Origin of the sequence: Streptomyces olivaceoviridis, assembly GCF_014650115.1 — a bacterium.
Lineage (GTDB): Bacteria > Actinomycetota > Actinomycetes > Streptomycetales > Streptomycetaceae > Streptomyces > Streptomyces olivaceoviridis.
Genome location: NZ_BMUI01000036.1, coordinates 1 through 55,153 on the forward strand (window position 1 = coordinate 1; position 55,153 = coordinate 55,153).

Sequence of the window (55,153 nt, forward strand, 5' to 3'; positions counted from 1 at the left end):
GCACTTCTCGCGTTTCTGATCAAGCCTCGGACATGCCACCTCGTGAAAGCGTGAGGCTGTCCTGGGAAGATCGTCATTATGACCCAGAGTGCGGCATTTGGGTGATTAGCATATCGCACTGTGTATCGGTAGCTTCACCGTCAGGTTGCGTGCGGGACCTCGCACAACGTCTCCAAACCCTGTTCGAAGTCCCGCACGCTCATGGCAATCCGAGAGGAGTGCCCTATGGGGCGATCTACCCCCCGGCGTCGCCGGGTGAAACAACCGTCCGGCCGCTTCGCACGCAAGCGTAGTGGCCGTAACGAAAAGTTCCGTTACGTGAACTGGTCTGGCACGCATGCCGTTAGTGCGTTCATCGGAATCCTGTTCATCGGATACCTGCTCATTTCCCGCCCGCCCGTCCATGTGACGGTCTCCCCCGAAGCCGCCACCGTCGTTGGCGGTGCGCTCTCCGGCGCCGCCCTCCGGCTTGTGCGGTTCCGCCGTTACCGCCGCTGAGAGGCCTTGATTCGGGGGGAGACCGGCTTGCCGGTCTCCCCCCGACCCACACCCTGCGGCACGGGCCCCCAGTGCAGCCCCGACCCGTGCCGCGTAGCCGGCGCGCGTGACGAAACCCGGGGAATCCCCGGTGCATCCGCCGCGGGCCACCCTTCATGAACCCTTTTCGTTACGGGACGGAAGCAACCGTGAGTGACAACTGTGAGTACTGCAGCTCCCCTCTCACCGGAGGCCCGGGCAAGGGCCGGCCCCGGAAGTACTGCACAGACGCCTGCCGCCAGGCCGCCCACCGGCGCCGCGCCCACGCCGGACCCGGATCCGCAGCCCCACCCGCGGCGCACCCGCAACCCGCGGCCGAGCTGTCGCCGAGCCCCGCCCGGACCCCTCCGGCCTCCCGGGCCGCCGGCCATGCCCCCTCGGCCGGGGACGAGCTCATCGCCGAGATCGCCAAAGACATCCAGGACGGTGCCCGCGACCTCGCGCGGCTCCTGCCCTCGCTCGACGGGGAGGAGCCCCTGCTGCGCATCACCCAACTGCAAGAGCAGCTCGACGGCCTGACCGCGGCAGCCGTCGGCCGGGCACGCTACCGGCGTGTCACCTGGGTCACCATCAGCTCGGCCCTGCGCATCAGCGAGGACACCGCCCGCCACCGCTACACCGACCGCTACCTCCTGCGCCGCCTCGCCCGGTTCAACCGGTCCGGGACGGTGCCCACCACCGTGGCCGGCCTCTTCACCGCCCCCGGGCACGGCACCGCCTCACCTCAGGACCCGCCCTCAGCCGGCGACACCGGCGGCGACGGCAGCGAGGCGGGCAGCGACCGCAGCGACCGAGGGGACGGACCAGAGCAGACCACGCCCCCCGAGCCGGCAGGCGCCGCCTACAACCGGCTCGCGCCGATCCTGTCCATGCTCATCCGCACCGCCCAGCTCACCAACAAAGAGGTCAGCGGCAGGATCGGATGCTCCCCCTCCTACCTGTCACGGATCCTGACCGGCGAACGCGTACCGACCTGGGACCTGACGCGCAAGTTCGCCCACGCCTGCGGCGCCGACCCCGAAGTCCTGCGCACCGTGTGGGAGTCGGAGAAGCTCAGCCACAAGTGCCGCGAACCGCTCCCGGAACCCGACACCCCATCCCTGCCGGCCGCCGAACAGCTACGCGCCGCAGTCCGCACCCTGCACCTGCGCGCAGGACGCCCCGCCCCCAACGACATCGCCGTCGCCAGCCGGTGGGTGCTCACCGCCGGCACCGTGGCCTCCCTCCTCGAAGGCACCGTTCTGCCACCCCACGACGTCCTGCAAAGCTTCGTCCGCCTCCTGGGCGGCGACGTCGACCACTTCGCCCGGCTCCTGGACGACGCCCACCACGAAGCCACCCACGGCACAGTCGTCCTGCCGACCCCCCGCCAGCGAACAACCGACGTCGTCACCGCAACCACACACTTAGAGACCGGCCTCGCCTCCCCACCCGCCGGCCCCGACACCGTCATGAAGGCCTTCAGCAAGGTCCTCACCGAAGAACGCACCATCGAAGACGGCCGCGCCCGCCTCCTGGACAAACTCGCCGAACAGAACCCGCAGACAGACCGCGAACGGTGGCGGCCGATGACCGCGATCACCGCCGCCCTGCGACAACGCAAACTCCCCCCGGCCACCGCCATCACCCCCCTCGGAGGAACGTGACCCATGCGCCCTGCCACACCCCGGTGACCCCACCCGACCAGACCAAGCCAGGCCGGAAGGGACCCCAGCGGCCGCTCGGTCACGGGTCAGCCTGTGCAGCGCGGGCCTGCCAGCCGCGGAAGCGAGAGGGGCAGGCGCCAGCCGGTCTTCTGCCCGGGCACGGTCTGGTCCTGCTCCTGGCAGCCGCGCTCGGCTCGTCTTTCGGTGACCTGGCGCCGCCTCGGCAGCCCTCCCTCCGCGGCCAAGGTCGTCACCGGGCCAGTGTCACGGTGACGGGCACGTCCGGACAATTGCCGAGCACCTTGGTGAGCGCGGCCTGTTCACCGGTATCGATGCTCAGACCCCAACGGGTCTTGTCGGCCACCCAGTCGGTGACGTACTGGCAGCGGTAGCCGACGGCCGGCGGCAGCCACGTGCTGGGGTCCTGGTCGGCCTTGGACCGGTTCGAGGCAGCCGACACCGCGATCAGCGCACGGTCGTCACCGAGGTCGTTGGCGTAAGCCTCACGTTCCTTCGCGCTCCAGACGGAAGCGCCGGAGTCCCAGGCCTCGGCGAGCGGGACCAAATGGTCGATGTCCAGACTCCTCGGTCCCTGCATGAAGCGGTCGTCATACGGCGAGAACCAGGCTCCCCCGCTCAGACGGCAGCTCGCGCCCTGCTCCGGAGCGACGACCGCCTCGGCCTTCAGCACCTCCGCGCGGGTATTGCAGCCATCCTTGTCGGCGTCGACCCAGTGCTTGAATTTCGTGCGCTCGTACCCGGTGCGGTCCTCGCTGCGGACCGGCAGCTGGGCCAGGGCATCCGTCACGGGCAGGGTGACGGTGTCACCGGGTGCGAAAGCAGCCGGGGCTGCGTGCGCGGTCGTCGGGACGAGGAGGGTGGCGAACACGGCGGCCACGGCAGCGGTACGGACGAAGCGCACGAGCGGGAGTCCTCTCGAAGACCACAGAGCAGTTCGTGATCTTCGTAGCGGCTCCCGCACGCACCCTGCCCGGCAACCAGCAGCGGCTCTACCCGATCGGGCGGTAAGTACGATCAACGACGCACGAGGCGGGCCGCTCAAGGATCCGGGCCGTGGCAGAGGTCCCCGATGAGGTGATGAAGCTGAAGGCCGCATCCGCCGCAGCCCTCGTGCGCGGTGCCGGCCGCCGGATATCCGACGGCCGCGGTCACACTCGTGCGTGTAGACGTCTGCGGGGCATAGCGATGGAGGCGATAGTGGCGGCGGCCAGGCCCAAGGCGGCACCGAGCGAGTTGAACGTCACGTCATCAATGTCTGCCGTTCTGCCGGCCTGTTCCAGCCACTGGATCAGTTCAATGACGCAACTGAACGCCGCACACCCGGCAAGCACGGACAGACGGGAGGTCGTACGCAGCGCATAATAGGCGAATATTGCGATAGGGGCGAACATGATTGCGTTCGCCGCCTCCTGCTTGAAAATCATCGAGATCTCATTGGACCCCATGCCTGCTGTCCCATAGAGGAGACCCTCGCCGGGAAGCCAGTAAATGCGATCGAATCTTCCTGCGGGCGGGCCGTCAGGAATCACCGTCACGGCCAGTACAAGCAGCACCCAGACAGCCAGGAAGAAACCAGACGCCGGGCGGATAACGTCAGGGCGCCGAGCCATGAGGAATTCAGCAAGAAAACACAGCAGAACTGCCGCCACGGCCGCAGCCAAGCAGCTGGCAGGTGAGATGTACAGGACTACTTGCCACACCGGAGTACCCCTTGGTGCAGTGGCGCAGGGAGGAGTGCAGGTGCGAAGGCTAGCACCCTCGGCACCTGCAGCAGCGCCCCCTCTGTCACGCTCAGCGACGCACGCCTGCCGGAATTACAGGCAGTACCACTTGCCCACGAAATCGTCATCGTGCGTCTTCATGAGAGCGCGGATGCACCAGCCCTTGTCCAGGGTGAGGTACCGGCCATGCTTGACGGTCTTGCCACTCTTGGCAGTCAGCCAAGGAGAGTCGAAGTGCTTCGGCTGCGTAGTGTCGTCGTATTTGGACTGGTATCCCAGCTGTACCTGGACATCGCCGCCGGAATGCTTGAAGTACTCCGTCGTGTAAGTGCCGCCAGGCGTGGACGGATGCTTGATGCACAGCTGCCCGTTGGACAGGTCTCCGCAGCCGTCAGCGGTTGCGCTGGCACTGGGTGCGACGACTACAGAAACAGCAAAGAATGCGGCAGCAGCAGAGGCCGCAAGCGCGAATTTACGCACAGTAAACCCCGGTTTTAAGTTAGCTTTGTGGTCGCGATGATCTTAACAGCGCTGCGGTGTCGTCCGAACGTGTGATCAAGCCAAAAGGCCTGTACCCGCGAGTCAATCAAGCCGATCTTCAGCTCGGCCCGATCACGGCAGTGCGGGCGCGCCCGAGCCCGCTGCAGAGGTGCCTCCACGGCTGCTCCCGCGTCGGGGCGCAACTGGCCGGCCCTCGTCGCCGCCCAGCCATCGCCAGTAGGGACGCCGCGTCAGCGTTGCCCCGGTTGAGGTCGTACTCGATCAGCCGGTCCGGCACCTGACACCTGAACGCAGTCTGTTGCACGGTCTACTGCTCTACCCTCGGCGGGCGAAGCGCAGCGCGTCGAGGCATGCAGCAGACGACAGGTCCGGTTGACAGCGGGCGCTCGCGCCCCGCTCACCGAGAGCGCTGTCATGAGGCCCGGCGCAGGGGCACGACGGCGGCCGGCCCGATGGATCCGGGCCCGAACTTCTTCCGGATCCGGTCCATGGCCTGCTCGGCGACGAGCCGGGACTCCCGGGCGCCGTCGAGGCTGATCTGCTCGGCGACCTGACCGGCGTCGATGAGGTCCTCGCCCCTCAGACCGATCCCGGTCAGGCGGGCGCGTTGCAGGCCGGCGGCATCCATCAGCTGGTAGGCGAGTGTGCGCAGGTCGTCCTCGTGGGCGGAGGGCGCGGACAGGCGGCGGGTCTTCTCCCAGGCCGTCCCGCCCGCGAAGCACAGGGTCAAGGTGATCGCGCGGGCAGCCTGGCCGCGGCGGCGGAGCTGGAGGCCGAGCTGGACGACAAGGTCGAGCAAGGCGGTCCGGACGACGGCGCCGTCCAGGGTGTGGCTCGTGAAGCGGTGGCGTACGGCGGCGGAGGCCGGCAAGTTCCGGGGGACGACGGGACGGGGGTCGATGCCGCGGGCACGGTCGGCGGCGAGCCGACCGGCCTTCTTGCCCAGCAGACGCTGCACGGTGGCCGGGGACACGGCGGCGAGCAGTCCGACCGTGTGGATGCCGTAGTCACAGAGCACGGCGGCCTGACGCGGGCCGATCCCATGCAGATCGCCTACGGGCAGCGAGGCGAGCCAGTCGGCGACCTCGTCGGGCGCGATGGCGAGGACACCGCCGAGACCGATGATCTGGGCGGAGGCCGTGGCCGCGACGGTGATCGTGGGCCCTATGCCGACCCGGACGTCGACCCCGAGGTACGAGATGGTCCGCACGCGCAGGATCTCGCCCAGATGAGCCACGTCGGTGCCGTGATAGCGCAGGGCGCCCTTCAGCTCGACCAGGGCCGCGGACGGCGGCAACGCCTGCACCACCGGGGACAGGCCGGCCAGCAGCTCCAGCACCCCTCGGTAGGTCTCCTCCGACAGCCGCTCCGGGCAGCGCACATGCATCACCGTCGCCCGCGCAGTAGGACCCGGCTTTCCCGCGTCGTTCACAATCCTCACTCCCACCACTCACGCTATCGAACAAAGAATCGAACACGCGAACTCGATGAGGATGATCACGGAAGTAGAATCAAAAACACGTTCGATGATCTGCCGCCGGACCTGGAGCGGCTACGCACTTTAAAAGTTACGTGGAATCCGCCGGGGTGATCATGTATCCCCGGTGCAACCACGGACTTGGGAGATCGCTTGAGCGCCACGACGGTGCTGACGGAGAAGTGGCCGGTGCTCGGCCGACACGAGCAGGCGGCGGCCTGGCTGTCGGTTTGGACGGATTTGGGCCGTGCGCCGCGCACGATCGACGCCTACGGCCGTGGACTGGCCGAGTACCTACTGATGTGCGAGCGGGAAGGTATCGACCCGGTCGCCGCGGACCGGGCGCATATCGCCGTCTATGTGCGGGAGTTGGCCTCCCGGCCTCACTACCGCGGTGCGAACGTGGTCTCGATCGACTCGGGAGCTGGGCTGGCCAACGCCACGATCCAGCAGCGCCTGGTGCCGGTCCGCCTGTTCTACGACTTCCTGCTGGAGGAGGGCCTGCGAGAGTCCAACCCCGTCGGTCGGGGCCATTACACCCCCGGCCGACGGGCCGGCGGTCAGCAGCGCGGCCTGGTGCCACGGCTGACGAAGCTGCCGTGGATCCCTGGCGAACACGAGTGGCTGCGCATCCTGGAGGTGGCCCGGCAGGAGTCGATCCGCAACCGTGTGATGCTCGCCCTGGCCTACGACGCCGCGCTACGGCGCGAAGAATTGTGCTCGCTCCGGACCGATGATGTGGATCCAGCCCACCGCACGCTGCGGATACGGGCGGAGACGACGAAGAACCGGCTGGAACGGGTGGTTCCCTACTCGGCGTCGACTGGCGTGCTGCTGTCGACCTACCTCGCCCACCGGGCCACCGTCAGCCGGGCGCGAGGGCCGCTGTTCCTGTCGGAGTCGCGGCGCAACTACGCACAGCCGCTGAGTCTGTGGACGTGGTCGAAGGTGGTACGCCAGATTGCCGTGACTTCCGGTGTCCCGCGCTTCTCCACGCACACCACCCGGCACCTGTGCCTGACCGATCTGGCCCGGATGGGCTGGGAGTTGCACGCGATTGCCTCCTTCGCCGGCCACCGTCACACCGACTCCACCCTCCAGTACATCCACCTGTCCGGCCGTGACCTCGCCGAGAAGCTGAAGACCGGGATGGATCACATTCACTCCTGGCGGGTCCAGACGCTCGCCGAGGCGGACATATCGAAGGCCGCGGCGGGAGGAGCTTCGCGATGACGACCGCTCCCCTGCCTGAACAAGCGAACGGGCGCCGGCACTCCCCGATCGGCCAGCGCCGCGGTCACCGCTCACCGGTGCTGTCGGAGGCAGAGCGGCGGGCCATCCGCGAGCTGGGCCTGCGGAACCTGCGTCGACTGCGCTATCACGATCCCGATGCACCTCAGTGGACTGTCATCAGCCGTCTCATACAGCCCATGCGGGACGTCAATGCCAGCTTCGACACGCCGCCCACCATGCACATGACGCGAGCCATGAACGACGCCATCGCCGTTGTGATTCTGCGGTGCGCGGACGTTGGCCGCGCGTACTGGGACTGGACCGATCAGGAATGGCTGGACCTTCTCGGGCACAGCCACAAAGCTTTTCGGGAGCAGGTGCCCGACTGGGCCGAGGGGGCCGTGCGGCCGTTCCTGTGCGGGCACGCCTACCACCTGGGCGGCTTCGTCGGCTTCCATCAGCTCGGGCGCTTCGACCGGCTGACGCTGGCCTGCCGCATCTTCGGACGTCAGCTGGTCGAGGAGGAGATCGGACAGGTTCGTGCTGTGCTGACCGGCTGGGGTTACCAATACGGCAAGGAGCACGACAAGGGCGTGCCCTCGGTCATGAGCCAGCTCTTCCTGCTCAACCGTAGCCCCTACGGCAGCGACCTCACCACCTCGTTCTTCGACCGCGTCCGGCGAGAGGATCTTCTGACCGACGACGGTACGAGGGTCTTGTTCGCAGTGCAGCGGGCCCTTGCCGAACTTGGCTTCTGCGAGTCACCGATCTTGCGCTCCACGTCTGAGATGGTGGCCGATGTCGGGGTTCCACCAGGGTGGGCCGAGTGGGTGGAGCGGTGGACGTCCACGACGACCTTGACGCGCCGACACCGCCTGAATACCCGAGCCGCGCTGCTGAAGGTCGGCCGGTGGATCGCCTCGGAACAGCCGGGAGCTGAAGATCCCACCGCCTGGACCCGGCAGACATGCGCGGCCTGGATCGCGGCCGTCGATCGCATGAAGATCGGCGATTACGTGGTGCGCGCCAGCGGCTACCAAGACCGCGTCGGTCAGCCCCTCCAAGCCAGATCGAAGGCCGGCCTCGTCCGTGCCACACGTGTCTTTTTCCGGGACGTCCAGGAATGGGAGTGGCTGCCCCGCAGGTTTGACCCGCTTCGGGCTCTTGCTATGCCACGCACGATCAACGCCCTGATCGGCCCGAGTCCCCGCGTGATCGCCGACGACGTCTGGGCCAAACTGCTGTGGGCCGGACTCAACCTTCAGACCGACGACGTCCCGTGCGGCAAAGCCGGTCCCATCTACCCGGTGGAGCTGGTCCGCGCCGTCACACTGACCTGGCTGTTTTCCGGTCAGCGCAGCAACGAGATCGCGCGGCTGCGTCTGGGATGCATCCGGTGGCAGCACGATGGTGCACCCGTCGCCGGCAATGCCACACAGGTCCTCGCCCAGGACGCCGTCTGCTTGCTGGACGTACCCGCTCACAAGACCGGCACCGCGTTCACGAAGCCGGTCGACCCGCTGCTCGGCCAAGCGATCAACGCCTGGGAAGCCCTACGCCCCAGCCAGCCGAAGCGCACCGACCGTCGGACCGGGGAGCAGGTCGACTACCTGTTCTCCTACCGCGCCCGCGCCATCTCCAGCGGCTACATCAACAGCAGCATCATCCCCATGCTCTGCCGCAAAGCCGGCATTCCCACCACCGACATCCGCGGCAGCATCACGAGCCACCGGGCCCGCTCCACCATCGCCAGCCAGCTGTACAACGCGAAAGAACCCATGACGCTGTTCGAGCTGCAAGCCTGGCTCGGACACCGCTCTCCGCAGTCCACTCAGCACTACGCGAAGATCACGCCGAACGCCCTCTCCAGGGCATACTCCGAGGCGGGCTACTTCGAACGGAACGTCCGCACCATCGAGGTCCTGGTCGACCGCGACGCGGTCGCCTCCGGCGCCGCCGCAGCCGGCGAGCCGTGGCAGCACTACGACCTCGGACACGGCTACTGCACCTACACCTTCTTCGAACAGTGCCAACACCGCATGGCCTGCGCCCGCTGCGACTTCTACACCCCAAAGAACTCCACGAAAGCCCAACTCCTTGAAGCCAAGGGCAACTTGCAGAAGATGGCCGTCTCGATCCCACTCACCGAGGACGAGCAAGCCGCAGTCACCGACGGTCAGACCGCGATCGATCAACTCCTCGCCAGACTCGTCGATACGCCGACCCCGGCCGGGCCAACACCCCGCGAGATCGAGGCACCCGGCACCGCTCGACTACTACCGATCGTCGACGTCCGGCAGGGCAAAGCAACGCAAGCTTGACAAATCTGATTCCACAGAATGCGGGTGTGGCATGCGATGTGGCTGGCACGCATCGACCGCAAGATCGCGCAGCTGGTGCAGCGGCAAGCCGAACAGGAACGCGGTCGGCGGGCGAAGCCGGCGCCGCCGGACTGGATCGTCGAACTCGGTATCGGGGTCGGCCGGCCGCCCGTGCAGGTCCACCGGGGCACCTGCTACATGGCGGGCAAACGGCACCGGCCCATCAGCCCGGACGAGGCCCGCCGGCTGCTGGCCGACGGCACCAGCGCGTGCAGCCACTGCCGCCCCGACACCGCCCTCGGCATCGTCGGCTTAGCCGACCGCGGCCGCCAAGCAGGGGCGGCTCACTCCTGTGACGGCACACGAGCAGCGATCTCCTTGGCCCAGCGCCCGGCCTCCGGCGCGTGGCCTCGCACTCGGCGGTGACGAGTCGGAGCCAGTTCAGCAGGTCATGCGTCTCCTGAAGCGCACCTCGGCCCCGGGCAGGAAACAGCCCCGGTCGGCGTGGCCGCCGGCCGGGGCTGAACCCGTGATGCGTGTGGTCGTGAAAGGGTGGTCGCCTACGCGGCGAAAGGCTCTGCGGGGCTTCAGCCGAACGATCGTCCCCGCAGGCAATAGGTGAGGCCCGGGGACACTGTCCCCTTCACCACCACGCCGTCTACAACCACACCCGCCTGCAGGACATTCCCGAGCCGACCGGGACGGCCCACGGATCGCGCCGATGGGCGCACGGACGGATCGCGCCGTTGGGTGCACGGGGCTCTACCTCAGACTCAGTACCTGTTTCTGAACTTCGGCCGCTGAACGCGCTAGGTAGGTGGACGATGGGTGCCATGGCACGTACGAAGATCCAGCCTCTTGGCCACTGCTCCCGCTGCACGCGAGCCTGCTGGAAGGATGGCGGCGACTTCCGGCGCTGGAACGGCACGATGAGCCGGGGCATCCTGGTCGCCCTGATCTGCCCGGACTGCCAGACGCCAGAGGAGCACATCGAGGCGGAGGTGAAGGAGGCCACGCTCGACTACGCGGGCGCGGTGCCGGACGCGGCGGGCCGCCCGGTCGTCGCCCCGCGCCTTGAGAACGATCAAGACTGAATCGGTCCGCTGACCGAGCTGCCACCCCCGGGGACCTGTTGTTCATGGACAGCACCCCCACGAGCCCAGCAGTTCCGTTCGGCGAACGGTCACTGTGACCGCTCGCCGAACGCTTCCACAAACTTCGCGTTTCGAACATTAGTGGGTTGACCTGCGCCCCCTGGGTTCAGAAACAGGTAGTCAGGCGCTGCGGGGCCGGCGGCCGGCTGTCTTCTTCGTGGCCGTATTCTTCGCTGCGGTCTTCTTGGCGGGCTGTTTCTTCGCGGCGGTCTTCTTGGGGTGCGGCAACTCGTGCACCTCGGCCGGGCTGGTGGACTCGCCGCGGGAGGCCTTCGCCTTCGACACCGATTCCTGTAGCGCGGCCATCAGGTCCAGCACGGCGGGCGACTCTTCCGGCTCCGGCGCCTCAGGGAGTGGCTTGTCCTCGCGTTTGGCCTCGATGAGCTGTGCGATGGCCTCGGTGTAGCGGTCCTGGAACGCGGGGCCCTCCAGCTCGTCCACCGTCATGGTGTCCATGAGAGCGAGCGCACTGTCGATCTCGGCCTCGGACACGTCCGTGGGCGGTGGGAGCAGTTCGGTGGGGTCGCGGATCTCGTCGGGCCAGCGCATGGCGTGCAGGACCAGGACGTCGTCGCGCACCCGCAGCAGCCCGAGTCTTTCCCGGCCGGACCACGCGTACTTGGCGACGGCCACCTTCGACGACCGTGACAGGGCCTTGACCAGGAGCTTGTACGGCTTGGCCGCGACTTGGCCGGCGGGCTGGAGGTAGTAGCCGTCGGCGATGCGGATCGGGTCGACCGACTCCAGGGGGACGAACGCGTCGATCTCGATCGCCTTCGCGGTCGGCAGGGGCAGGTTGCTGAGGTCCTCGTCGGTGATCGGGATGACCTGCGTCGCGGTCAGCTCGTATCCCTTGCCGATCTCGTCCTGGGAGACCTCGCGGTCCTCCAGCTCGCACACCTTGCGGTAGCGGACCCGGCCCTGGTCGGGCAGGTGGTACTGGTGGAAGTGGATGCTGTGGTCCTCGGTGGCGCCGACCACATTGATCGGCACCGTGACCAGGCCGAAGGAGATCGCGCCGGACCAGATCGTTCGGGGCATGACCCACCTCTCGTACTCACCCCGAGCTCCTCCAGCGTAGGAACGCCGCCGGCGGCCCGCATCCGTCCGCACCCCCGCACCCGGCCCGCGCGGCGGCACGCGGACAGCCCCGCGACCAGGCCACCCGTTCGGCTCCGTGTACGTGCGCCAGCGAGGGGCACCCCGCTGTGTGCGTTGTGAATGCCCTCCGGGCCGGGGGTGCCGCGGTAGGTCCCCGAATCCAGTCGCGACACCCACCGGGCACCGGCCCCGGAATGCCAGCGCGCCCCCGAGCGGGGTGGGACGGCTACTGCACCCGGGTGGCCCCGCCACGCCCGTGCGGAGGGTGGGCCGCCCCCCACACGAGGCGACCCACCATGACCACGCCCGGCTCATGGGCCGGCGTCGGGAGGCCGGCGGCAGGCGGAGACGGCGCCGTCGCGAGCCGACTAGCGCCAACTCGCTCATCTGAATGAACATCGGCGGGAGGCGGAATGGCGAACCGTTCCGCCAGGACAGGCCGATGCCATGAAACTTCTGCCTACCCGACGGCCCCGCACCGGCAGGAGGGCGCTGCTCGCCGCCGCCGTCCCGGCCGTCCTGGCCGCATCACTGACCGGCCTCGTACCCGCCCATGCCACCACCACTGCCAGCGTCCCCGCCGTGGCCCGGGACCAGATCGCGTGCCCGCGCGGGTTCGTCTGCATCTACCCCGACATCAACTTCAACGGCCAGCCCTACGTCAAACGCGCCGTCGACGGGTCGGTGCGGCACCTGCCCGACTACATCCGCGGCAAGGGCAGCTCCATCATCAACAACAGCAGCCGCACCGCACGCGTCTACCAGAAAGACAACTACTTCGGCCGGCACGTCTGCGTCGGACGCGACGGCGGCACCATCAGCGACCTGCGCTCCTACCAGCTCAACGACACCACACACAGCCTCCGCAACAACGACACCCCCTGCGGCGCCTGATAACCGCCCTGCACAGGTCCGGCCGCCTGCCGGCCGCCGGCCGGCAGGCCCTCGGGCTCGGCCCTCCCCCTGCATCGGTGCAACCGCCTGGTCCACGGGCCGGCCGCATGGCACCGGCACAGGAGTCTTCCTCCGGGCTGACCCCGTAGACCGACCTGCCGGGCGCCGTGGCCCGGCAGCGGCGGTGGGAGGAGGCAGCAGCGGCCGATCCCGGCGGGACGGCAGGGCGCCGGACTGGGCCGAACGCCGCAGACCGGGCGGACCGGCATCCACGCCCCGGCCAGTCCGGCCGCAGCACCCCCGGGCGCCGCTGGCCCCAGAACGCGACGCGCGCAGGAACAGGGGGACGGCCACCACACCCGGCTGACCCCGCCACGAGCGTACGGAAGGTGGGCCGCCCCCGCACGAGGCGACCCACCCTGGACACGCCCGCCGTGCGGGCCGGCGTCATCTACCGCCGCGTGAGGTCAGTGACGGTGCCCCTCGCGGTGGTCGCCACCGCGGTGTCGGTCGTCGCCGCGGTGGTCGCGGTGGTGGCCCCAGGAGACCTCGTCGACGAACCGGTCGCGGTAGTTGAGCAGGGTCGCGGTGTCGGAGTGGTTGTCCCACACGTACGCCCGCCGGTCCTGGTACAGGTCCGTCCGGCTGTCGCGGCCGATGCCGGTGTGGACGCGGACGGTGGCGCGGCCGTTCAGCCGGTAGTGGTCGAAGGTGTAGGTGTGGCCGTCCTCGTCCGCGAGGGTCCAGCCGTCCAGGTTCACCGCCCGCCGCGAGTCGTTCGTGAGCTCCACCCACTCGGCGTTCAGCGAGCGGTTGGAGTGGTCATCCCGGCCCGGGGAGTCGTACTGCACGTCGCTGATGTAGACCACCGGGCGGTAATGGTGGCCATGGTGGTGGTCGGCGGCCGAGGCTGGCAGCGCCACCACTCCCACGACCGCAGCGGCCACACCGGCAACGGCGGTCAGACGACGGACGGAAGAAGAAACGGACACAGAGGTCCCCCTTCATGTACGCACACCCAACCGAACCCGCGACATCGAAGTCGCGGTTCAGCCCGGTGCGTTGTGCTGGTTGTGCAGCCGGTCGGCCGCACAACCACACCCTGCAACCCGCACCCCACCCTGTGAGGGAAATGCGAAGGCCATTACCGTTTCCACAAAATTCTGTGACATTCGCCTGCAATAGCCATCAATCCCTCTGAAGCATCAAACTGACGATTCTCGGATGCCGCTCCCCTTGCGATTGCTGGCCTCGCGCAAACCGTCGCCGGGGTACGCCACCCCACCGCCGTGGATCGGGTCACCCGAAAGTGAGTAACAGCCCCGGATGACACCACTCCGGGAGAGGCCGAGGACCTCACGGCGCGGGCCTCCGCAACTCGTGCGTGTTCGAACCGCTACCGGTTGGCCTCGGGACACTGCTGCGTCGCGTCCTCTGGTCACGGACTTCCGGCACGCGCGCCGCACACAGGCGAGTCAGGACGGGGAGGGGTGTTTCACCCCGGCGAGATCGTGCTGGGCGCGGACAGTCAGCGGCTCATACGGGCCAGAGTGGCCAGCAGGCGACGACAGTTGGCGATGGCGTTGTAGGTGCTGCCGAGGGGCTGGTAGCGGTATCCGTGGCGGTGCGCCGCCCATAGCCCTATCCAAGTGGCGTACGGGCGCATGGCGTCTTCCCAGGTGGCGCGGTCCAGCCATGCGGTGGCCTTCTCCGGGTCGCGGTAGTGCCGTTGGAGTTCGCGTCGCAGCACTCCCTGGTCGAAGGCTGCGTTGTACATAAGACATCGGCGGCCGTGCAGGACTCGGCCGAGGTCGGGGAGGAGGGCGCTGAAGGGCGGTGCGGTCGCGAGGGTGTCGGCAGTCATGCCGTGGAGCACTGATGCGGTGGGGTCGATCTCGGCAAGAGGGTTGATGGTTTCATCGATCAGGGCGGTGCCGTGTCGATCGGTGAGGCCAATCTGGACCGCCCATGGGTCGGCCAGCCCGCTGGTCTGGAGGTCGAGGATCAGCAACTGCGGATCGCCGAGGGCGGACCGGGCCCATTGGCGCACCTGTTCGCGGTCGTCGCTCCAGGTGGGTGGGCGGCGCAGTGCGCGGACCGCGTCGTCGAGGCGCTCGTGCTGTTCTTGGGTGGCTTGGATGCACCAGGTGCCGTCAGTGTCGACTCGTGCATGAAGGGTGCCAAGGTAGTGAGCATCTTCGTAGGCGACCCAGCTGGGGCGGTTTGTGTCACTTGGCCGCACGAAGTGGACGGGGGCGGCGTCGATGGTGGTGGTGAACAGGTCAGCGAATCGGTGGGGGTCAGGGTCATGCTGCGGCGTCGGCATCGTCGTCGGTTCTGGCGGGGTGGGCTGGGGGGATGTAGGGGGTGAGGGGGATGCCGTGGGCCATCCAGTTGTGGAAGGCCGTGGCGGTGTGCAGCAAGCCGCTGCCGAGGAGTTGGCCGCGGGCGGGGTAGCGCCGGTTGATCTTCAAAACGAGGTGCCGGGATTCGGCCTGGTCGGAGTCCCCGAGGTCGAGGTAGACGGGGCGGTGGCAGGCGTCGAGGGACCGCGGCGAGCACCACTTGAAGTTGATGTGGGGTTGGCCGGGCGTGGTAAAGCGGAACTGAAGACGGCCGCTTTTGTGGGCTTGACGAGCGTCAAAGAGCCAGACCATGTCGCCGTAGATGCGCTCACGCTGCTCGATGTGAACCTTCGCGAGGCTGCCGTACTGGAGTTCCACCACGATGCCGTCCGGTGTGACGACATCGGCCTCGAGTCCGCTGCGGGGGACCCACTGCTGAGTGTCGGTGAGGCCGGCGCGCCAGGAGCGGTTCCACGGCCCCTCTCCATGGACGCGGGAGGGGCCAAGGCGCGCCCCGCACTTGGGACAGGTGGACGGGGACATCACATGGCCTTGAGTTCGCGGTCCAGCCAGCTGACAGCCTCGCCGGTCAAGCCCAGGGTTTCGGGTGTGCGACCTGCGGCCCGCAGTACCCCGGCGATGGTGGTCTCAGAGCGGTGCTTATTGACCAGGTCGTCGAGAGCGTCGGAGGCCTTTGCGACGAGGTCGAGCATCTTGACGTCGCCGTTGTTGGCGGCGATCTGCCGGTCGGTGGTCGTGCGGACTTCGACGAGGCGCTTGTGCTCTTCCATGACCTTCTGCTGGCGCGCGGGCACGCTGGCACGGAAGTGCGACCAGTGCACGATGAAGAGAGTGCCCTGGTGGCCGATGCCGGTGTTGTCCTTGGCACTGTCGGCGCCGCGGTTGCCACCGCAGCCCGCTCCAACGACTACCGTGGTCTCCCCCGATTGCGGAGCAGAGCCTGCGTCGGTCTTGCCGGTGCTGGCGGTGGCCTGCGCATCGTTTGTCCCCGCCTGGGTGTCCGCGGAGCCGGCCAAGTTATTCGTGGCGGCCACCCCCTGTCCCTCGGGCGTGGAGGGGCCGGCCTGGGAGGTACCGGCTTCGATCTCAGCGGAGCGGGCTCGGTCGAGCAGCTCGTATCGCTCCTCCAGATACTTGATGGAAGGGTTCGGCGGCGCGATCAGCTGGTCCAGGGCGCCGAGGGCTTCGGGGATGCCGTCTCGCAGGTTGATCCTGATCAGCTCGCAAACGTTGCGACGCCACTCGAATGAACTGGCAGGTGCTTTGGCGCTCGCCTCATCGCAGATGCGGGCAAGCCACCGTGCGATGCGGGGCGGGTACCGGTCGAAGAAGTGGGCGGCGTTGTCCCCGGTGAGCTGGATGTTGTCGTCGGTCATGCGATCGTGCTTCCTACGAGGCGCAGGCCTGGCTTGCGCACTGTGGTGATGGTCTGGGCCCACTGGGTCACCTCGTGGGCGAGGTAGTCGACGAGCTTGATGAGGTCGTCGTCGGCCCTCGTGGCGACTGCGTCCGCGGGGTACCAGTCGGTGACGAAGGCGCTGAAGCGGTTGATGGCTTTGGCGAAGTCCTCGCGCCACTCGGCGAGCAGGAGGTCGTCGCTGGGTTTGGCTCCGCCGAGGACCTGAACGAGTTCCCGGAAGATGTGCTCGCCCGTCTCGCCGCCTGGGCTTGCGTCTGTCGGGTCTTGCGCGGCTGCTGCTTCGCTGGCTGCGGCCTGGATCAGGTCGGGGTCCTCGCGCAGTACTGCCCGGGCCAGTTTTGGACGGTGCAGCAGGTAGGCGGCGGCGACAGCGCGGGTGGCGTCTTCGTCAGCCTTGACCGCGTCAAGGACGGCGGATCGGACCTCGGGCCGACGTGCTTCGAACTGCTGGACCGTGGTCGTCAGGGCCTTGTGTGCCGTCGGCGGTACCAGGCGGCTTGGCTTGAGAGCCTTGCGGATCGCTCTGAGATAGGCGGTCTCGGTGACCTCCAGGACGCCGTTCTTCTCCGCTCCGGCCATGAGGTCGAGCAGGACCTCGACGCGCTCGTCGAAGCTCTCCTGGTCAAAGGTTCCGTGCTCGCTGCTTTGGGCGACCTGGTACAGGAGGCTGAAGGAGACATACACGGGGGAGTCGAAGACGGGTGGCCGCCGCTGAGGCTGCCACCGGTGGGCTACAAGCCGCCACCTGCGGAGCGTGTAGGGCGCCTTGTGCAGCCGGGCAGCCAGTGCGTCGAGCTGCGCATCGGACTGGTAGCGGGAGTCGGCTTTCGCTGCCGAACCGTACTTCGCCAGAAGCCAGTCACCCACGGCGATGCGGGAGGCTCGCGATTCCCGGCCAGTGGTCGAGCTTCGGCTGACCATGTGCTCGATTTCCGCGAACTCTGCGGTGGTGCAGCCTGTTTCGTCTGTCGTATCGGGTTCAGTCCAGTACTGCCTGGGCGTCGTCGACATCCTCCTGCCCTTCGGGCGCTGGGGCTGCTCCCTCGAGCAGCCAGCCACGGAAAGTAGCGGAGACCTCTGACATCGACACCCTGAGTGACTGGCCCTCGGAGGTGACTTCCTCAGTTGCGTGACCCCAGTAATGCGGCGCGGCGGGACGTTCCTGCACCCCTCAGGAAGGCCGGTCGCTGGGCAGAAATGGAAATCACCCGCGTGGCGTAGCGCGCGGCGAGCGCCGCAAGGCGAGGTATGACTCGCCTGGGAGCCGGTCCCGTCTACGAAGCGCGGCGAAACACTGTGGCGAGCCGATTCCGGACGCGCCGCACTTCGCGCGGGCGCGGTCGACCGCAGCCGCTACTCAACGGGCACCGGGTCACCGAGGAGATGTGCGCCACGCTCCAGGCCGACCACCCCGAACAGGCCGACCACTTCGTCTTCGAGGACCTGGTCGCGATGACCCTGGGAGATGGGCCCGCCGGACCTCAGCGGCCTCGCCGACGCCCTCACTCGCCGGAGGGCGCTGCTCAGGGCTCCAGCCCGACCACGAGGACGGCAGCATGTCGTACGCGCTCGGACTGAACTGCCCCGATGTAGCTCTGCCACACGCCGGATGGACGGACTGCCGCACGCAGGGACCTTGTGCTCACTGCGACGGCCCGCCGGTTCGGTGGGCCTGTGAGCACGGGGAAGCAGCATCATCCGGTTCTTCGTGAACCGTCCGACAACGCATGAGTAGGTGTTTTTCTACTCGCTTCCTTGGACTGTGTCCGGCAGTCCGGGAGCGAGTGATCTTTGTTCCGGAACAGGGTGTGCATGCCGCAGGGACTTGATGGACTGGGGCGATGAAGATCTTGTCGCCTCGTGTCCTGCGGGCTCTTGAACGGTTCAACGCCGCTTATCCCTGGGATCACAACGCCCACTACCATCGCTGGATCCTGCGGCAGTTGCCGAGGCGCTTCGATCGCGCCCTGGACGTCGGTTCCGGCAGCGGTGATCTTGCAAGGCTCTTGGCCGGACGAGCCGATGTTGTGCAGGCCGTCGATTCCGATCCGGTGATCACAGCCCAGGCCCAGAAGCTGACTCCTTCCGGGCTCCCCGTCACCTTCACCGTCGCGGACGCAATAGCCGAGCTTCCTACCAGCCCTTACGACGTCATCACGTGCGTCGCCACGATCCACCACCTGCCGTTCACCCAGGCACTCACCCGCTTCCGCCGTCATCTGGCTCCGGGAGGAACCCTGGTGATCGTCGGCCTGTCTCGCGCCCAGACCCCTGTCGACCACCTGCTCGGTGCCATCGCCATTCCGGCCAACGCTGCCATGGGCTGGCTGAAGAACAAGGGGCGCCCCTCGCAGCGGCCCGTCTCCATGACGGCCCCTACTCGCTCAGCGGACATGACCTTTGACGACATCGTCCGTGAAGCCAGAGACGCCCTTCCCGGCGCACGGCTGCGACGACGGCTGTTCTGGCGCTATACGCTTGTATGGAATCAGCCCTGAGTGGCCCGTGGCTTCCTCGACCAAGTGTCGGTGCGGGGGCTCTTGCGGGTCAGACGCCGGGTCATCATGGTGATGAGTGCCCAGTTCAGGTGGGCCTCGGAGTGCTGGGGAAGGCGTTCGTAGTCGCGTGCGTTGCGGCGGGCGTTCATGCACCAGCCGATCGTGCGCTCGACTTTCCAACGGCGGGGCAACACGACGAAGCCCTTGACCCCTTTGGGCCGGGAGACGATGCGCAGGGAGAGCCAGAGACGTTCGCGAGCCCAGTCCACGAGGTCGCCGGCGTAGCCGCGGTCGGCCCAGATCTGGGTGATCTGCGGCTGGGTGAGGCGCAGGCGCCAGAACACGTCGCGGGCGGCGTCGCGGTCCTGGATGTCGGCGGGCGTCACCGTGATCATCACGGGCAGGCCGAGCGTGTCGACGGTGATATGTCGCTTGCGTCCGTTGATTTTCTTCGCGGCGTCGTAGCCCCGGCTGTTGCGGCCGACGGTGGAAGCGCCCTTGACCGACTGGGAGTCCACGATCAGAGTCACGGGATGCGGGCAGCGGCCCTTTCCGGTACGGATCCTCCGGCGGAGCTGGTCACGGATGTAGGTGACGACCCCGGCCCGGTTCCACCGCCAGAAGAACCCGTAAACCGTCTCCCACGGCGGGAAATCCGCAGGCAGGGCCCGCCACTTCGCGCCGTTGTCGACGATGTAGCGGATGCCGTCGACGATCTCCCGCTGCGGCCACTTCTCCGGATGCCCGCCGGTCTTGGTCTGGCAGGCCGCAATGGGCAGCAGGGGTTCCAGGAGTGCCCATTCGGCGACGGAGGTGTCGGACGGGTAGCGGCGGCGACGGGAGGCAGCGGGCATGGCGGGCTCGGCAGGGTGATCGGCGGCGGGGGCTATTTGGAGAGCTGGGCGAGGGTGGCGCGGACGCCGGCGAGCTGGGCGGTGGCGAGCTGGGCCCATTCGTCGTCGGGGTAGCGGGCCAGGTGCGGATCGAGCGTGCCCGTGATCACCCGGGTGAGTCGGCCGAGGATCTGCCGGAACTGCCGCTTGTCGTACTCGATCCAGTCCGCAGGATCGTCGGAGAACATGAACCCGTCCCGCCGCGTCCACGTGATCGGCGTCAGGTCCTCCGCGGCGACGACGTCGCGGACGTGCCGGATGCCGCGGCCGACCTGCGAGCGGGTCAGTCGCGTGGCGGCCATGAGCTGGTAGGTGTGCAGGCCGGCGGGGCGTGCTTCCATCAGGGCGACGCGGACCAGGTCGCCGTAGTGCTCGGCCAGCGGCCGGGCCTCCCGGCGTCGCGGCATGGCCTACTCGCCCTTGAGCAGCTGGACCAGCTGCTCGTCCAGGGTGAACTCACCGTTGTCGAGCGCCCCTTCGAGCCAGTCCGCCGCCGCACGGACCCGGCCGATCTGACGGCGAACGGTCTCGCGCTCGTCCTCGGTGAACTCCTGCCCGCGCAGCTGCGGGACCAGGCGGCCGAGGGTGGCCACGAAGCCGTGGCAGGAGCCGACCAGGTCGAGGTACTCGATGGTGTGCTCGATCGCGCGGACGGCCGGGGTGCGTTCCCGGATCCGGTCCCGGGTCTCGTTCGAGTTGTCGAACTGGGCGCGGTTGACGAGCATCCGGGTGGTGTCGTCCCGCATCGTTGTCCGGGCAACCGCCGGACGGCGCAGCAGACTCGTGGTGACCTCCTGCGCGACGGTGTCGTCCCTGGTCAGCTCTGTGACGACCCGGACCCTCTCAGCCGGAGTGACGTGCTCGGTCACTGCCGGCCGCTTCAGCAGATCGGTGGCCACCTGGGCGGCGACCTCGTCATCCCGGGTCAGGTCGGCCACGGCCTGGACCTTCTCATCCACCGTCACCGGCCGGTCGACCCGCTGGCCGACGACTCGCTTCGCGCCGTCTGGCGTCCACTGCCTCGCTCCCGTGCGCGGGTTGAACGGCGCGTCCTCGATCGCCGCCCACCGCTCGTCCTCGTCCGCCACCGACGCCAGGATGCGGTGAACCGTGAACGACACGCCTTCCTTGCGGCGATCTTCCGGCCACCGGTTCGCGGTGTAACGCCAGTCCTCCACCGTGCGGCGTTCGACGCCGATGTCGTCCGCGAACATCTGCAACGACTCCGTCACGGTGAACAGGTCGTCCGTGCCGTTCGGCATCGACCCGCCCACCGACCTCATCGGTTCGATCTCCAAGGCCATGTCGCCCAGGGCGAACTGCGAGCGGGCGATCTGCGCGATCAGTTCCTTGGCCTGGGTGACGAGCTGTTCGTAACGCTGCCGGGTGACGTTCCCTATCCGATCGGCCACGTCGGTCATGATGACCACCGCCCTCGCCCGGGTCCGGCCCGGCCACCACGACGTGACCGGTCAAAGGGGGCGCCGGCCCCGGTCACCGTCCACCGTGACGCCCGCGCGACACGCCGGGGCAGGGCGCGAGCCAGGGGCGCTCGAAGCGCTCGGTAATCGCTCCCAACTACCTTGCAAAACCTGGGGTGTTCAAGGTGTGTGCGAGGCGTTCGGCTACGGCGTTTCCGTAACGCCGTTCCGCGACGCCCGCCGCTGACGGCAGGCCTTACCCGGCAACGGTCCGAGCAGTACACCGCAGCCCTCGACCGCTCCACCCCCACCGTCCACGACCGCCCGCACACCGGGCACTCAGCCTGCTCTCCCCGCTGCATCGCGGCCACACGCTGCCGGGTCCGCTGAAGCCTCCGCCACCGCCGTGACCTGCACCGACCCGAGCAGAACACTGCCTCCGCCGCCATCGTCTGCGGCAGCGGATCACCACACTCCCGGCAGTACCGCCGAGCCGTCCCGCCAGCCCCCACACACCAGATCATCCAGGTATGCGCAGCTCACAGCCAGGGATCAAAAACACCTACTGAGGGGCTGCAGCCGGACGCACCGGTTACAGCCCCTGTAATGCAGCCAGTTGCTTACCAGGTAAGCACCCAGCCGTCAGGAGATGAGCAACTCAACTAGTTCCTCGATCTGCTGCGATGTAAGGCGTTGCTTCAGGTCTGCAGCGAGAGCCGCCAGATCCTTATCCGTCCGCTGCGCGCTGGAGGCCATCGCGGGGGCGCTCTGAGATTTGGGAGCGCCCGTCGAAGGGGTGCTTACCGGGTAAGCACCCTTCGGCTTCCGACTGGACTCCGCCTTCTGCTTGGCACGCTGCGCGAGTGCCTCCTCTGCGGCACTCTGCTGCTGCTGTTCGGGCAGCTGTCCGACAGTGCGGGCAACCTTGACCGGGAGCGTCTTGTCTTCCAGTGCCTGCTTGAGTTCGGGAGTGAGCTTCAGCAGAGCAAGGCGCTGGGTGACCCAGCCGCTGGATTTACCCAGTGCCCGGGCCACGGCGCGCTGCGAGCCGTGGACCTGGACAAGTCGTTCAAGGGCTTTGGCCTCATCGAGGGGCTCGAGGTCTTCGTGCTGGACAGCTGCGACGAGGGCGGTCTCGAGCAGGGTGTCGGCATCGTGAGCGAGCGTGTCATCGACGTGGACGGGGACTTCGTCGAGGCCGGCGAGCTTCGCGCCGGCGAGGCGGCGGTTGCCGTCAACGACGACGTATTCAGCTGATGAGAGATCCTGGGCGTGATTGGGGTGCGCTGCGAGGAATGCTTCGCGGGTAACGATGGTGAGGGGCTGGATGATGCCCTTGCTGGTGAGGCTGTCGGCCATCTCCTCTATGGCGGCGAGGGTGGCGCGAGGGTTGTAGGGGTTTGGTTCCAGCTGGTCGACGGGGACCCGGAGTGAGCTGTGGGTGACGGTCGGAGCCGTCGGGGTCTGTCCGGCGAATGCAGCGAAACTCGCGGCACGGCTGCTCATCGGCTGGGCGACGGCGTCGAACGTGGCGGATCCGCCAAGGGCCTCGGACTTCTTCACGACAGCCTCCGGGCGATCTCACGCATGTGGTGGGCCTGGTCTGATTCGGGAGCGTAGGCCAGCAGTGCCCGCTGGAGCCGTACGGCTTCGCGTTGTTCCTTCAGGTCGCCGATTACTGCAAGGACGGGGGGAGAGCCGAGGCTCTTCCACTTGTCGAGCGATGAGGTGGCGATGTAGCCGCGGCGCGAGTCGTACTTGTTGACCACGAGACCGAGTTGGTCGACGTCGATGTCGTAGTCGCCGGCGAGCGAGTCCACTTGGTTGATGAGCATGCCATAGGCCTGCGCAGAGGTGTCTTCAGCCTCAACAGGGATCACCAGCCCTGACGAGCCCGGCTTCTCTCCATCGCGCCGACGCCCGTAGAAAATGGCGGCGTCCATGGCCAGCCCCAGGCTGGGAGGTGAGTCGATGACGATGACGTCGAAGTGCTCTTCCAGCGGGGCCAGGGCCCGTTCGAGTGCGGCATGCCGGGGTCCGCGGAACATGGTGAGGCCGGAGTCGAGCAGGAAGGCATCGAATGCTGCGGGCAGGATCCGCAGCCGGTCGCCGAAGCGGGCTTCGTTTATGACGACGGTGAGCTCGATCAGGGGGGTACCGGCTTGCTCCCTGTTGAGCATGTGCGTGATGAGGCTTTCGGCGCCTGCCGGGATGGCCTTGAGTCCCAATTGGTGGGAAAGGTGCCCTTGGGGGTCGTAGTCGACCATGAGGACCCGGAGTCCGAGACCTGCCGCGGTTGTGGCGACTGCTCTGGCCTTGTCGGTCTTCCCTGGCAGTCCGTGGGGAGCTTCGGCCAGGGCCTGAGCAAGGCCGGCGGTGACGGCGGTCTTGCCCACGCCGCCCTTCTGGTTGCAGACGATGATGCGGCGCGTGGGTGCAGTCTCGTCGTCTGCAGGGTTCTGCTCGAGCCACAGCGCTACGGACTGCGCAAGGCCTTGGATGTAGGAAACGCCGCGGGCGACGCAGTCCTGCTTGAATTCGTCGTACAGGCCTTCAGGCAGCCAAGTTCCAAAGGACTCGGCTCCCGACGTGTCGATCGAGCGCAGGAATTCGGGGTGGGCACGCCAGGCCTGAATGCCGTCGGTGACAGCGTCTTGGACATCGGTACTGAGCTGTGCTGCCCGGACTTTGAGGGCTTGCCGGAGGGAGGCGGGCAGCTTGGATACGAGCTTCTCCCGCTCACCTCCTGTTGTAGGAGATGCCATGCACGGCAGCATACTGCCGTCGGTGATCGAGTATCGCCTGTCGACCCGCAGTTTTCACCCAGAATGGCGTTAGCTCCTGCACGTCGGGGGTGCTTACCGGGTAAGCACCCCCGACGTAGTCACAGCCCTGGTCCAGTCACGCCGGATGCTCCCCCCTCGTGCGTCTCGTACAGGAAGACGCCAAGAGTCGATGCCGCGCCAACTGCCAGACGCGCGTGGCGCGAAGTGAGACGTTGCTCGGCCTGCGCCTTCGAACGGCCATGTCCCGTGCCGTAGGTGTTCCGCAGCTCGGCCGCGCCCTGTACCAGTTGTGCCAAGTTCATCATCATCCGCTTCACCGTGGACGCCCCCGGAGCAGAAGCGTCGAGCTGGTCTGGCATGAGTTGCAGGCACCTGGTGGTCTTGCGGACAAGCGCCAGGACGTCGTCATTCTTGCCGTGGGGCTCCTGCCGTTCGTCGAGGATCGTCTTGCAGATGCTCTCGATGAACTCCTTCGCCGTTCCGATCGCGAGTTCAGGTTCCGCTGCGATGGCGCCCTCCATGCGCGTGACTTGTTGTGCGATGTACTCCGCGTCCACACGCACCGCCACCGCGTGTGCACTGCTGACTGCACTGTTCGGTAGTCCTCCCAGCAAAGCCGGCGCGTAGACGGGCCGCCCAGACATCTCACCCTGCGGTTCAAGGACCCACCCGTCGCGGCTGAGCATCTTGTTGAACTCGGAAAGCATCGCCTCCGCACGCTCCGGGTCAGCGCACACCACGGGGTGCACCATCTGCACCAAGAAGCCCAGCAACTGCTCGTCAGATCCGTTGTCCAGACCAAACCGAGCGTCTGTAAGAACCCAGTCCTGATCCCAGTCACCGGGGTTCCTGACGCAGTGCTGGTAGATGTCTTCGCGCGCGGTGGCGAAGCGACGGTCATCCGAGGGCAAAGCGTCCAGGTCGTACAACCGGGACAGAAAGGCGATCTCATCCAGGCGCCCGAACCAAGGCGCTCCATCGGTCCGGATGTAGTCGAAGAGGTCCCGGCGTGTCACCAGCGTGATTCGGCGTCCCGGCGCGAGTCGGTCGTCAGCAGTAGACATCAGCTCATCATCGTTTTTCTGGACCGTTGGCGCTGCTGCTTTACCCCAGTTAGGAGCCCAGGTCCGAACCCGAGGGCACCAAAGATGGGCCGAAACACAGAAAGGCTCCCGCTGTCCGGACCCGACCTTGGGTCCGGACAGCGGGAGCCTCTGCGTGCTCTCAGATAGTCAGGTCGACGTCGGCCGGGAGGGGTCGCCCGGCGAAGGCGTCGGTGAGGAGCCGGTAGGGGTCGGTCCACGCGCCGTGGATTCGCGTCCTGGCGCACTGGAGTGTGCTGGTGAGTGCGGTCTCGGTGTCGGGGTGGATGAGGACCAGGGCGACGGGGTCGGCGTCCGGCCGCTGGCCTTCAGCTGGTCGTCCGCGTTCCAGGCCGCGGCCGTCGGGGGTGATCCGTACGGCGACGTCGCCATGTCCGGTCCACGGGGCCGGCCTCTGCCGGGCTGTGAGCATCGCGGTGAACTCTGCGACGGCGCGGTGGTCGCCGGGGTGGAGGGGGCCGGTGCCGTGACCGCAGCGGCGGAAGCGGGCGGTCACGCAGCGGGGCGGGCCAGGGCGGCCTTGTGGCTGTCGCGGTGGGCAGTCTGGGTGGACTCGGCGAGTGTGCGCAGACCTTGGGGCTCGCCCACGGCTCCGTGCTCGCTGCACATCACCTGGTAGCGGGCGCGGCCGGTGCAGCCGGCCTTGGGGTCGCGTGGCTTGCCGGAGGGGGCGATGGCGTGCTCGCAGACGGTGCCGTCGCGGTGCTGGGGGTCGATCCAGATTCGGATGCGGGCCACGGTCGGTCCTTCCCGTTCGGTGGGTGAGCAGGGGAAGGCCGGGCCTCCGTCAGGCCCGGCCAGGGGCGGTCAGTCCTGGGTGGGGGTGTCGGCGATGACGAGGAAGCTGTCGGTGCGCAGGTCCATGACGACCCGGGCGGGCTGCCCTTGGGCCTGCTGGCGGGCGGCGTACTCTTCTGCGGGCCAGGAGCCGCGGGGTCCGCCGGCGGGGAAGCGTTCGAGGACGTTGCGCTGGGGCTGCTGGTCGGGCATGGGGTGCCTCCAGGGATCAGATGGAGAGCCGGATCGGCATGAAGAGGTAGCGCAGGGCCTGGTCGTTGCTGCCGTGGCCGCGCAGGACGGCGGGCTTGGTGGGGGAGGTGAAGTCGAACTGGACGGACTCGGCCGTCAGGGCGCTCAGGCCATCCAGGAGGAAGGCGGGGTTGAAGGCGATGGTCAGCTCGCCGCCGGTGAGGCTGGTGTCGACGTTGTCGACGGCCTGGGCGTCATCGCCGGTGCCGCCTTCCAGGACGAGGGTGCTGTCGGCGGTGAAGGTCAGCTTGATCGGGGCGTCCTTCTTGGTGGAGACCAGGGCAACGCGCTGGGCGGCGGCCTTGAGGGCGGCGATCTCCACGGTGGCCGTGTGGGCGAACTCAGTGGGGAACAGCGCGTCGTACTTCGGCAGCTCGCCTTCCAGGGCACGGATGGTGGTCGTGGTGTGCTCGCTGCGCAGGGTGAACAGGCCTGAGCCGCCGGTCGGCAGGGCGAGGTCGACGGTGGTGTCGGCGGCGGTGGCCTTGGCGGCGTCGATCAGAGCGCGGCCGGGGATGACCGCGCTGGTGTCGGCGAGGTCGGCGTCCTTCCACGGCAGGGTGCGCACGGCGAAGCGGTAGCGGTCGGTGGCGTACAGGGTGAGGGTGGCCGCTTCGCTGTCGTGGCGTAGGCCGATGCCGGTGAGGATGGGCAGGGACTCGTCCCGGCTGACCGCGCAGGCGACCTGGGCGACCGCTTCGGCCAAGGCGGGCCCGGCAAGGGTGCCGGCGGTGGCGCCGGGCTCGGGCAGCGCCGGGTACTCCTCCAGGGGCAGGGTCGGCAGGATGAAGCGGGCCGAGCCGGCCTTGAGCAGTAGTCGGCTGCCGGTGAGTTCGAGGTGCACGTCGCCGCGGACGGTGGAGACGATGTCGGACAGCAGCCGTCCGGAGATTAGGGCGCGCCCGTTCTCGGTGACGGTGGCCGGTGCGCTGGTGTCGGCGCTGACCTCGTAGTCGAAGGCGCTGACGCGCAGCCGGTCGCCGGTGGCGTCCAGGAGGAGGCCGGCGAGGACCGGCACCGGGGGCCGGGCGGGCAGGCTGCGGACGGCGTAGCTGACGGCCGCGGCGAGGTCGGCGTGGCCGATGGTGAGCTTCACAGGCGGGGTGCCCCTTTCAGGGGAGGTCCAGGAGCAGCTGCTCGGTTGCCGCGCTCGGGGCGGCGGGCAGGGCCTGCGGGCGAGCGGGCGGCATGACCGGGGCGGCGGCCGGGCCGACGTCGACGGCGAGCTGTCCGGCGTCGGCCAGGGCGCGGGCGCGGGTCTGGGCGCGGGTGACGGCATGAAGCCCGGCGTCGTAGTGCAGGTGGCAGCCCTGACACATCGCGCGCAGGTTGACCGGATTACAGTTCTCTGGCAAGTAGCCCAGATGGTAAAGATAGGCATGCCTCGACCACGTTTGAGTCCCGCTCACTTGGCTTGTGCTTCCTGCGGAAACGACTTCCCGCATGACCCCAAGCGCCCCAGGCGAACCTGCTCCGCTGACTGCCGGCTGCAGCTCATGTCCGAGCAGCGGAAGGGCATCAAACGCCCCGGTGTCGGTGGCGCAAAGCGTCGGAGCAAGCGCAGCATCGAGTGCGCCGTCTGCACTCAGGTAGTCCGCATCTCGGCGCAGCAGGCGGCGGATAACGTCCGCACTTGTTCTGAGCCCTGTCGCCGAGAACTTGTGAGCCGGTCGAAGGGGTCGCTCGGCGTCGGTACCTGTGAGGGATGCGGAACCGAGTACCGGGTCTCCCGGTTCCATCTGCGGGCAGGTCGACGGTTCTGTGGAGACGTCTGCCGCCTGGCATGGTGGGCGACTCAGACGCCAACTGGTGAGGACAATCCACTGTGGACGGGCGGGCATCTCGGCTACTACGGGCCCACCTGGCAAGCCGCGCGTCGTGCCGCTTGGAAGCGCGACAACGAATCGTGCACCGCTTGCGGACGGAGCCGCAACGAACTCGGCCAGCGCCCGATCGTTCACCACGTCATCCCCTTCAAGTCCTTCGGGGTCGACGGGCACGAGCGTGCCAACCAGCTCGACAACTTGGTCTGCCTGTGTCGCTCGTGCCACATGAAAGTCCACTGGAAGATGCGTAGCGCTCACTAGGTGGGCCACGGTCAGCACGACGTAGGAGCCGCTGTCGTAGGCAGCGCCGTCGTGGATGTTGGGGCAGCGGCCGGGGTGGGTGCCCCGGCCGCATTCGCCCGTGCACTCGCACCGCCACCCGGCCCGCTCCTTGATGGCCAGGCTGATCTGGGGCCAGTCGGGCGGGTAGCGATGGCGGTTCTCGGGTCGTATTGGCATGCCTGAGTCCTACGGTTGTTCGCCGCCGGCGCCGTGGCGCTGCTCGAACGCCTCCAGCAGCTCTCCGATGTCGGCCGGGGTGTCTGCGACGCCGACCCAGGCGCCGTCCTCGGTCCACACCGGGACCTGGTCGGTGTCGGCGTCGATGTAGCATTGGGCATCGGCCCGTTGATCTCGCGGTCCAAGCGGACGATCCGGGCCTGGCTGATGGTCAGCGGGTTGTGCCGGGCGGCGGCGGCCCGCTCGCGGCGGGCCTGGTCCTGGTCGGCGAGGACGTCGATCCAGTCGGGTCCGAGTCGGTCGACCATGCGCTTACGCAGGGCGGTGCGCTGGCCGGGCGTGGTGGCCGCGAAAATGCCGACCTTGGTGAGCGGCTTGTTGACCAGCGCCCAGCGCAGGCAGTCCTTGACGATGGGGCAGCCGGAGCAGGCCCGGCGTGCCTTTGCCAGCCGCTTCTCCGTTGCCGCCCGGTCGTTGGTGCGGTCGCCGTTGGCGAAGTCGAACAGCTTCGGGTCGGTCTGGCAGCGCGTCGGGGTGGGGCTGTGGGGGAAGGGGAAGCGCGGGTCGGGATCGGCGTACGGGGGCGAGTTGGCGACGCCGGTGCGGCTCATAGCGCGGCCTCCGGGAGCAGTTCGCGCAGGTGCGCAGGGAGTTGGAGAAGGACGCGCTCGTACACGCCCAGCGGGACGCGCCACGGGCCGAGCTGTCCGTCGCACGGGACCGGCAGGGCCAGCGGGTGGACGTCGTCCAGGTCCAGGTGGACACACTCGGGCTGCCCCCAGGGACTGCACGGCTCGCCGGTGTCGGTGTGGGAGCCGGTGATGCGGACGATGCCGAGGACGGCGCGGGTGGGCAGCTCCAGGCCGCGGACCGTGCGAGCCACGAGCGGGTCGCGCAGCGCGGCCCGGTCGGTCTCGGCTCCGGCGTGCAGCAGGCGCCAGCCCGGCGCCCAGGCCCTGGGCCGGTTCTCCACGCGCTTGTCGCCGTGCAGGATGCAGGCCACCCAGGGCTGCTTAACGGTGATGCCCCGGATGGAGTCCGGGGCGTAGAGCGTCGGCGTCTTCACGCGGCGGCTCCGAGGGTGTGGGTACCGGGCCGCCCGGCGCACCGGCCATTGATGGACGGCACGGTGGCGTGGGAGCGGTCGGCGAGCACGGCGCGGCCGGTGTGCTTGCCCGCGTACATCGCGGCGTCGGCTGCCCGCTGGAGCACGGACAGGTCCGTCGTACCGAGGACGTCGGGGGAAGCGGCACCGACCGACGCGGCGACGTCGACCAGGGCGCCGCCGTCGATCTGGACGGGCTGCGCGAGCAGAGTGACCAGCTGGGCGAGCCGGAGTTCGCGGCGAGCTGGTGCGATCCGGACCGTGACGGCGAACTCGTCCCCTCCGAGCCGGCCGACCGCACCGCGGCTTCCCGCCCAGGCGGTGAGGCGCTGCGCGGTGGCGGCCAGGACCCGGTCGCCGGCGGCGTGCCCGCCAGGGCCGTCGTTGATCTCCTTGAAGTGGTCCAGGTCCACGATGCCGACCAGGGCGTTGTCGCCGTGCCGGTCGGTGATCTGCCGGGCCCGGGTGGTGTAGCCGTCACGTCCGAGCAGTCCGGTGAGCGGGTCGCGGCGGGCGGCGGCGAGCTTGCGGTGGAGGCTGACGGCGTGGACGGTCCAGCCGGTCAGCGGCACCACGAGGGTGGTGATGATCAGGGCGCGTTGTCCGGACGAAGCGTGTACGCGCGCGATGGAGGCCATACTGGGAGCTCCCTCTCGTCTTGTACGGGATGGGTGGCCCGAGGCAGGCGTCGGTTACCAGGCCGTTGTGCGTCTGCCTCGGGGCGTATCTACAGCACGTAGCTGCTGGTGCTGATCCAGCTGAACGGGTTGGACCACGGCCCGGCCTTCGCCGCCCGCCAGTCCAGCTCCCAGCCGTCGCGGATCCCGCTCGCTCCCCAGCCGCCGTCCTGGCGGCCGGGATTGGCGAGTCCGGCCTTCCGCGCGGCGAGCGCCGCGTCGTAGACCTGGTGGGCGCGGGCCAGGGCCTCGCTGGGTGAGGTGGCCTGACCGGTGAAGACGTGCAGCCCGTGCAGCTGCTGGTCGGTGCGGTGTATCGGGACGTCTACCTCGTAGAACTCCGGCTTCGGCATGACGCCCATCTCCTTCCTGCGCTGGTCGTGGCGGAACACCGCGACCGCCCCGGCCTCGATGGCCGGGGCGGCACGGAGGAACGCCGCGTCCCGCGGGGGAAGGTCAGCCGGCCGTGGCGCGCGCCAGAATGTCGGCGTGGTCGAACGCGAGGTCAGGGAGCGCGGTCAGCGGCCACCAGCGGGCGGCGGTGGCGTCGTCCCCTGCCGTCGGCGCGACCAGGGCGGGCAGGGTTGCTGTGTAGGCGACGCTGACGTACCGGCCGCGCGGGTCACGGCCGGGGGCGTCGAAGGCGCCCACCTGTCGCAGGTCGTCGGCCGGAACGGTGATGCCGGTCTCCTCCTCCAGCTCGCGCATGGAGGCGTCCAGGCTGGTCTCCCCCTTGTCCACGTGCCCGCCGGGCAGCGCCCAGTAGCCCTCGAACGGGTCCCAGCCCCGCTCGATCAGCAGGACATGCCCGGCGGCGAGCAGGACGACGTCGGCGGTGTAGCGGATCGTCTCGTCAGCGGTGTCGGTGCTCATCTGGTGCCTCCTGCTCAGGCCGGGACGGGGGCGGGGGTGTCGAGTCCGGCACCGAGCAGCAGGGCGCGGATCGACTGCTCGTACTCGCCGGTGCGGATCCGGTCGAACATGAGCTGACCGGCGACCAGGCAGCGGGCCCGCAGCCGGATCGGGGCGACGGCGTGGGGTTCGGCGCCGGCGTCGGTGGCGGCCTGGGCGGCGGCGTCCCCGGCGAGCTGGATGGCCGTGGCGAGGCCGGCCGAGCGGCGGGAGTAGCGCGCCCGCCAGTGCGCCCAGTCGGTCAGCGCGCGGGTGTCGGCCACCCGCTCTTCCCACTTGGCGTAGGTGCGGCGGGTGTCCTCGGGGTCGGCGGCCCACTCGGTGGCCCACTGCCGGGCGAGGTCGGGCAGCTGGGCGAGGACGGCCAGGACCTGCTCGCCGCGGTGCCCGAACGCCTGCCACGCCCGGGTCTCCTCCACGACGCGGATCTGGTGGGACATCAGCCAGTACGGGGCGAAGTCGTCGCCCCAGTTGCCGGTCTCACCGAGGGGCTCGACGACGAACAGCCGGATCGGCCAGCCGTCCTCGATGCGCTCCAGGATCTCGCCGGGCCGGGTGTACATGTGGAAGTAGCCGAAGGGCTTGTCGGTGTACCACTTCTGGCCGGGGCTGGGGTGGTCGATGACCTGGCCGATGTGGTCGGCGAGGTTGACGGTCGGGACGGTCTCGCCGTGCTCGTGGGCGTAGCGGGCGAGGTGCTCGCAGGTGGGCGGGACGGTGCCGTCGGGCCGGGTCGCCATGTAGTGGACGACGGGCCGGGCGCTGCGTGCCATGGAGTCCTCCGTGGTCGGGAACGTGCTGGTGATGGGCGGGTTGGTCAGCGGCGGGGGTTCTTGTGGCCGCGCAGCTCGTCCACGCGGGTCGCGGTGTGCGCGAGGTCGCGGGCGAGGGTGGCGAGCCTTTCGGCGTCGTCGCCGACGGGCTGGGACCAGATGAGGCCGGCGGCGAAGTACGTGGCGTTCGCGGCCAGTTCCCTGGCCTGCTCGGCCAGGCGCTCGCGCTCGGTGTGCAGCGGGTCGGCGAGGGGGACGCGCTCGGGGAGAGGCAGTTCGATCAGCCGCTCCAGGATCACGGCCAGGGCGTCCGCGACGGCGGCGAGGTCGCCGTCGGCGAGCCAGCCGTCGATGCTGTCGTGGCCGGTCAGGTCGGGGGTGTATTTCGCGAACAGGCGGCGGTCGAAATCGCCCGAGGCGGCCCCGGCGGGGGACAGCTCGAAGATGATCCGGCCGTTCTTCCAGTCGGGGTAGCAGGTCAGGTCACGGTCGGCGGTCTCGCTGGTGAAGACGGCGGGCCACTCCGGCACGGTGGGCAGCGTCCAGTCGGTGCCGAGGACGTCGGCGACGATGGCGGTGAGGCGTGCGTTCGGGCTGTCGGTGAGGGTGCGGTGCAACGGGTCCTCCGTGCGTGTGGTGGGTGAGGGCGGGCTGTAGTCAGCGGTCCAGCAGCTCGTAGGGGAAGGGTTCGTGCTCGATGTGGACGCCGGCCCGGATCCAGTGCCAGTGGAAGGGGAAGCTGGTCAGTCCGAGCTCCTGGACGGCGATGGCCCGGTGGTGTCCGTCGGAGACGTAGATGTCGTGCCAGCGCTCGTTGACGCACAGGAGGATCGGTACTTCGAGGCCGTCTGCCTCGATCGACTCCTTGAGTTTGTCGACCTTCTGCCGGTCCTTGCCCTGGGCGAACTGGCGGCGGGCGTCGTCCCACTTTCGGAAGTCGGTCGGCATGATCTGCCGGTCGTTGAGCATCGACGTCCGCATGCGGCCGCGGTACCTCACGCCGGGCTCCTTCCTGTTCAGCTGGGGGCGGGCGCGGTCTGCTGGGCTTCGCGGTCGGCGGCGGCTTCGGCCTGGTGGTTCTGGCGGATCACCGTGCCGATGATTTTTTCGGTGGCCTTGGCGGCTTCGGCCTCCCAGGCGACCTCGATCCGGTACAGCGCGCGGGCCTTGTGCTTGGGCAGGACGTTGGCGCCCAGTTCGTGGCGGGTCAGGGCGATGCGGTGGTCCCAGGCGCCCTTGCGGCACAGCTGGTCGACCTCCACGAAGGCCCACACGAGCGTCGCGCCGATCTCGCGCTGGCGGCGGCGTAGCCGCGTGGCGTTGACCAGGACGCGCACCGTGTTGTTCGGGGCGATCACCGCGACCGAGTACAGGTCGTGCGGGCGGGAGGTCAGGGTGAGCGACTTGCGCTCCCATGCCTCCGGCTTCAGTCCGGCTGCCGCGCCCTGCGCCATCGTGGCGAGCATCGCGATCCGGTTGGTGGAGGTAACCACGACCTCCACGGCGGTCAGCGGGCGCCGGCCGAAGTGCTCTTTCACCAGGCGCTGCGCGGTGGGCACGGTCTCGGTGATGTCGGCGGTCAGGCGGTGAGAGGTGAGCAGGCCGTCGCGGATGACGGTGATCTGGGCGGGCTTCATACGGGGAGGGCCTTCCGGCTCGGGGAGAGATCTGATTGGCCACCGCACCGTCCCGGCCGCGAAAGGGCCGGGGCGGCACGGGCAGCCCGTCAGGCGGTGGCGTGCAGGCCGGTGAGGTCGTCGTCCAGGACGTCGTCCTGGTCGCGGTCGCTGCTGTCGGTGACCGGGGCGGCCGGGAGGCCCGCGGCGCGGGCGGCGAGCTGGTGGCGGATCTCCTGGACGTGGGCGATCGGCACCGGCTGGTCGCCGTCACCGGTCAGCAGCGTGAAGCGCGCCGCGCTGCGGCCGTACTCGTTCTTCTCGGTGCGGTAGTGCAGCCAGACGCCGGGGGCGAGGAAGAAGGACGCGGTGGCGTCCTCGTAGCCGCGCCACCGGTCCTCGTCCCGCAGGAAACCGTCGCCCTGGTCGAGCTCCCACGCGTCGGAGGCGGCGCGGGAGGCGGCGTCGCGTTCGGTGGCGGCGGCGACCTGCGCCAGGCCCTCCGACAGGGTGGCCGGGGCGGCCGGGGCGGTGCGCGTGCGCGTGGTGGTGGTCGGCTGGGCGGTGCTGCGGGCCTTGGTGAGCAGGCGGCGCAGCGGGTTCAGGAACAGCTCGGCCAGGGTGTTGATGGCGACGGCGGCCACGACCGCGACGCCGCCGGCGATGGCCAGGCGCCAGTCGCCGGACCAGGTGTCGGGCGAGTAGGTGTAACCCGCCCAGGCGCCGATGGCGCCGCCGATCACGACGGTGACCATGTCCAGGCCCTCGGTCGCGGCTTCGGCGACGGTGATGGTGGCGCGGCGAACAGCTCGGTTCATGATGGGGGAAGCTCCTTCTTCTGTCGGATGCGCTCTGGTGGGGGAAGGGGTGGCTCCGGGACGGCCGGGCCGCACGCCAGCGGCCGTCCCGGGCGTCTTAATTGCCGCTGCTCGCGTGGGCGGCGGCGGTGGAACGGACGGCGTCGGCGAGCAGCACGGTCATCTCGTGGCCGTGGTCGACGACGTCCTCCAAGCGCTCGATGACCTCACTGGGCAGGCCGCGGGTGCGCGCGCCGGTCAGGACGCCCTCGAGGTAGAGGACGTCGGCGAGGATCCGGCCGCGGGCGTCCAGGACGCCGGGCTGCACGGCCAGGGCGTCGGTGTTCTTCACGGTGGCGAGCGCGGCGTGGTCGGCGGCCTCGCGGTAGGCGGTCTCGGACTGCTCGGTGAGCAGCGCGTCGACCTCGGTGGTGGTGCCGTAGACGCGGCGCCAGCCGAAGCGCGCGGCGGCGGCGTCCATCAGGGAGCGGCGGGTGAGGGGCACGGTGACCTCCCGGGGAGGTTCCATCGCCTGGTCCGGGTGACCGGGCGGACACCGCACGGCCCCGGCCGCCGGGGAAGGGCGGCGGCCGGGAGCGCACGGAGAGCGCCGGTCAGTCCTCCGGGAGACGGCGTGCGTAGTAAGAGACGTAGTCGCTGTACTGGTCGCGCTCGATGCGCAGGACCTCCGGCTGGTCGACGGCCAGCTGCTGGAGGACGCCCACGATCCAGTCGTTGGTGCGCTGGAGGGTGAGGCGGATCAGGTCCAGGTCGGAAAGCCACAGCTGGACGTCTTCCTTGCGGCGGCGGGCGCCGCACACCCAGGTGTGCAGCTGCTCGCGGGCGGTGTCGTCGTCCGGGCGGGCGGGGAGGTCGCGGGGCAACGCCCGGCAGGTCGTGGCGTGCTCGTTGGCGACCTTCGCGGCGTCCGCGAGGCTGTAACGCGTGTTGTAGGTACGCCGCCCGTCCTGCGCGGAGGCGAAGTGGCAGCCGAGGCAGGCGACCGCGTAGTAGATGCCGGCCTTCCCGTCGTCGGCGGTGTAGACGAGGACGACTGCACTCGCCTGGTTGTAGTACCGCTGGACGACGGTGACGCCTTCCGGCTTCCAGGTCTCGCCGATGTCGGGCCACCGCTCGGGGGCCAGCGGTTCGACGGGGGCGGGGCGGCGGGAAAAGAGGGTGAGGGCCACGGGCCTACTCCTTGTCGGTGTCGGTGCGGTGGGCGTACCGGGCGGTGATGGTGGCCGCCACGGCGATGAGGACCAGGGCGAGCGCGTACGGCCAGCTGCTCATCCGGCGACCGCGAGGACGGCGGCGACCAGGAGCAGGGCGAGGGCGGCGAGGATGATGTCGACCGCGCGGGCCAGGCGCTCGAACTTGGCGACGGCGATGATGGACAGCGACCTGACCCGGGTAAGGCGGGTGTCCTGCCGCATCGCGTTGAGCAGGTCGTCCTCGCTCAGCTGCGCCCAGCAGGGGAAGCCTTCACGGACGACGCGGCCGCGGCCTCCAAGGTTGGGGCGCACGACCAGGAGCAGCAGGACGGCAGAGGCCGCGAGGGCAAGGACGGCGGTGCCGCCGGCGAACTGCGCGGGCAGCGGCAGGTTCTTGTCGGCGACGCTGGCGAGTCCGGCGAGGACCGCGCCGTTGAAGGCCAGGAGCAGCGACGCCTTGCTGTCGGTGCGGCTGATCTTCGATTCGACGTCGTGACAGGCGTCGTCCAGGTTCTTGCCCGGGTCGCACGCGGCCAGGGGTGCGGTGTCCGGGCTGGTGCCGAGAGGCATGGTCGGTTCCCTTCCGGCCGGGCTGTCCGGCTCCCCACCGCCCTGCCCGTGCCGGTGGTGGCGCGGGCAGGGGGAGGCAGTCGGCAGACCGGTGCATCAGCCGACCCAGCGACCGTCCTTGATGACCTGCTTGCCGTCCTTGAGGGTCAGGTTCGTGATGAAGGCCGACAGGGTGGTGCCGTCCAGTTCGCGGAGGGTGTAGTCCGTGGCCCACACGTCCTCACCGCCCCGCTTGCCCATGAGATAGACCCGGGTCTCGTAGGCGGGCTCCAAGGCGGCCGCCGCCGCTTGAGCCCGGGACTCGGTCGGCAGGACGATCGCGCCGCAGCGGTCGTTGAGGCCGATCAGGAACAGGTCACGCAGCTCGAAGCCGCGCACATCCAGCACGCTCAGGATCGGCTCGGTCGAGCCGTGGGTGTGCACGTTGTTCGGATGGGACTTCACCCAGCGGCTTCCACCGAACTTGCTCATGTCGATAGCCATCAGCAGCTCCTGCTGTCGAGTCGTGGTCCGGGCTGTCCGGCTCCCCGTCACCACCCGGCCCGCGTACGGCGGGGCGGGTGGATCAGGCAGCCGCCAGACCGTCAGCGGGCGGGGGGGTGGTTGTGGTTGTGCAGGTGGATCAGCGGACGCAGGGACAGGCCGCGCAGCGTGAAGAGGGAGCCAATGGTCCAGGCGAGGACGGCCAGCGCGGTGGCGACGGGGCGGCCGGCGGCGGGGGAGGCGTCGAACACCATCGCCGCCGTGCAGATGCCGTGGGCAGTCCACGTCAGACGTGCGCCGAAGGCACCGGTGACCCAGGCCAGGACGAGGCTGACGGCGCCGACGCCCAGCCAGATGACGAACGCGCTGGAGGCCGACAGCGGAAGACCGGCGGTGTGCGCGGCCAGGTAGGCGTGGACGGGGTCGGCGATGGTGGCGATCCACTGGGTGGCCCACGCCCAGTCCTGGTGCTGGTACCAGTCGATCAGGCGGGGCACGCCGACGGACAGGACGAGGATGACGGCGAGGACGCCGCCGACGGCCATCATGGCGAGGGCGCCGGGCGGGATGTCGTCGCGGGTACGGATCGGGGCCGGCCGGGGCGGCGCAGTCCAGGGCACGCGGGGCGGCTGGCGCTCGCTGTCGGCGATCGTGTGCAGCGGCGGGATGGTCGGCTTGGGCTCGCGGGGATCGGTGGGTTCAATCACCGGGGAGTCTCCTTCGCGGTGGTCGGCAGATGGGCGCAGATTCGGTGGCCGGGCTGTCCGGCTCCCCGTCACCACCCGTCCCGGCAGCGGCCGGGACGGGTGGATCAGGCAGCCGCCAGACCGCCCTCGCAGTTCTGCGCGGGCGCGGTGGGACGGGGGTTGAGGTAGGAGTGCGGGTCGGCGGGCGTGCCGTCGTAGCACTCAAGGCAGGAGCCGAGCGTCTTGAGCGGGAGGCAGTGGAAGTACCTCCGGCGGCACAAGGGGCACCGCTGCCGCGCCTCCATCGCCTTGTCGAGCGCGATCTCCTTGGCGAGGGTCATCGGCCGGATCGGCAGGGCCCGGTCGATCTCGTAGAGCCAGGCCCGGCGCTTGCCACCCCGGCACTCGATCGCTGCGACCGGGGCCTGGCCGCCGGGGCGTAAACGCATCTCGCGCAGCTGCCTGCGGGTTGCCAGGCCCTTGGGGGCCTGGCGCCAGCGGTAGACCGGGAAGTCATCGGTTCCGTACAGGTCGATGTCCTGGACGGCCGGCTTCTCCGCGGTGGCCGGGTCAGCGGCGGCGGCCACGGTTGTGTCCACGGCCGGTGTGGACCTGGACCCGGGCGCGGCCGCGGGCCTGGACGTGGACGTTGGTGCCACCGCGGCCGGAGCCGGTGCTGAACATCTTCAGCAGGACGAAGCCGCCCAGGCCCGCCAGCGCGATGAGGCCGAGGGTGACGAGCGCTTGGACGAGCGCGACCAGGGCGCCGATCAGGAAGTAGAGGCCGATGCCGCCGACGCCCAGGATGAACGCGACCAGGGCGGCCTTGACCAGGAGCGGGGAGACGAGGGGCTGCGGGGCCGGGGCGGGCGGCGGGGTGTAGTAGGCGACGGACTGCCCGGCCGGGCCGGGAACGACGACCACGCCGTCGACGCCGGCGGTCGGCGGGTAGACGACGGTGCCCTGGGGGAGCGGGACGACGTGCTGTCCGTACGCGGGGGCGGGCGGCTGCGCGTACTGGGGCGGCAGCGGTGCCGGGTAGTAGATGGGCTGGGTCTGCTCGCCGTTCGACGGCATGATGGTGTCCTCCTCATCCGTGGGGAGCCCGGGTCGTGACCGCTGGCGTGTGATCGCCCGGGGAGGCTCCGGCCTCTTCAGGGGTCCCGGGGTGGCTTCAACACCTCGGGGCCCTTGGAGCTGTCGGAACGTCTTGGACAGCAGCGAGGCCCGAACCGTGTGCGGTACGGGCCTCGCGGTATGGCGGGTGAAGGGTTACTCAGGTGCGAGCGGCGACTTGAGGATCTCGTAGTGGCCGAACTGGGCGTCTTCGCGGATGATCCCGACCTCATGCATACGGTCGCGCTCGCGGTAGAACCAGCGCTTCTGGTCGGTCAGGGCGACGCGTTCGACGATCGTGCTGACGTCCTTGGGGGTGAACAGCCGCTTGCCCTGCCGTACCCACCGGTCGAGCTGTGTGTCGAGGGCGGCTCGGGCGTCGTCCGGGGTGAGCGGGTCGGCTGGCGCAGTGCCTGCCGGGTCAGTACCGGCTTCCTCCTCTCCGGGCTGGGTGAAGAGGTCGTCAGTGCCCGCCAGGAGCAGCGCGCGCATCTGGGCAGCGTTCAGGGTGAGCTTGACGAAACCGGTGGAGCCGTCGTGGCCGTCTACGAAGGCGGTCAGTACGACGTCTCCGTTCTCCTCTCGCGCGGCGTGCATGTTGCTGACGTGGCCGAGGACTTCATGATCGGGCAGACCGTGCACCGTGCCTCCTTGTCTTTGTGCTGATTGTGCGGCGCGGGCCGGTGGGGCCGAGCTGGCTTCAACAACTCGGCCGCAGGATCAGTCGGTCAGCTCGTGCCAGCGGGCGGTCATCACCTCGCTCTGAATCAGGATCGTGGGCGGGTGGCCGGGACCGGGCTTGGGCAGCAGCTCGATCGGCTCATCCCGCTGTTCGGTGAAGTCGAAGGTGATCTCCACGGCGGCTTCCTCCTCTTCTCCGGTCATGACAGGTCGTTACGCGGTCTCGTCCAGGACGAGGTCGCCGTTGGCGATCTCCTCGTTGAGGAGGTCGGCGATCTCCTGGAGCGTCTCGGTTTTTCCGGTGAGGCCGGCGGCCTTGAGCGAGCGGCGCGAGACCTTGCCGGACCCGGCGCGGATGATGCCGCGGGCGAGTTCCCGGGCTTCGGCGAGCTTGGCGTCGTCGATGTCCGGTCGGGCGGGCGGCGCCTGGTGCTCGCGGGCGCGCGGGTTGGTCCCCTGAGCGAGGCCCGCCTCGGGGTGGCGGCCCTCAGCGAGGGGGCCGTAGAACAGCGGGCGCTGGGGGCCAGGGCCGTGTGCGGAGGCCGCCGGGGTGGAGGTGGTCCCCGTGCGGGGCTCGTGGTCCTCACCGGTGGTCCCCTGCGAGGTGGTGTGGTCCCCGTCCGTTGTCGCGTCGGTGGGGACCTTGACGGTGATGGTCCCCGGCGTGTGGGTGCGGGCGGCAGCGGTCCCTGCCGGGCGGGGGCCGGTCTCTTCGCTGGTGGCGGGGGTGATCGGGGTGGTGGTCCCCGCCGGGGCGGGGACCGGGTGCTGCACCGCCGGGGCCAGTGCGGGGGCCATGGCCCCCGGGGCGGGAGCCAGTTCGGGGGCCATCGGTGCTGCGAGGGATGTGGGGAGGGCCGGGTGGTCCCCGCCGGGGGCGGGGATGGTCCCCTCGGTGGTCCCCGTAAGTTCGAGTGCGAGGTCCAGCATGCCGCCGCGCAGGGGCCACAGCTTCTCTGCGGGGGCCTTGCGACGCCAGCCCCGTCCGTACTCGGCCTTGAGGTCCCCGATCTTCTGGCGGCGGTGCTTCTCCAGGATCAGTCCGGTGCGGTAGGAGCGAACCTCCCACAGGACCATGCGGCGCCAGATGCCGAAGGTGCCGGGCGGGTCCAGGAACCAGCGGCTGAGCCGGATGCCGTCCATGCGGCGCTGGCTGGTCAGTCCGGTGCGGCGCCGGATGGCGTGGCGGACACCCTCCATGAAGGCAATGAACAGCAGCGGCATCGCTGCGTGCATGCCCTGCCCAGTGATGCGATCCGGCCACGGCAAATCGGGATCTACTGCCGCCATGTTGAACCAGATCGTTGCGCTAGTGAAGGCCCATGCGAGCCATCGCAAAGGCGGGAGCGGCATGTCGAGCTGCTCCAGGACCAGGTCGACGGTGAGCAGGGCGAGAATGCCCAGGTCAACGCCGATGGGGACGATCCAGGAGTGGCCTCCGAAGCCGCGGGCGCGGGCCACGTCTTCGACGGCGGCGAAGGAGCCGTATCCGCCGAGCCCGGCGAGGCCGGCGAAGAAGACTCCAGCGATGGCGATGACCCATTTCTGGGCCTTGGTGAAGGGCGGCGGCGCCTTGGGGCGGTCTGCCATGTCGATTACCTTCCGTAGTGTTCGCGCAGTGTTCGGCGAGGGGTGTTCGCGAACTGTTCGCGGGCGACAAACCATCACTTTCTGGACTGTGCGCGGGAGAACACCCCAGAGTTTCTAAGGGAGGGACGGGTTGCGAACTGTTCGCAGATCACGAACAGTTCGCATCCACCTTTCGCCACTGTCAGTTACTGTCGGAGAGAGGGGAGCGCATCAGGTCGTAGCGCCCGTAGCCCTCGTCGGAGTCGTCCTTGGAGATGACGCCGTCGTCCAGAAGCTGCTTACGCAGCCGGTTCCACCAGGAGCGCTGACCCTCCAGGTCGACCCTCATCCAGAGGTCGTTGAGCTCCTTCGGCTCGAAGCTCGCCTTGCCTTCGCGAAGCCACTTGTCGAGCCGAGCAAAGATGGCCGACTTGCACTCCTCCGGGCTCATGCGGTCGCCTTCTTCGACCAGGCTGGGCAGCGAGAAGACCGGGGTGTCCTCGGCCGGGGGCTCGATCTCGTCCTCGATGCGCAGGTGGTCGTACTGACCGGGCTCGGGGTCCTCGTCCAGCACGTTCTTGAGCATCTCGTTGAGCTCCTCGACCTCGGCCGCCATCGTCTCCTCGTCCACGTCGTCCATCTCCTCGTCCGGCGGTCCGGAGTAGGCCGGCGACGCCTCGACGGCCGGGGAGGCCGGCGGGGCGGCGGGGGACGGGGACGGGGCCGCCTGCTGCACGGTGTTGTCCTCTCCCTCCTCCTTGGGCAGCAGGGGGGCGTCGTACGTGGTGCGGTTGACGTACAGGTCGCCGAACGCCTCGGCGGTGATCGTGTCCAGCGGGGTGCGGATCGCGGCCCCGGCGGTGACGGCGTCGGCCTGGTCGCGCTTGCTGGCCAGTTCGGTGCGGGCGGTGACGTGCCACCGCTCCTCCGGGATGCCCAGGCCGGCCGCGTAGTGGTAGCCCGGCTTGCGGTTGCCCCACTGCGGCCAGGCGCCGGCGTCGATCGCCTCGTCGGGGAGGCAGTACTGGGCGTCGGCGCCGTCACGGAGACCGAAGCACAGCCCCGCGGGCGAGTTGGCCCGGGAGTCGGTGTCCATGTTGTTGTGCGTGGCGCGCTGGATGGAGGTCAGGATCCAGATGCCGGCCGCGCGGGCCGTGCGCAGGATCTTCTGGTAGTGCTCGTTGTCGGCGGCGAAGTCCGCGGCCTCCTCACCGATCACGACGAGGAAGTTCAGGCCGCAGCCCGGCTCCCACTTGCTCAGGCCCTTGGCGGCCAGGAAGTCGGTGCGCTTCTCGATCGCGGTCGGCAGGATCTTGAAGAACCGCCGGGCGGCGTCCTTCTTGTCGATCGGCCACTCGATGCCGTGCCGCACGTGCCCGAAGTCCTGCTGGAACTTCGAGCAGTCGATCACGATCACGCTGACCTCGGTGCGGGTGCAGCACTCGGTGATGATCAGCTGGTTGCCCTGGGTCTTGCCCGCGCCGTTCACGCCCATCGCGATGGCGTGCTCGACGTTGCCGTTCGACAGCGGTCCAGGATCGCGCAGCTGCCCGGTGAGGTTGAGGAGCAGGTCCTCGCCGTCCTCGTAGCGGCCGGTGCGGATCGGGACGTCGCCGATGGACGCGCCGAACGCGGACGGACCGCGCCAGGGGAAGCCCTCCTTGAGGAGGTCGGCGACCTGAACGCGCATGGTGATCAGGGAGGAGTCGTCATCGTCCACGGTGTGGGTGATGCGGCCCTTGCCCAGCTTCAGCGCGGAGGCCATCGCGGGGATGCGCCGGGCGAGCTCGTCAGCCGTCGCGCCGTCCTTGCCCTCCACCGTGGCGATCACGGTGCCCTTGCCGTTGGACTTCGCTTCCTTCAGCTCGTGCTTGGCCAGGCCGATCTCGGCCTCCAGCTTCTCCCACCGGGAGGCGCCCTTCTCGGACCCCTTCTTGTGGAAGCTGGACCAGAGGTTGTTGGCCAGGGCCAGGCCGACGCCGCCGATCGCCCAGGTGCTGGCGGTGGCGGCGGTGTCGAGGCCGGTGATGGTGCCGAGCGTCGCGGCCGCGGTGACCGCGACCGAGTTGACCTGGTGCAGCCGGACGGTGTCCTTGTCCCGCTTGGCCTTGCTGTCCAGGTGCCCCAGGAACTTGCACAGCGCGGCGCCGGTGCCCGCGATGCCCAGAGTGGCCAGGGCGAGTGCGGCGGGGTTCCCGGAGACCGCGACGTGGGCGCCTTCCACCAGGACGGGCCCGAGGGCGGTGATCGCCCAGGGCCCGCCGTAGCGCAGCCGCCGCGCCCGGTCCTGCTGCTGCTCTTCCTCGGTACGGGTGTCGATGCTCTTGGCCTTGGAGATGCGGCGTGCCATCACGCGGCCCTTCCTGCTTCACCGGGCTTGCCGGCGCTGTCCGACGGCTTGTCGCCGATGGAGAACCCGGGCTTCGACTTGCCCTTGCCCTTGCGGGCCTCGGCCTCGGCCTCCTGCTCGGGCTTGATGAAGTGCTTGACGAAGGAGGCGTACATCTTCACGCCCGACAGGCCGAACACCTTCGCGGCGGTCGAGCCGGCCTTGAGGTGGCCGCCGACCAGCTTGGCGCGGATCTTGCTCTGGGCGCCGAACGTCCACCACTTGCCCTTGTACTGGCTGAGGATCTCGGTGACCATGTCGGCGTCCATCCCGATGCGCATGTACAGCTCGAAGCCGATCTGGCGCAGGATGCGGGCGTACTTGTAGAGGTCGCGGTCGGTGCGGAACTCGATGGCGTCCAGCTGCTTGACGAGCTGCGCCAGGTTCGTGCCGATCGCCTCGTCACCGTCGCTCATGAAGCGGTCCTTTCTGATGGGGCGGGAGGGGGTTGTGCGGGCGGGGGCTCTGTCACCTCCCCGCGGTCCCGGCCGGGCGGGACCGGGGCCACAGGCAGGCGGCAGGTTCACCGGCTGCTGCTGGCCGCCTGGTCGTCACCGGCGTTCTGCACCGCCGTGGCGATGCCGGATCCGATGCCGTTGATCGCCCCGGCGAGCGGGGACGTGGCGAGGGCGTAGCCGCACAGCAGGGCGGCGACGAGGACGCCCGCGCGGATCTCGGCGCGCCAGCACAGCCAGATGCCGCCGCCGGCGAGCAGGGCGAGGGGGATGGTGACCATGAAGTCCTCCTGATGAGGGGCAGGGGCGTTGGGATGTGCTCCTCAGCCATCGCGGGGAGGGCCGAACAGAGCGGAGGGGAGCGGGTCTTCCTTCGCTCTCCACCGCCCCCGGACCGCGCGGGGCGGGCCGGAGACGACTGGGCAACGCAGGAAGCGGTGCGGGTTGGTCAGGTGGCGCGGGTCCGGGCGCGGGCAGTGCGGCGCCTGAACGCCCGCCGCTCGTTCTCGGACAGCCCGCCCCACACGCCGTCGCGCTGCCCGGACTCCAACGCCCAGGAAAGACAGGCGAGTTGGCTCAGGCATCGACGGCAGACGGCCTTGGCTTCCTCGATCTGAAGCAGAGCCGGGCCGGTGTTACCGATGGGGAAGAACAGCTCGGGGTCCTCTTCGCGGCACGACGCCTGGTGACGCCAGTCCACGGCGGTCACTTCCCGGCGCGGGCGCGGCGCAGGGCCTCGTCCATGTCCGGGTCGGAGTCGGTGGTGCCGATCGGGCGTGCGATGCTGACGGGCATCAGGGCCTCCAGTCAGGTCCTGGACAGCCCCCGGGGGTCCGGTCCCTGGGGGCTGTCGCGGTTGGCAGAGCGGGTGGCCACCGCGCTCTCCACCGCGCGCCGAAAGCCGCGAGGGCCGGCGGCGCGCGTCTGGGCAGCGCGGGGAGTCAGGCGGCCGCGGCAAGCGAGATGGTGCCGGTCGGCCGATGCGGGGCGACGACGCTTCCGTCCGGCAGCAGCTCGCCGGTGTCGTCGAAGACCAGGACGCCGTTGCACAGCAGGCTCCAGCCCTGCTCCGGGTGGTGCGCCACGACGATGGCGGCCTCCCGATCCGCGCTGTCCGCGGTCGGACACGTCGGCGTATGCGTGCACAAGGAGCTCGTCATGTGACCCTCCAATGGGATGTAGGGGATGCGAGGCGGGTCCGCCGCGCTCTCCACCGCGCGCCGACAACCGCGAAGGCCGGCGGCGCGCGTCTGGGCAGCGCGGGGCTGCAAGACAGCCCCGGGGGTCTCAAGTCGCCGGGGCTGTCGTGTTTTCAGGCTGGTCGTACGAGCAACCACGGCCGCCCCCACCAGGGAGACACGGTGGAGGCGGCCGTGGGTGATCGTCCGTGTTCAGGCGGTGCGGGCCAGCTGTTGCCGGGCGATGCTGGTCATCCGAGCGGCGAGCTTGTGACCGGCGTCGCACAGGGCACCGTTCTTGCACGGCGTGCAGGAGGCACGGTGCTCGCGGAAGGCGGTGCGGAGCTGGCCGTAGATCGGGACAGCCGGGGCGGAAGCGATCTCGGCGGTGCGGCGGATCCGCTGTCGCAGCTCGATGACCCGCACGCAGCGGCCGGCGCGGCAGCGGGGGCAGTCGCTCTGCAGGTGCTCGGCGAGCTGCTCGCGCAGCGGGCGGGTGGCGGCGGGCATCTGGACCGGCGCGGGCGCGGCCTGGGGGCGGGGCTTGCGGATCGGGCGGGCGGTGCGGCGGCCGGCGGCCGTGGTCTCGGCCTCGAGTAGGCGCTCGGCCCACTCTTCCGGGGTGATGTCGATGACGATGCGCTGTGCGCTGCCATCACAGCGGCGGCCGCCGGAGGGCTTGTCGCCGAAGTAGCGGCGGTCGGCTTTCTCGACGGGGGTGCCGTCGCGGTGGGGCAGGATCATCGACCTCTTGAGACGGTGCCAGGTGTCGCAGTCGGGGCAGACCGCAAGGCGCGGTTCGTTCTCGCGGAGGCTGAGGTGCTCGGGCCGCATCTGGCTGGCCTTGAGGGGGGCACGGCCGTTGTGACGCATGTCTGTCGTCTCCCTTGCTGTTGCGTTCTCGGCCCGCCGCAGGCCGTCCCCGTGAAGGCGGGCGGTCTGTGACGGACAGGCAGCGCAACGGCTGCGGGTGGCGCAACTGGCTGCGCTCTCGGGGGACCGCGTCATACTCGTCACCCCGGCCGGCGTGTAAGCACGGACAGCCAGACTTATGAAGGTGTGTAGGGGTGCTGGACCGTGGGTCCGGCTCCCTCATCCGGCGCCGCCTCGGGGCGGTTCCGGGTGGGGGAGCCGGGTCCGAAGACCCGGCGGCCGTGGCTTCAGGCTGCGGCCAAGAGAGGCGCTGCGGTGACCGGCGACGTGCGCAGCTGCGCGGCGTAGGGGAGGAGCACGTCGACCAGGCGCTCACGAACTCGGGCGGTGATCGTGGGGTCGTCGGCGAGGATGTCGCGGGCCGCGTCGACACGGGCCTGGATCTCGGCCCCGTGGCTGAGCGACAGCTCGTAGCTCTGGTTCGGGGTGGCCACGATGGCGGCGGCGTAGGCGCGCATCTCGCGCCGGGTGCCGGCGGGCTCGTACATCTCCAGCGGAGTACCGAACACGACGTCCAGGTCGACCCCACCGAACTCGGGGATCTCAACGTCCAGCTCGTCGAGCAGCGCGAGCGTCTCGGTGTCGAAGTGCTCGGTGGCGATGCTGGCGGCGGGGCGGGAGGTGACGTTCATGGAGTGGTGCTCCTCTCGGATGTGCTGAGCTCGGGAGGCGTCCCGATGGCGAGTGGGCAGGGCGAAGCAGCACCTCTTCGGCACCCCGCCCTAACCTCGGTACCGAGGTCTGCGACACCTTCAGTACACAGATCCTCGGTACCGATGTCAAGAAGTACGGTAACGATGTACTCTTCGCGGGCGGTTCCCCACGCGATCAGAGCGCCCCGACGGACCCTTCGGTAGCCAACGGCCGTAAGATCGGTAACGAGGTAGGGAGACGCATGCCAGGTGAGACAGAGACCAGCGCGCAGCGCACGAAAACCCAGCAGATCGCTGACGACCTGAAGGCAGCGATCGAGCGCGGAGATTATGAGCCGGGCGACCGGCTCCCGGGGGAGAACACCCTTGCGTCGCAGTACGGCGTCGCCACTCTCACGGCCCGCAGGGCCTTGAGGATCCTTCGGACAGAAGGTCTCGTGGAGACGAAGAAGGGGGCTGGAGCGCGGGTCATCTCTTTCCGCCCTATTCGCCGACACGGTATCCAGCGCTTGGCGCGAGAGCAGTGGGGCGCTGGCAAGTCCATCTGGAGCGCCGACGATGATCGCCGGGCAACAATCGACGTCCGCATTGACATCGTCGCGGCACCCGCGCACATCGCTCGCATGCTTGACCTCGGAGAGGGCGAACTTGTTTGCGCCAGGTCGCGCCGTTTCGCCCTTGAGGATCGCCACGTCATGCTGGCGACGTCGTACCTGCCGCACGCGCTGGTCGAGGGTTCGGCGATCATGGACGTAGACGCAGGCGAGGGCGGCACGTACGCCCGTCTCGCTGAACTCGGACATGCGCCCGTGCACTTCCGCGAAGAGGTCCGCAGTCGACTGCCCACGGCAGAGGAGGCAGCTGGACTGGAAATGCCAGCGGAGCGCCCTGTCATCAAACTCTGTCGCACCGCTTTCGATCAGGACGGCCGCGTAGTAGAGGTAAACGAGATGACCCTCGACTCCGCGGCGTACGTCCTGGAGTACGAGTTCGATGCATGACCCGGCATGGCCACCGCCAAGTGACGACGTGCTGCGAACTCGTGGTTCGTGTTGGGGCTGACTCATGGCACTCACCGATCCCGCCGGCTGGAAGTCGTGAGCAGTGCCTTGAGGATCAGGCCGGTGGCGCTGGTGCCGGCCACGGTGGTGACGATGTCCCGGATCACCACGAGCAGCACCGAGACAACCAATCCGGCGGTCAGGATGACTGCGATGCGTATGGCCACAGCACCGCTGGGGCGCCCTCGCGGCCGTGGCCCGGCGGAGGATGTCCCACAAGGGCACGCGTGGGTGTGGGTTGCGTGGGTGGTGTAGTCGATCTGCCGTCCGTGCGCGTCGAACACAGCGCCCCCTTCGTGGAATTCGATTACGCGAACTTGTCGATCTCCAAGGTCTGTTGGGGGAGCATGACCACACGAGGTCCCCCAGCGGCCCGGCTCGGGACCTGGACCGGACATGAACCGGACCAGAGGGGGACCAGGCCCTGTGCGCTGCTGATTTGTCGTGGTCGCGGCATGACACTGAGTCCGCAGAGCACGATTTCGTGACTCGGGAGGAGCCGTGGCCGGAAACGCCCAGCAGGGAGATCCGCGCACCACGTTGGAGTTCTTGCTGCGGGAGCAGCCGAAGACGTACGACGAAGTCGCTCGCGACTTCGCTCGTCTCGCTGAGGAGTTAGGGGAGGACGTCACCCTCAGCACCCGACATCTTCGGCGACTTGCGAGCGGCGAGCGCACCAACACCACCCCGGTCATGCGTCGCGTTCTGCAGGCCATGTTCGGCAGGCCGCTGGAGGATCTGCTGGCTCCGTGGGACGGAGTCCTTCCTGCTGCGACTGCTGGATCCAATGGACTGGTCGTTGCTACCGGCCGGCCCACCGCGGACAAGGAGCTGATTGAGATGGCAGCGCGGCGCGCGAAGAGCTTTGCCCTCACAGCAGGCCAGACCGACCTCACTACCGACGTGCTGGAGCAGGTGTACGAGGACGTGCAGCGCCTGGCGACCGACTACCCGCAGAAGCCGCTCACCGAGTTGCTTCCTGACCTGTTCACCACCCAAGACACCCTCTTCACGCTGCTGGAACAGCAGCGCCGACCAAGCCAGGCCCGGCAGCTTTACTTTCTGGCTGGTGTGACCGGCGGATTGCTCGCGAAGGCCTCGCACGACCTCGCCGACCCGTACGCGGCGCTCACCCAGGCACGGACGGCGTTCGTCTGCGCCGACAACGCGGACCACAACGGGCTTCGTGCGTGGATCCGCGGCATCCAGTCGCTGGTCTCATACTGGGCTGGCCGCACGCGCGAGTCCGTCAAGTACGCCCAGTCCGGGGCCGAGTTTGCGGGTAACAGCACCGCCAGCGTGTGGCTCCCCGTGAGCGAAGCCCGCGCCTGGGCTGCTCTCGGAAACGCCAACGCGACTCGGGCCGCCATCGAACGTGCCGAGGCCGCATGGGATTCCGTGCAGGAGGACGAGGTCGACGAACTGGGCGGTCTCTGCACATTCGGCCGAACCCGTCAGATCTACTACGCGGCCGAGGCCCTCTCCTGGTTGCCGTCCCAGACCACGTCCGCGGCTGACTACGCGGCACGGGCCGTCGACGCCTATGAGGACACCAGCTCTCCCGAGTGGGCGTTCGGAGATCAGGCCGGCTCGCGCAGTGCCCTGGCTATCACGCGGATCCGGGCGGGTGAGCTGGAAGGCGCCGCTGAGGCGGTCGCGCCCATGCTTGATCTGGCTCCTGAGCAGCGGATTAACGGCATCATTCACTGCGCACAGCGGGTCCACCGGGCGCTGGGTGAGTCGCCGCTGGCCGAAGCCGGCGGGGAGCTCCAGGAGCAGATCGAGGCCTTCACCCGCACACCGCTCAAGTCTCTCCCCAGCTAGGAGTTCACCGTTGACGTACCCGATCCGCATCGTCGGCAGCCAAGTCGTCCTGCGCGAGTTCACCCCCGAGGACGTCGACGACGTCCTCGCGATTATCGGCGATGACAAGGTCACAACGTGGCTCAGCTTCGATAGCCGCGACCGTGCCCAGGCCGTCGCGATGATCGAGGGCACGATCGAACGCGCCCAGCACAAATCCCGGACCGAGTTCTACCTCGGGGTGACCAAGCGCGATGACGACCGCGTGATCGGATTCGCTCGGATTGGGCTCAGTGGCGTCCAGGCCGGGAAGCTGGGCTACGCGATCGTCGCGAACGAATGGGGCCGCGGCTACGCCACAGACGCGGCCCGCACTATGGCCACGTATGCGGTTAAAGAGCTCGGGCTGCACAGGATCACAGCCGCGATCGGGCCAGACAACGCCGCCTCGATCGCCGTCGTACAGCAACTCGGTTTCACCCGCGAGGGCGTATTGCGTGACCACGTCTTCACCAATGGCGCATGGCGCGACAGCGTGCTGTTCTCCGTTCTCGCCCATGAGTGGAGCTGGTGATGGCGACGCAATTTGTGCACTGCGCTGGCATGACCAAGCTGAAGGAACGCAGTCCAGGGTGGCGGCGTCCCCCAAGTGGCGTTCGCATCGTGTATCTTTCGGGGAACCATCGATCTTGAAAGGCTGCGCTGTGACCGACCCGGACCGCTTCAAGCGGGTCGACGCCCTAGTGGACGACGTCCTGCCGCCGCCAGCTGTGCGCGCGAAACTGCGCCTCGCGGCTGGCCTCACGCAGCAGGAGGTCGCGGAAGCCGTGGGTGTGAAGCGCCTTGCCGTAGCCCGTTGGGAGCTGGGGCAGACTCACCCCCGACGTCCACACCGCGCTGTCTACATGCACCTGCTCAAACGGCTCGCCGAGCGGTATCCCGAAGCCGCGAAGCCGGATGAAGGCATGCCGACGCCGGTCTCCGAAGGGGGATCGGGATGACCTAGTGGCCATCGGCCGCGCGCGCCAAGAAGCGGACTTACCACCCGCTGGCCTCGCGCGGCCCGTCTACCGACCGGACTAACCACCCGCGTCGGCCGCTCAGGTCCCGGTTACCGCCGGTCCTGAGCTGCGGCTCGTCGAGCCGCTCTACCCAAATCGGCCCCTTACCAGGGCCACTGCACAACCCAGCCGCTTACCACGGCCACCACAGCCGAGGCAGCACCAGCTGCGCTCACCGAACCGGCCCCGGTGCCAATGCCGTTCGCGGGCCCCCACCACAGGGGCTTCGCGATTCGGCACCGCCGAGAAGAGAGGAGAAATCTCCCCCCGCCCGATCGGTGTACGCCCGCTTCTCACGAAGGGGGCGTACCCAACCCATCCGTACATCTGGTTCGGCCGAGCCCGAGGGCTCTGGTCCGTCCAGCTATATGGAGAGCAGGTCTTTCTCATAGTGCCTGAGAGTGGTGTCCCCTGTCAGCTTGACCCTGTCCGTTTCACCCCGGTTCGGCCGTCGCGATCTTCACGTGTGACGGGATTGGCGCACGGTTCACCCGCCTTTGCGTGGTTCGTACCGGAAGTTGATTTTCCGGTAGGAAGCTACAAGCGCGGTGCTTTCGGAGCGGTCCCGCCGGGCTCGGTCGCGGAGCCGGCCGCCCGGCTCGTCCACCCGCTCCCCGGGTTCATCAACAACTCCGTCGACGGCGGTGTCCGCGAGGGGGCCGTCCCGTGTGGCGGAACGGGTTCCAAGATTTCTGCCCGCGGTGCGGGAGCGTGGGGGGTGATCCGGGCTGGGCGGGCTCTGTCCACAGGCCGCCCGGTGCAGGGTCGGCGGATAGATCACGAAGCACGCGTTCTGCCTGCTGGGGGAGGTGTCCGCTTTGGCGTGTACACCAGCCCGATGGCGACACAGACGACGTTGGGATGTTCGGCACTTGCGGTGTCCACCGCTCCTGTCGGGGCGGTGGGCCGATGAGCGCCGTGGCGGCACCAGCCGCTGTGGACGCGACCGCGCCGGTTCGGCGGCAGCGGGTGCGGGTGCCGATGCGCCTGGTGTCGTCGGCGGCGTACGCCGATGTCGCGCTGTCGGTGTACGTGAAGGTGAAGGCGCTCGGGCTGCGGCCGGAGGGGTGTCAGGCGAAGTCGTCAACGATCGCCTCGTATCTGGGGCTGTCGACGGCGTCGGTGGAGCGGGGGATGACGCAGCTGCGCCGTCCGGGGCCGGACGGCGTGGTGGAGCTGGTCTCGGATCGTCGGACACTGCCGGGTGGCACGGGTACGTCGGCGCTGCGGACGGTGCGGGCGATGACTCGCACGGAGGCGTTCGTGTGGCTGCCGGTGGCGGCCGCGGAGGACCTCACGCCCCGGCAGCTGCGCGCGTTCGCGTTGATCGCCTACGCGCAGGCTCGGGGTATCGCACTGACGGAGGCGGAGCTGGCGGCCGGCCTGCTCCACCACTCGGGCAAGAAGGCGGGTCAGCCGATCTCGGTGACGGCGGCGTCGGCGGTCGTGGACGCGGTGGAGGCAGCGCGCTGGGTGACGGTGCAGCGGCGTGCGGGGGCGCAGGGGCGTCACCGGTACATCGCGCACGACATCGCTCCCGAGGCCCGTACGGACGGTGGCTGCGCGGCGGTCGCTGAGGTTGCTGAGGCGGCTGTGACCAGCGGTTCTGAGGAGTCGGCTAGTTCCGAAGTTGGTGAGGGATCGGGTTCGCCGGTTGGTGAGGGATCCCTCGCGAATGAGGAATCACCTAAGACTGACTCACCGGATGACGAACGCGCGTTCCTCTCATCCGCCGTAGGCGAGGTACCGGTAGTTGAGGGCGCTGGGGCTGTGGAAAACCCGGCTGACACTGCTGCGCGTACGCAGGCCGGCGGTGGTCTCGCGCTTCGCGCGGGTGGAAACAGCCAGCCCTCCCCCTCGAAGCCGGAAACGGAAAAGCGCAGCAGCAGGGGCGGGGGGTCTGCGCGGTCGTCGTACGACGGACCGCAGTTGGCCATGAGCCCGCAAATCTACGCCGTGCTGGAGCCGGTGCACCAGCTGCTGGAGCGGGTGACCAGCGACTTCGTCGCCCGGCAGATCGCTCGTGAGGTGGGCCGCCAGCTGCGCGGGGGCACCGACGCCGAACGCCTGCAACACCGGCTTACCGCCCGGTTCGCCAAGGTGATGCTCTCGGAGATCCGAGACCCGGGCCGGTGGCTGCTGGGTGTGGCCCTGCCGCGCTGGGGCTGCGGCTACCAGGACTGCGAGGCCGGCGTGCTGTGGTCGACCGGCAAGGACTGCGAAGTGTGTGCCGAGATCGTCCAGGACAAGGCCGCGGCCCGGCGCCGTGCCCAGCGCATCGAGCAGGGCCTGTGCCCCGAGCACGGCACCCGTCCCGGCCCGGGCGGCCGCTGCGTCGACTGCGTGCTGGACGACGCAGCCCGTAACCCGGCCCCAGTCCCGGTCCCGGTGCAGTGCGAGGTGGAGGGTCCGCCGCGTGGTTCCTGCGGTGACTGCGGTGCCCGGATCGTCGTGATCGGCCGCGCCCTCGAGGACGGCCTGTGCAAGCTCTGCCGGGAGGAGGCCGCTGTGCTGGGCGCCGCCGTCGTGCCCGCGCAGACCGCCCCGGCGGGGCAGGAGACCTGTTCCGGTCGGGACGGAGATGTGCCGTGCGGGCGGAAACCCCTGCCATCGCGCAGCGTCTGCGGGATCCACCGCGTCCAGGAGCTGGCTGGGGAGGTCGCCTGATGACCGAGAACCCGCAGCTCAGTGCCGTCGACCTGGCCCGCGTCGCACTGCGCGCCGCCAAGGTGGCGGCGCAGAAGAACGGCGCCGGCCGCACGGCGCAGCCCAAGCCGCGCACGACCCGGGTGACCCGGCGCGACGGGCGCGAGCCGATGGGGCTCGGTGCCGCGATCGGCGCGCTGGTCACCGAGCAGGCATGGGAGCTCCCGGCCGCCGGCGCGACGCTGCGCGAGCGGTGGGAAGCCATCGCCCCCGAGCTCGCCAGACACGTCGCCGCGGTCGGATACGACGCCGACTCTGGCCGGCTCACCGTCTGCCCGGAGTCGTCAGCCTGGGCAACGAAGGCCCGCCTGGAGCAGACCCGGATCATCGCGGCCGCCAACGAGTCGGCCGGCCGCACGGTCGTCCGCGCCCTGCGGATCCTCGCGCCCGGCACGGTCCTGGTGTCCGGCCCGGCCGGCGCCGACTTGCAGCCCGTCGGGGTGTCTGCCGGGCCGGTGCGCACCCGGGAGACCGCCTCGCCTGGCTACCACCGGGCGCTCGCCGCGCACCGGGAGGCGGCCCGGCCCTCCCGTGTGGACCCGGCCATCGCGGAGGCGGTGGAACGGCAGACCAGGGCGATGCGGGAGCTGTCCCGGCGCGCGTTCCCCGAGCCCGACGTCGTCCCGGATGACGAGCCGGCCCCGATCGAGCAGGTTCGCCTTCAGCGTCGCCGCCAGGCCGCGGTGACCGAGGCCGCCGCGCTGCCCCACAAGAACGCGCCTGAGTCGTTGGGTAGAACGGCATGACCAGCAGAACGGAGACGGACGTACGGGACCGGCGGCCCTCTGGCTGGTGAACGCCCGTGGTGACACGATGAGTTGGCACGATCGGCGAGACGCGACGGGAGCATTTGTGCAGGCTGACAGGCGGCGGATCCAGACGGCGGTGCTGAGTACTGCGGAGTCGGAGGAGCCACTGATGCTGCCGATGGAGGCCATCGAGTTGGACGTGTTCCGCCACCGCTACGAGGGCGAGACCTTCTGGTGCGGGACTTTGCTCGGTGGCTGCGGTGGTCAGTTGACCACGAAGTTGTACACGGACCGTGCCTGTCATTTCGCCCATCACCCGGATCCGGACGGACTGCCGCACGCGTGCGGGCGCCGCGCCCGCGGCGTGAACAGCGCGGATCACCTGTACGTGCGGTCGGCGGCCGCGGCCTGGCTCGCCGGCCACGGCGAGCAGGCGAGCTTCGAGTACAGCGGCTCGGCCGGGGCGCCGCTCGGCTCCGTCGTCGACATCCGCTGGCCGCGCGGCGCGCTGCGGGTGCACCTGGACCAGGCGGTGGCGCCGGTGTGGGACGACGGCCTGGAGCCGGTGCTCGGCCTGGGCGTCCCGGTCGACCGGGACACGCTGATCCGGCGTTGGTACGTGCACCGGATCCGCCTGGACAGCGAGGGCACGAGCAGGCGGGTGCGGATCGGTACCGAGGCCTTCGCGCGGCCCACCGAGTGGTTCGCCTTGGAGGAGTGCGAGGTGACGGAGCGCGGGCTGTCGACGCCGGCGGTCCAGCGGATCATCCAGGCCCGCAGCGCGGCGGCGCCCGTGAAGTGGACGCCGGGGCAGAACACGGACACGGCACAGGACACCCGGGCGCGGGAGCTGCTGCGCAAGCTGCTCTACGCCCGCCGGACCAGGTCCATCGCCCTGGCGGATTCGGTGTGCCGCGAGATACCGGAACTCGCCGACGTGAGCCCGCGGCTGCAGGAGCAGCTGGATGCCGCCCTGCGCTCCGGCCTCCTCTGGATCGCAAAGGAAACCGAGGCCCGCAGGGAGCTGTTCGCTCGCCTGGAACAGGCGGTGGCTGAGAAGCGGGCCGGGAAGGTCAAGAGGCTGTTGCGGCATGCTAAGACCGCCGCCAAAGACGCCTGTTCCGATGAGGAGAGCCGCGTGATCGACGCGGCTGACGGCTGCCTCACCGCCATCGCGGCGGCCAGGAGCAAGCGCCTGAACACCCTCCTCGACGACCTTGACCAACTTCCCCCCGACCCGGACCCGGACGTACTGCGGATCAAGGTCCGTGAGCTGCTTCGGGCAGCGAGCGAGGCCGGCAGTATCGGGCCGCATCGTCAGGCAAAGGTCGAGGCCTGGAAGGAGCGGGTACGTCACACCGCAGGCCCTCTCCAGCCCGGACGAGAGAAGCGGCTTCCGCAGCTCCATCGGCAAGTTACCCGGAAGAGGTGGCTGGAGAGGCGCTGCCCGCGCTGCGGGGCGAACAGCGGCCAGCAATGCGCCGTCGAGACCATGCCCGGTGAGATGCGGCGGGTGCCGCACGACGAACGGCTGAAGCCGATCATCGACGAACGCAGGG

64 protein-coding genes and 1 pseudogene (1 of these 65 cut by a window edge) are annotated in these 55,153 nt (G+C 69.3%); 16 read left to right on the forward strand and 49 right to left on the reverse strand.

Annotated elements, in window-relative coordinates:
* The first annotated feature begins 255 nt into the window (after positions 1–255).
* Together IE273_RS37825 and IE273_RS37830 are read left to right on the forward strand one after the other, a co-directional pair.
* Entirely contained in the window at positions 256–498 is a 243-nt protein-coding gene (locus tag IE273_RS37825; RefSeq protein ID WP_189819661.1) for a hypothetical protein, read from the forward strand.
* Between the two features lie 188 nt (positions 499–686).
* Entirely contained in the window at positions 687–2,183 is a 1,497-nt protein-coding gene (locus tag IE273_RS37830; RefSeq protein WP_189819662.1) for a helix-turn-helix domain-containing protein, read from the forward strand.
* A gap of 250 nt (positions 2,184–2,433) precedes the next feature.
* On the opposite strand, the gene IE273_RS37835 is transcribed toward IE273_RS37830, so the two are convergent.
* The 4 genes from IE273_RS37835 to IE273_RS37850 form a co-directional block, all read right to left on the reverse strand.
* Positions 2,434–3,072 (reverse strand): HNH endonuclease family protein, encoded by a 639-nt coding sequence (locus IE273_RS37835; RefSeq protein WP_229887946.1) that lies wholly within the window; start codon positions 3,070–3,072, stop codon positions 2,434–2,436.
* A 280-nt stretch (positions 3,073–3,352) separates the two neighbouring features.
* Positions 3,353–3,853: a VanZ family protein gene (locus tag IE273_RS37840; protein WP_189819664.1), complete on the reverse strand. Its 501-nt coding sequence runs from the start codon at positions 3,851–3,853 to the stop codon at positions 3,353–3,355.
* 165 nt (positions 3,854–4,018) lie between these two features.
* The gene (locus IE273_RS37845) at positions 4,019–4,405 is read right to left on the reverse strand and encodes a hypothetical protein (protein WP_189819665.1); all 387 of its coding nucleotides are present in this window, start codon (positions 4,403–4,405) and stop codon (positions 4,019–4,021) included.
* Between the two features lie 433 nt (positions 4,406–4,838).
* Positions 4,839–5,813, reverse strand: coding sequence for a DNA polymerase Y family protein (locus tag IE273_RS37850; protein ID WP_189819719.1), 975 nt, complete (start codon positions 5,811–5,813; stop codon positions 4,839–4,841).
* Positions 5,814–6,056: 243 nt separating this feature from the next.
* Here IE273_RS37850 and IE273_RS37855 point away from each other — a divergent pair, with 243 nt between their 5' ends.
* The 4 genes from IE273_RS37855 (at position 6,057) to IE273_RS37870 (ending at position 10,551) form a co-directional block, all read left to right on the forward strand.
* On the forward strand, positions 6,057–7,136 hold the full coding sequence (locus IE273_RS37855) for a tyrosine-type recombinase/integrase (RefSeq protein ID WP_189819666.1): 1,080 nt from the start codon (positions 6,057–6,059) through the stop codon (positions 7,134–7,136).
* Positions 7,133–9,457, forward strand: a complete 2,325-nt coding sequence (locus IE273_RS37860) for a tyrosine-type recombinase/integrase (protein ID WP_229887948.1) — start codon at positions 7,133–7,135, stop codon at positions 9,455–9,457. Before IE273_RS37855 ends, IE273_RS37860 begins: the two co-directional genes overlap by 4 nt.
* 18 nt (positions 9,458–9,475) lie before the next feature.
* Positions 9,476–9,883: a DUF6233 domain-containing protein gene (locus IE273_RS37865; protein ID WP_229887951.1), complete on the forward strand. Its 408-nt coding sequence runs from the start codon at positions 9,476–9,478 to the stop codon at positions 9,881–9,883.
* 407 nt (positions 9,884–10,290) lie between these two features.
* Positions 10,291–10,551: a hypothetical protein gene (locus tag IE273_RS37870; protein ID WP_189819667.1), complete on the forward strand. Its 261-nt coding sequence runs from the start codon at positions 10,291–10,293 to the stop codon at positions 10,549–10,551.
* 180 nt (positions 10,552–10,731) lie between these two features.
* Here IE273_RS37870 and ku read toward each other — a convergent pair whose 3' ends face one another.
* A complete protein-coding gene (gene ku / locus IE273_RS37875) occupies positions 10,732–11,652 on the reverse strand; it encodes a non-homologous end joining protein Ku (protein ID WP_189819668.1) in 921 nt (306 codons plus the stop codon).
* 507 nt (positions 11,653–12,159) lie between these two features.
* Here ku and IE273_RS37880 point away from each other — a divergent pair.
* Positions 12,160–12,606 carry a peptidase inhibitor family I36 protein gene (locus IE273_RS37880; RefSeq protein ID WP_189819669.1) on the forward strand — a complete coding sequence of 149 codons (447 nt, stop codon included), beginning with the start codon at positions 12,160–12,162 and terminating at the stop codon, positions 12,604–12,606.
* 467 nt (positions 12,607–13,073) lie between these two features.
* Here IE273_RS37880 and IE273_RS37885 read toward each other — a convergent pair whose 3' ends face one another.
* The 5 genes from IE273_RS37885 to IE273_RS37905 form a co-directional block, all read right to left on the reverse strand.
* A complete protein-coding gene (locus IE273_RS37885; RefSeq protein ID WP_189819670.1) occupies positions 13,074–13,553 on the reverse strand; it encodes a lamin tail domain-containing protein in 480 nt (159 codons plus the stop codon).
* 581 nt (positions 13,554–14,134) lie between these two features.
* On the reverse strand, positions 14,135–14,932 hold the full coding sequence (locus IE273_RS37890) for a 3'-5' exonuclease (protein ID WP_189819671.1): 798 nt from the start codon (positions 14,930–14,932) through the stop codon (positions 14,135–14,137).
* On the reverse strand, positions 14,913–15,494 hold the full coding sequence (locus tag IE273_RS37895; RefSeq protein WP_189819672.1) for a hypothetical protein: 582 nt from the start codon (positions 15,492–15,494) through the stop codon (positions 14,913–14,915). Before IE273_RS37895 ends, IE273_RS37890 begins: the two co-directional genes overlap by 20 nt.
* Positions 15,494–16,348 carry a hypothetical protein gene (locus tag IE273_RS37900; protein WP_189819673.1) on the reverse strand — a complete coding sequence of 285 codons (855 nt, stop codon included), beginning with the start codon at positions 16,346–16,348 and terminating at the stop codon, positions 15,494–15,496. Before IE273_RS37900 ends, IE273_RS37895 begins: the two co-directional genes overlap by 1 nt.
* The gene (locus tag IE273_RS37905) at positions 16,345–17,403 is read right to left on the reverse strand and encodes a hypothetical protein (RefSeq protein ID WP_189819674.1); all 1,059 of its coding nucleotides are present in this window, start codon (positions 17,401–17,403) and stop codon (positions 16,345–16,347) included. The genes IE273_RS37900 and IE273_RS37905 overlap by 4 nt, the downstream gene beginning before the upstream one ends.
* Before the next feature lie 830 nt (positions 17,404–18,233).
* Here IE273_RS37905 and IE273_RS37910 point away from each other — a divergent pair.
* Entirely contained in the window at positions 18,234–18,890 is a 657-nt protein-coding gene (locus IE273_RS37910) for a class I SAM-dependent methyltransferase (protein WP_189819675.1), read from the forward strand.
* Here IE273_RS37910 and IE273_RS37915 read toward each other — a convergent pair.
* From IE273_RS37915 to IE273_RS37965, 11 genes are all read right to left on the reverse strand, one after another.
* Positions 18,881–19,744: an IS5 family transposase gene (locus IE273_RS37915; RefSeq protein ID WP_189819676.1), complete on the reverse strand. Its 864-nt coding sequence runs from the start codon at positions 19,742–19,744 to the stop codon at positions 18,881–18,883. The two genes, IE273_RS37910 and IE273_RS37915, sit on opposite strands and share 10 nt — an antisense overlap.
* A 32-nt stretch (positions 19,745–19,776) precedes the next feature.
* Positions 19,777–20,190, reverse strand: coding sequence for a hypothetical protein (locus tag IE273_RS44150; protein WP_229887953.1), 414 nt, complete (start codon positions 20,188–20,190; stop codon positions 19,777–19,779).
* Positions 20,191–20,193: 3 nt separating this feature from the next.
* Complete coding sequence (locus tag IE273_RS37925; RefSeq protein ID WP_229887955.1) at positions 20,194–21,204, reverse strand: DUF6192 family protein; 1,011 nt, start codon at positions 21,202–21,204, stop codon at positions 20,194–20,196.
* A gap of 642 nt (positions 21,205–21,846) precedes the next feature.
* A complete protein-coding gene (locus tag IE273_RS37930) occupies positions 21,847–22,767 on the reverse strand; it encodes a ParB/RepB/Spo0J family partition protein (protein WP_189819678.1) in 921 nt (306 codons plus the stop codon).
* Positions 22,764–23,969 (reverse strand): ParA family protein, encoded by a 1,206-nt coding sequence (locus tag IE273_RS37935; protein WP_189819679.1) that lies wholly within the window; start codon positions 23,967–23,969, stop codon positions 22,764–22,766. Before IE273_RS37935 ends, IE273_RS37930 begins: the two co-directional genes overlap by 4 nt.
* A gap of 119 nt (positions 23,970–24,088) precedes the next feature.
* Positions 24,089–25,054 carry an abortive infection family protein gene (locus tag IE273_RS37940; protein ID WP_189819680.1) on the reverse strand — a complete coding sequence of 322 codons (966 nt, stop codon included), beginning with the start codon at positions 25,052–25,054 and terminating at the stop codon, positions 24,089–24,091.
* 160 nt (positions 25,055–25,214) lie between these two features.
* On the reverse strand, positions 25,215–25,589 hold the full coding sequence (locus IE273_RS37945) for a hypothetical protein (RefSeq protein ID WP_189819681.1): 375 nt from the start codon (positions 25,587–25,589) through the stop codon (positions 25,215–25,217).
* The gene (locus IE273_RS37950; RefSeq protein ID WP_189819682.1) at positions 25,586–25,831 is read right to left on the reverse strand and encodes a hypothetical protein; all 246 of its coding nucleotides are present in this window, start codon (positions 25,829–25,831) and stop codon (positions 25,586–25,588) included. The genes IE273_RS37945 and IE273_RS37950 overlap by 4 nt, the downstream gene beginning before the upstream one ends.
* 69 nt (positions 25,832–25,900) lie before the next feature.
* Positions 25,901–26,083 carry a DUF8839 family protein gene (locus IE273_RS37955; protein ID WP_189819683.1) on the reverse strand — a complete coding sequence of 61 codons (183 nt, stop codon included), beginning with the start codon at positions 26,081–26,083 and terminating at the stop codon, positions 25,901–25,903.
* A 16-nt stretch (positions 26,084–26,099) separates the two neighbouring features.
* Positions 26,100–27,218 carry a DNA polymerase III subunit beta gene (gene dnaN, locus IE273_RS37960; protein WP_189819684.1) on the reverse strand — a complete coding sequence of 373 codons (1,119 nt, stop codon included), beginning with the start codon at positions 27,216–27,218 and terminating at the stop codon, positions 26,100–26,102.
* Positions 27,219–27,234: 16 nt separating this feature from the next.
* Positions 27,235–27,477 (reverse strand): hypothetical protein, encoded by a 243-nt coding sequence (locus tag IE273_RS37965; RefSeq protein ID WP_189819685.1) that lies wholly within the window; start codon positions 27,475–27,477, stop codon positions 27,235–27,237.
* Positions 27,478–27,618: 141 nt separating this feature from the next.
* Here IE273_RS37965 and IE273_RS45365 point away from each other — a divergent pair, with 141 nt between their 5' ends.
* On the forward strand, positions 27,619–28,209 hold the full coding sequence (locus IE273_RS45365; RefSeq protein WP_189819686.1) for an HNH endonuclease: 591 nt from the start codon (positions 27,619–27,621) through the stop codon (positions 28,207–28,209).
* 527 nt (positions 28,210–28,736) lie between these two features.
* Here the strand turns inward: IE273_RS45365 and IE273_RS44155 are convergent.
* The 27 genes and pseudogenes from IE273_RS44155 to IE273_RS38105 form a co-directional block, all read right to left on the reverse strand.
* Positions 28,737–29,018: pseudogene (locus IE273_RS44155) on the reverse strand (WhiB family transcriptional regulator); the annotation flags it as partial.
* Entirely contained in the window at positions 29,015–29,473 is a 459-nt protein-coding gene (locus IE273_RS37980; RefSeq protein ID WP_189819687.1) for an ASCH domain-containing protein, read from the reverse strand. The gene IE273_RS37980 and the pseudogene IE273_RS44155, both read right to left, overlap by 4 nt.
* Positions 29,470–30,150: a GGDEF domain-containing protein gene (locus IE273_RS37985; RefSeq protein WP_189819688.1), complete on the reverse strand. Its 681-nt coding sequence runs from the start codon at positions 30,148–30,150 to the stop codon at positions 29,470–29,472. Before IE273_RS37985 ends, IE273_RS37980 begins: the two co-directional genes overlap by 4 nt.
* Positions 30,151–30,239: 89 nt before the next feature.
* Positions 30,240–30,542: a hypothetical protein gene (locus tag IE273_RS37990; protein WP_189819689.1), complete on the reverse strand. Its 303-nt coding sequence runs from the start codon at positions 30,540–30,542 to the stop codon at positions 30,240–30,242.
* A gap of 103 nt (positions 30,543–30,645) precedes the next feature.
* A complete protein-coding gene (locus IE273_RS37995) occupies positions 30,646–31,062 on the reverse strand; it encodes an NUDIX domain-containing protein (RefSeq protein WP_189819690.1) in 417 nt (138 codons plus the stop codon).
* 14 nt (positions 31,063–31,076) lie between these two features.
* Positions 31,077–31,874, reverse strand: coding sequence for a hypothetical protein (locus tag IE273_RS38000; protein ID WP_189819691.1), 798 nt, complete (start codon positions 31,872–31,874; stop codon positions 31,077–31,079).
* 44 nt (positions 31,875–31,918) lie between these two features.
* Positions 31,919–32,491, reverse strand: coding sequence for a hypothetical protein (locus IE273_RS38005; protein WP_189819692.1), 573 nt, complete (start codon positions 32,489–32,491; stop codon positions 31,919–31,921).
* Positions 32,492–32,531: 40 nt separating this feature from the next.
* Positions 32,532–32,873, reverse strand: coding sequence for a ParB/RepB/Spo0J family partition protein (locus IE273_RS38010; protein WP_189819693.1), 342 nt, complete (start codon positions 32,871–32,873; stop codon positions 32,532–32,534).
* A gap of 17 nt (positions 32,874–32,890) precedes the next feature.
* A complete protein-coding gene (locus IE273_RS38015; RefSeq protein ID WP_189819694.1) occupies positions 32,891–33,511 on the reverse strand; it encodes a hypothetical protein in 621 nt (206 codons plus the stop codon).
* An 89-nt stretch (positions 33,512–33,600) separates the two neighbouring features.
* Positions 33,601–34,308 (reverse strand): hypothetical protein, encoded by a 708-nt coding sequence (locus tag IE273_RS38020; RefSeq protein WP_189819695.1) that lies wholly within the window; start codon positions 34,306–34,308, stop codon positions 33,601–33,603.
* A 97-nt stretch (positions 34,309–34,405) separates the two neighbouring features.
* A complete protein-coding gene (locus tag IE273_RS38025; RefSeq protein ID WP_229887957.1) occupies positions 34,406–34,816 on the reverse strand; it encodes a hypothetical protein in 411 nt (136 codons plus the stop codon).
* Positions 34,817–34,901: 85 nt separating this feature from the next.
* Positions 34,902–35,477, reverse strand: coding sequence for a hypothetical protein (locus tag IE273_RS38030; RefSeq protein WP_189819696.1), 576 nt, complete (start codon positions 35,475–35,477; stop codon positions 34,902–34,904).
* Positions 35,478–35,576: 99 nt separating this feature from the next.
* Positions 35,577–36,071: a Pycsar system effector family protein gene (locus IE273_RS38035; protein WP_189819697.1), complete on the reverse strand. Its 495-nt coding sequence runs from the start codon at positions 36,069–36,071 to the stop codon at positions 35,577–35,579.
* A 96-nt stretch (positions 36,072–36,167) separates the two neighbouring features.
* Positions 36,168–36,554, reverse strand: coding sequence for a hypothetical protein (locus IE273_RS38040; protein ID WP_189819698.1), 387 nt, complete (start codon positions 36,552–36,554; stop codon positions 36,168–36,170).
* 101 nt (positions 36,555–36,655) lie between these two features.
* On the reverse strand, positions 36,656–37,261 hold the full coding sequence (locus IE273_RS38045) for a hypothetical protein (RefSeq protein ID WP_189819699.1): 606 nt from the start codon (positions 37,259–37,261) through the stop codon (positions 36,656–36,658).
* Between the two features lie 104 nt (positions 37,262–37,365).
* Positions 37,366–37,827, reverse strand: a complete 462-nt coding sequence (locus IE273_RS38050) for an RRQRL motif-containing zinc-binding protein (RefSeq protein WP_308437081.1) — start codon at positions 37,825–37,827, stop codon at positions 37,366–37,368.
* Positions 37,811–38,317 carry a hypothetical protein gene (locus IE273_RS38055; RefSeq protein WP_189819700.1) on the reverse strand — a complete coding sequence of 169 codons (507 nt, stop codon included), beginning with the start codon at positions 38,315–38,317 and terminating at the stop codon, positions 37,811–37,813. Before IE273_RS38055 ends, IE273_RS38050 begins: the two co-directional genes overlap by 17 nt.
* A 195-nt stretch (positions 38,318–38,512) precedes the next feature.
* Positions 38,513–38,998, reverse strand: coding sequence for a hypothetical protein (locus IE273_RS38060; protein ID WP_189819701.1), 486 nt, complete (start codon positions 38,996–38,998; stop codon positions 38,513–38,515).
* 78 nt (positions 38,999–39,076) lie between these two features.
* Positions 39,077–39,241 (reverse strand): hypothetical protein, encoded by a 165-nt coding sequence (locus tag IE273_RS38065; RefSeq protein ID WP_189819702.1) that lies wholly within the window; start codon positions 39,239–39,241, stop codon positions 39,077–39,079.
* A gap of 9 nt (positions 39,242–39,250) precedes the next feature.
* Positions 39,251–40,627 (reverse strand): DUF2637 domain-containing protein, encoded by a 1,377-nt coding sequence (locus tag IE273_RS44830; RefSeq protein ID WP_189819703.1) that lies wholly within the window; start codon positions 40,625–40,627, stop codon positions 39,251–39,253.
* Positions 40,628–40,808: 181 nt separating this feature from the next.
* Positions 40,809–42,956, reverse strand: coding sequence for an FtsK/SpoIIIE domain-containing protein (locus tag IE273_RS38075; RefSeq protein ID WP_189819704.1), 2,148 nt, complete (start codon positions 42,954–42,956; stop codon positions 40,809–40,811).
* The gene (locus IE273_RS38080; RefSeq protein WP_189819705.1) at positions 42,956–43,411 is read right to left on the reverse strand and encodes a TraA-like protein; all 456 of its coding nucleotides are present in this window, start codon (positions 43,409–43,411) and stop codon (positions 42,956–42,958) included. Before IE273_RS38080 ends, IE273_RS38075 begins: the two co-directional genes overlap by 1 nt.
* A gap of 107 nt (positions 43,412–43,518) precedes the next feature.
* Positions 43,519–43,731, reverse strand: a complete 213-nt coding sequence (locus IE273_RS38085) for a hypothetical protein (RefSeq protein WP_189819706.1) — start codon at positions 43,729–43,731, stop codon at positions 43,519–43,521.
* 167 nt (positions 43,732–43,898) lie between these two features.
* On the reverse strand, positions 43,899–44,150 hold the full coding sequence (locus IE273_RS38090) for a WhiB family transcriptional regulator (RefSeq protein WP_189819724.1): 252 nt from the start codon (positions 44,148–44,150) through the stop codon (positions 43,899–43,901).
* A gap of 241 nt (positions 44,151–44,391) precedes the next feature.
* On the reverse strand, positions 44,392–44,598 hold the full coding sequence (locus IE273_RS38095) for a DUF5999 family protein (protein ID WP_189819725.1): 207 nt from the start codon (positions 44,596–44,598) through the stop codon (positions 44,392–44,394).
* A gap of 243 nt (positions 44,599–44,841) precedes the next feature.
* On the reverse strand, positions 44,842–45,501 hold the full coding sequence (locus IE273_RS38100; protein WP_189819707.1) for a hypothetical protein: 660 nt from the start codon (positions 45,499–45,501) through the stop codon (positions 44,842–44,844).
* Between the two features lie 287 nt (positions 45,502–45,788).
* Positions 45,789–46,193, reverse strand: a complete 405-nt coding sequence (locus IE273_RS38105) for a hypothetical protein (RefSeq protein ID WP_189819708.1) — start codon at positions 46,191–46,193, stop codon at positions 45,789–45,791.
* A gap of 263 nt (positions 46,194–46,456) precedes the next feature.
* On the opposite strand from IE273_RS38105, the gene IE273_RS38110 reads away from it, so the two are divergent.
* Positions 46,457–47,215 (forward strand): GntR family transcriptional regulator, encoded by a 759-nt coding sequence (locus IE273_RS38110; RefSeq protein ID WP_189819709.1) that lies wholly within the window; start codon positions 46,457–46,459, stop codon positions 47,213–47,215.
* A gap of 71 nt (positions 47,216–47,286) precedes the next feature.
* Here the strand turns inward: IE273_RS38110 and IE273_RS38115 are convergent, their stop codons facing one another.
* Complete coding sequence (locus tag IE273_RS38115; RefSeq protein WP_189819710.1) at positions 47,287–47,442, reverse strand: hypothetical protein; 156 nt, start codon at positions 47,440–47,442, stop codon at positions 47,287–47,289.
* A 334-nt stretch (positions 47,443–47,776) separates the two neighbouring features.
* On the opposite strand from IE273_RS38115, the gene IE273_RS38120 reads away from it, so the two are divergent.
* From IE273_RS38120 to IE273_RS38145, 6 genes are all read left to right on the forward strand, one after another.
* Positions 47,777–49,099, forward strand: coding sequence for an NsdA family TPR-like regulatory protein (locus tag IE273_RS38120; RefSeq protein ID WP_189819711.1), 1,323 nt, complete (start codon positions 47,777–47,779; stop codon positions 49,097–49,099).
* Positions 49,100–49,109: 10 nt separating this feature from the next.
* Positions 49,110–49,652 carry a GNAT family N-acetyltransferase gene (locus tag IE273_RS38125; RefSeq protein ID WP_229887959.1) on the forward strand — a complete coding sequence of 181 codons (543 nt, stop codon included), beginning with the start codon at positions 49,110–49,112 and terminating at the stop codon, positions 49,650–49,652.
* A 130-nt stretch (positions 49,653–49,782) separates the two neighbouring features.
* Positions 49,783–50,079: a helix-turn-helix domain-containing protein gene (locus tag IE273_RS38130; protein ID WP_189819712.1), complete on the forward strand. Its 297-nt coding sequence runs from the start codon at positions 49,783–49,785 to the stop codon at positions 50,077–50,079.
* Between the two features lie 969 nt (positions 50,080–51,048).
* Entirely contained in the window at positions 51,049–52,806 is a 1,758-nt protein-coding gene (locus IE273_RS38135; protein ID WP_229887961.1) for a hypothetical protein, read from the forward strand.
* The gene (locus IE273_RS38140) at positions 52,806–53,591 is read left to right on the forward strand and encodes a DciA family protein (RefSeq protein ID WP_189819713.1); all 786 of its coding nucleotides are present in this window, start codon (positions 52,806–52,808) and stop codon (positions 53,589–53,591) included. Before IE273_RS38135 ends, IE273_RS38140 begins: the two co-directional genes overlap by 1 nt.
* Positions 53,592–53,763: 172 nt before the next feature.
* Positions 53,764–55,153, forward strand: partial view of a zinc finger domain-containing protein gene (locus IE273_RS38145; protein WP_229887963.1) — the 5' portion only. Its footprint extends 158 nt past the window's final position; only the first 1,390 of its 1,548 coding nucleotides appear in the window; it begins with the start codon at positions 53,764–53,766; the stop codon falls past the right edge of the window.

Excerpts from the sequence above, each read along its gene's own strand:
- IE273_RS37850 (WP_189819719.1), bottom strand. The coding sequence starts at position 5,813 with ATGCATGTGCGCTGCCCGGAGCGGCTGTCGGAGGAGACCTACCGAGGG.
- IE273_RS37860 (WP_229887948.1), top strand. The coding sequence starts at position 7,133 with ATGACGACCGCTCCCCTGCCTGAACAAGCGAACGGGCGCCGGCACTCC.
- IE273_RS37865 (WP_229887951.1), top strand. The coding sequence starts at position 9,476 with ATGCGGGTGTGGCATGCGATGTGGCTGGCACGCATCGACCGCAAGATC.
- IE273_RS37870 (WP_189819667.1), top strand. The coding sequence starts at position 10,291 with ATGGCACGTACGAAGATCCAGCCTCTTGGCCACTGCTCCCGCTGCACG.
- ku (WP_189819668.1), bottom strand. The coding sequence starts at position 11,652 with ATGCCCCGAACGATCTGGTCCGGCGCGATCTCCTTCGGCCTGGTCACG.
- IE273_RS37880 (WP_189819669.1), top strand. The coding sequence starts at position 12,160 with ATGAAACTTCTGCCTACCCGACGGCCCCGCACCGGCAGGAGGGCGCTG.
- IE273_RS37890 (WP_189819671.1), bottom strand. The coding sequence starts at position 14,932 with ATGCCGACGCCGCAGCATGACCCTGACCCCCACCGATTCGCTGACCTG.
- IE273_RS37895 (WP_189819672.1), bottom strand. The coding sequence starts at position 15,494 with ATGTCCCCGTCCACCTGTCCCAAGTGCGGGGCGCGCCTTGGCCCCTCC.
- IE273_RS37900 (WP_189819673.1), bottom strand. The coding sequence starts at position 16,348 with ATGACCGACGACAACATCCAGCTCACCGGGGACAACGCCGCCCACTTC.
- IE273_RS37905 (WP_189819674.1), bottom strand. The coding sequence starts at position 17,403 with ATGTCGACGACGCCCAGGCAGTACTGGACTGAACCCGATACGACAGAC.
- IE273_RS37910 (WP_189819675.1), top strand. The coding sequence starts at position 18,234 with ATGAAGATCTTGTCGCCTCGTGTCCTGCGGGCTCTTGAACGGTTCAAC.
- IE273_RS37915 (WP_189819676.1), bottom strand. The coding sequence starts at position 19,744 with ATGCCCGCTGCCTCCCGTCGCCGCCGCTACCCGTCCGACACCTCCGTC.
- IE273_RS44150 (WP_229887953.1), bottom strand. The coding sequence starts at position 20,190 with ATGCCGCGACGCCGGGAGGCCCGGCCGCTGGCCGAGCACTACGGCGAC.
- IE273_RS37925 (WP_229887955.1), bottom strand. The coding sequence starts at position 21,204 with ATGACCGACGTGGCCGATCGGATAGGGAACGTCACCCGGCAGCGTTAC.
- IE273_RS37935 (WP_189819679.1), bottom strand. The coding sequence starts at position 23,969 with ATGGCATCTCCTACAACAGGAGGTGAGCGGGAGAAGCTCGTATCCAAG.
- IE273_RS37940 (WP_189819680.1), bottom strand. The coding sequence starts at position 25,054 with ATGTCTACTGCTGACGACCGACTCGCGCCGGGACGCCGAATCACGCTG.
- IE273_RS37955 (WP_189819683.1), bottom strand. The coding sequence starts at position 26,083 with ATGCCCGACCAGCAGCCCCAGCGCAACGTCCTCGAACGCTTCCCCGCC.
- IE273_RS45365 (WP_189819686.1), top strand. The coding sequence starts at position 27,619 with ATGTCCGAGCAGCGGAAGGGCATCAAACGCCCCGGTGTCGGTGGCGCA.
- IE273_RS37985 (WP_189819688.1), bottom strand. The coding sequence starts at position 30,150 with ATGGCCTCCATCGCGCGCGTACACGCTTCGTCCGGACAACGCGCCCTG.
- IE273_RS37990 (WP_189819689.1), bottom strand. The coding sequence starts at position 30,542 with ATGCCGAAGCCGGAGTTCTACGAGGTAGACGTCCCGATACACCGCACC.
- IE273_RS37995 (WP_189819690.1), bottom strand. The coding sequence starts at position 31,062 with ATGAGCACCGACACCGCTGACGAGACGATCCGCTACACCGCCGACGTC.
- IE273_RS38000 (WP_189819691.1), bottom strand. The coding sequence starts at position 31,874 with ATGGCACGCAGCGCCCGGCCCGTCGTCCACTACATGGCGACCCGGCCC.
- IE273_RS38015 (WP_189819694.1), bottom strand. The coding sequence starts at position 33,511 with ATGAAGCCCGCCCAGATCACCGTCATCCGCGACGGCCTGCTCACCTCT.
- IE273_RS38020 (WP_189819695.1), bottom strand. The coding sequence starts at position 34,308 with ATGAACCGAGCTGTTCGCCGCGCCACCATCACCGTCGCCGAAGCCGCG.
- IE273_RS38025 (WP_229887957.1), bottom strand. The coding sequence starts at position 34,816 with ATGGAACCTCCCCGGGAGGTCACCGTGCCCCTCACCCGCCGCTCCCTG.
- IE273_RS38035 (WP_189819697.1), bottom strand. The coding sequence starts at position 36,071 with ATGCCTCTCGGCACCAGCCCGGACACCGCACCCCTGGCCGCGTGCGAC.
- IE273_RS38040 (WP_189819698.1), bottom strand. The coding sequence starts at position 36,554 with ATGGCTATCGACATGAGCAAGTTCGGTGGAAGCCGCTGGGTGAAGTCC.
- IE273_RS38055 (WP_189819700.1), bottom strand. The coding sequence starts at position 38,317 with ATGCCGTCGAACGGCGAGCAGACCCAGCCCATCTACTACCCGGCACCG.
- IE273_RS38065 (WP_189819702.1), bottom strand. The coding sequence starts at position 39,241 with ATGACCGGAGAAGAGGAGGAAGCCGCCGTGGAGATCACCTTCGACTTC.
- IE273_RS44830 (WP_189819703.1), bottom strand. The coding sequence starts at position 40,627 with ATGGCAGACCGCCCCAAGGCGCCGCCGCCCTTCACCAAGGCCCAGAAA.
- IE273_RS38075 (WP_189819704.1), bottom strand. The coding sequence starts at position 42,956 with ATGGCACGCCGCATCTCCAAGGCCAAGAGCATCGACACCCGTACCGAG.
- IE273_RS38080 (WP_189819705.1), bottom strand. The coding sequence starts at position 43,411 with ATGAGCGACGGTGACGAGGCGATCGGCACGAACCTGGCGCAGCTCGTC.
- IE273_RS38085 (WP_189819706.1), bottom strand. The coding sequence starts at position 43,731 with ATGGTCACCATCCCCCTCGCCCTGCTCGCCGGCGGCGGCATCTGGCTG.
- IE273_RS38100 (WP_189819707.1), bottom strand. The coding sequence starts at position 45,501 with ATGCGTCACAACGGCCGTGCCCCCCTCAAGGCCAGCCAGATGCGGCCC.
- IE273_RS38105 (WP_189819708.1), bottom strand. The coding sequence starts at position 46,193 with ATGAACGTCACCTCCCGCCCCGCCGCCAGCATCGCCACCGAGCACTTC.
- IE273_RS38110 (WP_189819709.1), top strand. The coding sequence starts at position 46,457 with ATGCCAGGTGAGACAGAGACCAGCGCGCAGCGCACGAAAACCCAGCAG.
- IE273_RS38135 (WP_229887961.1), top strand. The coding sequence starts at position 51,049 with ATGAGCGCCGTGGCGGCACCAGCCGCTGTGGACGCGACCGCGCCGGTT.
- IE273_RS38140 (WP_189819713.1), top strand. The coding sequence starts at position 52,806 with ATGACCGAGAACCCGCAGCTCAGTGCCGTCGACCTGGCCCGCGTCGCA.